Origin of the sequence: Streptomyces sp. NPDC051364 (assembly GCF_040682115.1) — a bacterium.
Classification (GTDB): Bacteria; Actinomycetota; Actinomycetes; order Streptomycetales; family Streptomycetaceae; genus Streptomyces.
The window spans coordinates 56321-113485 of the sequence record NZ_JBFBAH010000012.1; the positions used below are offsets into that span (position 1 = coordinate 56321).

Sequence of the window (57165 nt, forward strand, 5' to 3'; positions counted from 1 at the left end):
CAAGGAGCTCGTCGGCGCCAACCCCGCGCTGCGCGTCCTGGTCCTGTCCGCCAGCGGTGAGCACGCCGACGTCCTGGAGGCAGTGAAGTCCGGCGCGACCGGCTACCTGCTCAAGTCCGCGGGCGCCCAGGAGCTGATCGACGCGGTCCGCCGCACCGCGGCCGGCGACCCGGTGTTCACCCCGGGCCTGGCCGGTCTGGTGCTCGGCGAGTACCGGCGCCTGGCCACCGACCCGGCGCCCGCCGCCCCCGACGAGCCGAAGGCCCCGCAACTGACCGACCGGGAGACCGAGGTGCTGCGGCTGGTGGCCAAGGGGCTCTCGTACAAGCAGATCGCGGAGCGCCTCGTCATCTCCCACCGCACGGTGCAGAACCATGTGCAGAACACCCTGGGCAAGCTCCAGCTGCACAACCGGGTGGAGCTCGTCCGGTACGCGATAGAGCGCGGCCTCGACGACGCGTAACGGGGGCGCGCGGTGTCGTACGTCGTGCTTACGTCCTCGTACGAGTGAAAAAGGGTACACAACGCCCCTTGATTTCACTGGAATTGACCCTCCCTAACGCCTTGTTGTGACCTGCGTCACCGCTAGCGTGGACGACGTGGCGAAGGGAGATTCCTTGACCTCATCCCCTACCCGAAGGACAGGGGATTCCTGCCCTTGCAGGTGGGGTTTCCTGCTTCGCCGCGGATCGCCCCGGTCGAGAGGAGGACTCCCGATGAGGTCTTGCCCCCGCTCCACAGGCAGCAACCGCCAGCCCGGCGGCCAGAAGATTCACAGCTGCGTTGCCGTCCCGGTCGTGGGTCGTCCCGCAGTTCTCACACGTCCACTCGCGGACGTTCAGGGGCATTTTGTCGGCGATGGCCCCGCAGGCCGAGCACAGGAGGGTGCTGGGGAACCATCGGTCGACGGCGATCAGCTCGCGCCCGTACGCGCGCTGGGCGCGCACAAGCCGTGCCCGGTCCTCGCGTTCATGATGTGGGTTGGTGATCTTCTCGCCAGTGGAGAGGGTGGCCAGGGCCGTCAGTCCGACGTCAATGCCGACCGCCGCCGCAGTGGAGGGCATCGGATCGGGCGCGTCCTCGCACAGCAGGGACACGGACCAGCGCCCTGCGCTGTCACGGGAGACGGTGACCGTGGACGGCTCCACGCCGGCGGGCAAGGGGCGGGACCACACGACATCCAATGGCTCCGCCATCTTGGCCAGCGTCAGCTGGCCGTCGGCGTAGCGGAAGGCGCTGCGTGTGTACTCGGCGCTCGCCCGGGACTTCCGTTTCGACTTGAAGCGAGGGTACTTCGTTCGCTTCCCCCAGAACCCCGCGAACGCTGTCTGCAGGTGCCTGAGCGCCTGCTGGAGCGGAACGGAAGACACCTCGGCCAGGTAGGCCAACTCCTCGGTCTTCTTCCAGCCGCTGAGCAGAGTCGATGTCTCGGCGTACCCCACCCGCTCACGGCTCTCCGTCCACGCGTCAGTGCGGACGGAGAGGGCCAGGTTGTAGACCTTCCGCACGCACCCGAACGTTCGCGACAGCTCAACCGCCTGCGCGTCCGTTGGATAGAAGCGGTACTTGAACGCCCGCTTCACAGAAGTAGAAGCACCCACGCCCCGGACGCTAGGGGTGGCCACGTTCCGAACACAAGCGCAGGTCACAGCATCACGTAGCGGCACTCCGCCGCTGCGCGGCTCCGAGCCGAGGATGCGGTTTCTCCGCCGGCTGAAGCCGGGGGCTTCCGAACAAGGAGATTGGCATGAAGGTCGGAGTGCTGACGGGCGGCGGCGACTGCCCGGGGCTCAACGCGGTCATCCGGGCCGTCGTCCGCAAGGGCGTCCAGGAGTACGCGTGCGAGTTCGTCGGGTTCAAGGACGGCTGGCGCGGCGCGGTCGAGGGCGACACCGTCCCGCTCGGCATCCCCGCCGTCCGCGGCATCCTGCCGCGCGGCGGCACCATCCTCGGCTCCTCGCGGACCAACCCGTTCAAGCAGGAGAACGGGGTCCGGCAGATCAAGGAGAACCTCGCGAAGTACGAGATCGAGGCCCTCGTCGCGATCGGCGGCGAGGACACCCTGGGCGTGGCCGCGAAGCTGTACGGGGAATACGGCATCCCGTGCGTCGGCGTCCCGAAGACCATCGACAACGACCTGTCGGCCACGGACTACACCTTCGGCTTCGACACGGCGGTGGGCATCGCCACGGAGGCCATCGACCGGCTGCACACCACGGCCGAGTCGCACATGCGGGTGCTCGTCGTCGAGGTGATGGGCCGGCACGCCGGCTGGATCGCCCTGCACTCGGGGCTGGCGGGCGGCGCCAACGTCATCCTCATCCCGGAGCAGCGTTTCGACGTGGACCAGGTGTGCGCGTGGGTGACCTCCCGGTTCAAGGCGAGCTACGCGCCGATCGTGGTGGTCGCGGAGGGGGCCATGCCCCAGGACGGGGAGATGGTGCTGAAGGACGCCACCACCGACTCATTCGGGCACGTCCGGCTGTCGGGCGTGGGGGAGTGGCTGGCCAAGGAGATCGAGGCGCGGACGGGCAAGGAGGCCCGGACCACGGTGCTCGGCCACATCCAGCGCGGGGGCACGCCGAGCGCGTTCGACCGGTGGCTGGCGACGCGGTTCGGGCTGCACGCGATCGACGCCGTGCACGACGGTGACTTCGGGAAGATGGTCGCGCTGAAGGGGACGGACATCGTGCGGGTGCCGATCGCGGACGCGACGGCGAAGCTGAAGACCGTGGACCCGGCGCTGTACAAGGAAGTCGGGGTGTTCTTCGGCTGAGCCGGAGCGGGCGGGCGGGCTGTGGGTCGTAACGGCCGTAAGGTGACGAAACGACCCATGGTCCGGCTCTTCCGGTCCGACCCATCGCGCAGCACGGGAGCGAACGTGGAAATCCTGGCATTCGGGGTGCAGGGGGACGAGCAGCCGCTGATCGAGAAGGCGTTCGCGGCCGCGGGGCACCACGAGGTGCGCTGCCTGAACGTGTTCCTCACCGAGGACACCGCCCCGATCGCTGCCGGGTACGAGATCGTCTCGTCGAGCGTGAACGCGGATCTGAACGGGCGCGTGCTGCGGACCCTGGCCGGGGGCGGGACGAAGATGATCGCCCAGCGGTCCACCGGCTTCAACAACATCGACCTGGACGTGGCCCGGCAGCTCGGCATGACCGTGAGCCGGGTCTCGTACTACTCCCCCTACTCCGTCGCCGAGTTCGCCTGGACCCTGGCGATGGCCGTGAACCGGCGGATCGTCCGGGCGTCGAACCGGACACGGGACTTCGACTTCCGGCTGAACGGGCTGATGGGCCGCGACATGCGGGGCCGCACCGTGGGCGTGCTCGGCACCGGCAAGATCGGCGAGGCGTTCACCCGGATCGCGCACGGTTTCGGCATGAACCTGCTGGGCTGGGACGTCGTGCAGAACCCGGCGTGCGTGGAGCTGGGCATGAAGTACGTGGACAAGGAGGAACTGCTCACGTCCGCGGACCTGGTCAGCCTGCACGTGCCGCTGCTGGAGGCGACGCACCACATCATCGACGCGGCCGCGCTGCGGATGATGAAGGACGACGCGATCCTGGTGAACTCCGGCCGCGGCGGGCTGATCGACTCGGAGGCGCTGGTGTCGGAGCTGCGGTCCGGGCGCTTCGAGGGGGTCGGGCTGGACGTGTACGAGGCGGAGGCCGGGCTGTTCTTCCTGGACAAGTCCCTGGAGGCCGTCGAGGACGACACCCTGGCGCGCCTGATCACGTTCCCGAACGTGGTGGTCACCTCGCACCAGGCGTACTACACGCACGACGCGGTGGGCCAGATCATCGAGACGACGGTCCGGAACGTGGCGGACTACCTGGCGGGGCGGAGGTCGGAGAACACGCTGTCCCCCATGTGACGCGAGTTCGTCCGGAGTTCAGGCCGGGGCCATGTGTGCGGCGCGGGTGCATGGCCTAGATTCGGCCGCGTGGACATACCTTCCTGGGGCCGCTGGATGTTTGTGGCCTTTGCCGCGGTACAGCTCGTGTACGCCCTGCGGGCCCTGCGGCCCGCGCTTCGCTCCCGGCCCGGGCAGAGGGTGGACGCGTGGCTGGCGTTCGCGGATCCGGCGGTGGGCGCGCCGGTGTCGCTGGCGCTGGCTTTCTGGAACCTCACGGCGCTCCTGGCCGGCATGGCGGTGCTGGGCCCGATCCTGACCTGGCAGCTGGTGCGGACGATCCTGTCCCGCCGCACGAAGCCGGTCCCAGCCTGACGCCTCCCGCTGCGCGGGGCCCCTGCCCCTTCCCCCGTTCCCCGGGGCTCCGCCCCGGACCCCGTTGTGGGGGCGCCGCCCCCACACCCCTGCGCCTCAAACGCCGGCGGGGCTGATTTCTCCAGCCCCGCCGGCGTTTGAGGCGCAGGTCCGGGCAGAGCCCGGTTTCGGGGAGGGGCGGGGTGGGGGAGAAGCACCGCGCAGCGGTCCCCCGGCCGGTCGGGCCGCTGCGGGCGCTAGACCGTGGCCGTCGTCACCGTGACCAGGAGCTCGCGGAGCAGGTCGGCGCCTCGGAGGGTGAGGATCGATTCCGGGTGGAACTGGACCCCCGCGAAGGCGGAGGCGCGGAGGGCGTGGACCTCGGCCGTCCGCGGGTCGCGGGACAGCGCCACGCCCGACGCGGCCAAGCGGCCGGCCAGCTCGTCGGAACAGTGCGCCGTGTACGTGTTGTAGAAGCCCACCACCTCCTCCCTCCCGAAGAAGTCGATCCGCGTCTGCGCCCCCTGCGCCGGCTCCGCCTTGCGGATCAGCGGCAGGCCCAGTTCCGCCGCCAGGAGCTCGTGGCCCAGGCAGACGCCCAGCAGCCCGTGCCGGTGTCCCGCCAGCAGTTCGCCGGCCAGCCCGCGCAGCATCCGCATCTTCGGGTCGGCCGCGTCCGCCGGGTTCCCCGGCCCCGGGCCCAGGACGATCGGGCCGGTCCAGGTCAGGGCCGCCTCCCGCAGCCCGGGTTCGTCGTAGCGGCGTACCGTCACCTCCAGCCCCGTCACCCGCAGCACATGGGCCAGCATCGCCGTGAAGGTGTCCTCCCCGTCCACCACCAGCGCGTGGCCGACCCGGGCCGGGGGCTGGTCCTGCATCCGGAGCCAGAACGGCGCCAGGTCCTGGCGGCGCGCCGCGAGGGCCGCCTGGACCCGGGGGTCGGCCGCGAGGCCGGTCGCCCCGAACGCCGGCCGCGGGGCCGCCGGGCGGACCCCGAGCGCCGTCAGCACCCCGGCCGCCTTCGCGTGCGTCTCCGCCACCTCGCCCGCCGGGTCCGAGTGCCGGACCAGCGTGGCGCCCACCGGCACCCGCAGCGTGCCGTCCGCCGCGATGTCCGCGGTCCGGATCAGGATCGGGGAGTCCAGCGTCTGGGACCCCGAGGCGTCCACGCCCAGCAGGGCCAGCGCCCCCGCGTAGTAGCCGCGCCCGCCGGCCTCGTACCGCTCGATCACCCGGCAGGCGTTCTGCACCGGCGACCCGGTCACCGTCGCCGCGAACATCGTCTCGCGCAGCACCTCCCGTACGTCCAGCGAGGACCGGCCGCGCAGCTCGTACTCGGTGTGCGCGAGGTGCGCCATCTCCTTCAGCCGCGGCCCGACGACGACCCCGCCCCGGTCGCCGACCGTGCACATCATCTTCAGCTCCTCGTCCACGACCATGGAGAGCTCCTCGGTCTCCTTGCGGTCGCCGAGGAAGGCGAGGAGGGACTCGGCCGTCGGGCCCCCGGCCGGATAGCGGTAGGTGCCGCTGATCGGATTCATCACGACCGTGCCGCCGGACATCCGCACGTGCACCTCGGGGCTGGCCCCGACCAGCGTCCGGTCCCCGGTGTGCACGACGTACGTCCAGTACGCACCCCGCTCGCCCAGCAGCAGCCGCCGGAACAGCGCGAGCGCGTCGGCCCGCCCGAAGCCGTCGATCCGGCCCTCGTACGTGCGCCGGATGACGAAGTTCGCGCCCTCGCCGCGGCCGATCTCGTCCCGGATCACCCGCTCGACGGTCGCCGCGTACTCCTCGTCGGGGACGTCGAAGCCGCCGCCCTCGACCCGCACCGGGTGGTCCGGCAGCGCGGCCAGCGCCTCCGCGAGGGGGACCTCGTACGCCTCCTCGGCGGCCAGCACGCTCAGCGGCGTGCCGTCGTCGCGTACGTCGAACCCGCGCTCGCGGATCTGCCGGAACGGGACGAGGGCGAGGGTGGGCAGCTTTCGTACGGGCAGCTCGGCGAGGCGCCCGGCCTCGTGGACCGGGCCGATCAGCACCTCGACGATGTCGTGGTCGCGGCCGGGGGTCCGGCGGCGCAGCAGGGCGAAGGGCGGGCAGGAGTCGTCGAGCAGGCCGAGCAGGCGGCTGGGTTCCAGGCGGCTGGTATCCATGGGGCGGGCGTCCTTCTCCATCGGCGGGGTGAAGAGGAGCGGCCGGGCCCGGAAAGCACCGAAGGCCGCCCCTCGGGCGGCCTTCGCGTCGTGCGTGTCAGTGGGTACGCGCGAGAAGTGGGCCGCCGGGAGCGGGCCACCACCAGTTCTGGTTCGAGAGCGCGTACATGCCGCCGACGATAGCCCACCCGCACCCGCAGAGACACCCGTCTCACGGAGTGGGCGCCGGGCTGGACGTGACGCAAGACGCCGTAATGTGTACGAGGTGACCGTGAACGCTGAAACCCAAGCCCCCGCCGCCAAGGCGACCTGGCGAGACCTTCCCGCGGCGCAGCAGCCTTCGTACCCCGATGCCGAGGCACTGCGCGCTGTCGTCGCGGACCTCGAGTCGTATCCTCCGCTCGTTTTCGCGGGCGAGTGCGACCAGCTGCGCGCCCGTCTGGGAGCCGTCGCCAAGGGCGAGGCGTTCCTGCTGCAGGGCGGCGACTGTGCCGAGGCCTTCGACGCCGTGTCCGCCGAGCACATCCGAGCCAAGCTGAAGACGCTGCTCCAGATGAGCGCCGTCCTGACGTACGCGGCCTCCGTGCCCGTCGTCAAGGTCGGCCGCATCGCGGGCCAGTACTCCAAGCCGCGCTCCAAGGACACCGAGACCCGCGACGGCGTCACCCTGCCGACCTACCGCGGCGACTCCGTCAACGGCTTCGCCTTCACCGAAGAGGACCGGATCCCGGACCCCGAGCGGCTGAAGCGCATGTACCACGCGTCCGCGTCGACGCTGAACCTGGTGCGCGCCTTCACCACCGGTGGCTACGCCGACCTGCGCCAGGTGCACGCCTGGAACCAGGACTTCGTGAAGTCCTCCCCGTCCGGGCAGCGCTACGAGCAGCTCGCGCGGGAGATCGACAACGCGCTGAACTTCATGAAGGCGTGCGGCACCGACCCGGCCGAGTTCAAGGCCGTCGAGTTCTACGCCTCCCACGAGGCGCTGCTGCTCGACTACGAGGGCGCGCTGACCCGTACGGACTCCCGTACCGGGAAGCTGTACGACACCTCGGGCCACATGGTCTGGGTCGGTGAGCGCACCCGCCAGCTGGACCACGCGCACATCGAGTTCTGCTCGCAGATCGCCAACCCGCTCGGCATCAAGCTCGGCCCGACCACCACCGTGGACGAGGCGCTGACGTACATCGACCGCCTGGACCCCGAGCGCGAGCCGGGCCGGCTGACCTTCGTCGTCCGCATGGGCGCCGACAAGGTCCGCGACAAGCTCCCCGAGCTGGTCGAGAAGGTCACGGCCTCGGGCGCGACCGTCGCCTGGGTCACCGACCCGATGCACGGCAACACCTTCGAGGCGGCCTCCGGCCACAAGACGCGCCGATTCGACGACGTGCTCGACGAGGTCAAGGGCTTCTTCGAGGTCCACAAGGGCCTCGGCACGCACCCGGGCGGCATCCACGTCGAGCTCACCGGTGACGACGTCACCGAGTGCGTGGGCGGCGGCGACGAGATCTTCGTCGACGACCTGCACCAGCGCTACGAGACGGCCTGCGACCCGCGGCTCAACCGCAGCCAGTCCCTGGACCTGGCCTTCCTGGTCGCCGAGATGTACCGCGATCAGTAAGCACTGTCTGAATACGTAGAAACGCACAACTGTGGGGCACGGATCGATGTGATCCGTGCCCCACAGTCGTTGCCAGGGCTTTTAGGTAAGCCTCACTTTGGGTACGGTTAGGTAAGCCTCACCGAATAGGGGATGGCTGCAAAACCATTCCTGCCAGGGAGGTGAACCGCGTGTACGTCTGCTCTTGCTTCGGGATCACCGACAAGCAGGTCAAGGATCACGCGGCCGCCGGGGCCTGCACCCCCCGCCAGATCGCCTCGGTCACCAAGGCCGGCACCGACTGCGGATCCTGCGTACGCACCATCCAGGGCATCCTGGGCCGCGGGGCCTGCCCGCGCCGGGAGCTGCTGGAGAAGGGCAATGCGGCAGCCGTGCTCGCCGCCGACCCGGAGCTCGCGGAAGCCGCGTAAGGCGTGAGCCGCCAGGGTCTCGCTGTGGCTCAGCTCTCCGGCTGCTCGATCAGCTGCGCGATGTAGAGCGGCTCCCCGATGCTCTCGATGAGCTCCAGCTGGGTGTCGAGGTAGTCGATGTGGTGTTCCTCGTCCCCCAGGATCTCCTCGAAGAGGCGCGCCGAGGTCACGTCGCCCTTGCCGCGCATCACCTCGATCCCGCGCTTGAGGCGGTCGATGGCCTCGACCTCGACCTGCCGGTCCGCCTGGAACATCTCCGTCAGTGTCTGGCCGACCCGTACGTGGAAGAGCCGCTGGTAGTTCGGCAGCCCGTCCAGCATGAGGATGCGCTCGGTGATCTTGTCCGCGTGCTTCATCTCGTCGATGGACTCGGCACGGGTGTAGTTCGCGAGCTTGGTCCAACCCTTGTTGTCCTGGATCCGGTAGTGGAGCCAGTACTGGTTGATCGCCGTGAGCTCGCCGGTCAACTGCTCGTTCAGAAACTCGAGGACCTCGGGGTCGCCCTGCATCGCAGAGGCTCCTTCCAGGCAATGTCAGCTGTGTGACGGGTCTGGGGGTACCTCCCAGCCGTGGCTGGGGGAGTGCGCGCATCCTTGCACCGCCGCAGGGGGCCGTCCAGTAAGTGCCTCCTTAGTGTGAGTTGCCATGACTTGCCCGTATAGGGGCATACCTGGTCGTGACCACCCCGCCACGTCTGTCACCATGGAGGCATGGGTCAGCCGGAAAGCCGGGAATCTCCGGGAGCAGAGCAGCTGGAGCTTCCCCCGGGGCAGCGGTTGCAGCGCGGCTGGCCGGTCACCCATTACGGCCCGGTCCCCAAGTTCAAGCCGGACCGCTGGGAGTTCCGCGTCTTCGGAGCCACCGCCGACGGTGACAAGCACTGCTGGAACCACGAGGAATTCACGGCCCTGCCGTTCGAGTCGGTCGTGGCGGACCTGCACTGCGTGACGAAGTTCAGCATGCAGGGCGCCGAATGGGGCGGGGTCCTTGCCCGCGACATCCTTGCCCTGGCGCCGCCGTCGCCGCAGGTCACGCATGTCATGGTGTGGGCCGAGTACGGCTTCAGCTCCAATCTGCGGCTGGCCGACTTCGCCTCCGACCGCACCGTCTTCGCCACCCACGAGGGCGGTGAACTGCTCACCGCCGAGCACGGTTTCCCGGTGCGGCTCGTGGTCCCGCACCTGTACGCCTGGAAGGGCCCGAAGTGGGTCCGCGGCGTCGAGTACATGACCGCCGACCGCCGTGGCTTCTGGGAAGAGCGCGGCTACCACAACATCGGCGACGCCTGGCGCGAGCAGCGCTACTCGTACCAGGAGGAGCCGGGGGACGGCCCCGAGCTGTAGGGGGGTGTCCGCCCTCAGCGGTGGTACTGGTGCACGCCCGCGTGGCCCTTGCCGCGGCCGATCAGCCACTTGTCGACCGGGGTCGTGACGACGACGGCGAGCCCGAGCGAGATCGCCCGTACGATCCAGAACAGCGCGTCCGCGAGGTGCGCGTCCATCGCTCCCGGCCACAGCGCGATCACGCCGTTGTCGATCAGTTCCATGACGGTGATCGAAAGAGTGTCCGCAGCCAACGCCACCCGGATGGCCGTACGCAGGTCCACGCCGGCGGCGTGGCCGTTGCCGTGGTCGCTGTCGTGGTGTCAACGGATCGGTGGATCAGTGGAGCTCGCGCAGCTCCTTCAGCAGTGCCACGTCCGTCGCGTGCCCTTCCTTGCCGCCCGGCGTCTCGATGATCAGCGGGACGCCCTCCGTCGCGGGGTGCGTGAACAGCTCGGCGAAGGCGTCCCGGCCGATGTGGCCCTGCCCGATGTTGGCGTGGCGGTCCTTGTGGGCGCCCACGCCCTCCTTCGAGTCGTTCGCGTGGATCAGCTTCAGCCGTCCCTCGCCCACCGTGTCCACCAGCAGGTCCAGCGTCTGCTTGGCACCGCCCGGCTCCGCCAGATCGTGCCCCGCGGCGAAGATGTGGCAGGTGTCCAGGCAGATCCCGAGCTTCGGATGGTGCTCCAGCGCCTCGAAGTACGGACCGAAGTCCCAGGTCCGCGAGCACAGCGAGGAACCCTGCCCGGCCGTGGACTCCAGCAGCAGGAACGGGTCGTCGTCGTGCACCAGCTCGTCCAGCAGCGGCAGCATGTACTCCCTGACCTGCTCGTACGCCGCCTCGCGCGGGCGCCCTCCGGTCGCCGAGCCGGTGTGGACGACCACCCCGAGCGCACCGATCTCCCGGCCGCGGCGCAGCGAGTGCCGCAGCGACTCCACCGACTTCTCCACGGTCGCCTCGGTGTGCGAGCCGAAGTTGATCAGGTACGGCGCGTGCACGTACGCCGGGATCGACCCGGCCGCGCACCCGGCCCGGAACAGCTCGTCCTGCGCCGGGTTCCCGACCGGGGTGGCCCAGCCGCGGGGATTGGCCACGAAGACCTGGACGGCCTCCGCACCCATCTCCCGCGCGTACGTCAGCCCCACCGAGGCGAGCCCGCCGGCGACGGGGACGTGCCCGCCCACGGGGTTGCGCACGGCCCCGTCCATGACCCTCCGGTCCACTACTGCTACAGCCCCTTGGTCCGCAGGACGATGATGCTGCCCTCGGGGGCGTTCTGGCCGCCCGGCACCGACTGGGCGTCCACCGTGTTGCTGAAGGACAGGAACGGCCGCTCCACCTTCACCTTGAAACCGGCAGCCTCCAGCGTCCTGCGGGCCACGTCCGCCTCCTGGCCGGTCACGTTCGGCACCGGGATCTGCCGGGGGCCCTTGGACACGGTGAGCGTGACCGTGTCACCCGTCGCGGCCTGCGCTCCGGCGCCGATCGACTGGTTGGCGACCGTACCGGCCGGGAACGGCGAGTTGACCTGGTCGGCGGCCGTCTCGACCTTGAGTCCGGCGTCCTGGAGGGCGGCCCGCGCCTGGTCGAGGGGCCGTCCGGCCACGTTCGGCACCTGGACCGGCCGGCCCTTGCTGACCACGATCGCGACCGCCGTGTCGGGCGACCGCTTCTGCCCGCCTGTCGGATCGGTGGAGATCACCGAGCCCTGGGCGACGTCCTGGCTGAACGCCTGCGTGACCAGGCCGGGAGCCAGACCGCTCTTGGTCAGCTCGGCCTTCGCATCGTCCAGCGGCCTGCCCTTCAGATCGGGTACGACGACGATCTCCGGGCCGCGCGAGACCGTGAGCACCACCGCGCCGTTGCCGCGGATGCGCTTGCCGCTCGCGGGGTCGGAGTTCATCACCGTCCCGCGGTCGAAGGCGTCGCTGAACTTCCGGTCGATCCGCTTCACGCCGAGGCCGGCCGCGGACAGCTCGGACTTGGCCTGCGCCTCGGTCTTCCCGAGCAGGTTGGGGACCTTCGTGAACTGGCCGGCGTTGATGTACCAGACCCCGGTGCCCAGACCGAGCGCGAGCAGCACCCCGGCGATCACGAGCAGCGTGCCGCGCCGCGGCCTGCGCGGGGCCGGCGGCGCCGACTGGGCCGGCGTGGGCTCCGGGCGGTCCGGGAGCTCCAGCCGGGAGGTGAGGTTCACGGGCGGCTGCGCCGCGACGGGCCGCGGGATCACGCCGGTGCGGTCCTCGGTGGCGCTCCGCGTCTCGGCACGCGCCTGCGGCGGCACGGCGTCCAGCTCTCCGTCACCGAGCAGCGCGCGGGCGTCGAGGGCCAGGCCGAGCAGGGCGGCAGCGTCGGAGGGGCGCAGCTCCGGATCGCGGGCGGTGGCGTACGCGACGAGCTGGTCCAGGACGCCCGGCAGCCCCGGGACGGCGGCCGACGGCGGCGGCATGTCCTCGTGGAGGTGCTGGTAGAGCACCTGGGCGGGGGTGCCGCCGGAGTGCGGCTTGGAGCCGGTGAGCATCTCGTACAGGACGACACCGCAGGCGTAGACGTCCACGCGGGTGTCGCCGCTGCCGGTCTCGATCTGCTCGGGGGCGAGGTAGGAGACGGTGCCGAGGACGGAGCCTGTGGTGCTGGTCACCGAGTCGACGGACCGGACCAGCCCGAAGTCCGCCACCTTGACCCGGCCGTCGTCGCCGATCAGGACGTTCTCGGGCTTCATGTCACGGTGCACGAACCCGGCCCGGTGGGCGGCGCCGAGCGCGGCCAGGACGGGCTCGAGGATGTCGAGGGCAGCGCGGGGCTGGAGCGCGCCGCGCTCGCGGAGCACGTCGCGCAGGGTGCAGCCGGAGACGTACTCCATGGCGAGGTACGTGTACGGCCCGTCGGTGCCCTGGTCGAAAACGGCGACGACGTTGGGGTGCGCGAGGCGGGCCACGGACTTGGCCTCGCGGATGAACCGGTCGACGAAGCCGCCGTCGGCGGCGAGCGCCGGGTGCATCACCTTCAGTGCGAGCACACGGTCGAGGCGGGTGTCGACGGCCCGGTAGACCGTTGCCATGCCGCCGGCCGCGATGCGGGCGTCGACGCGGTAGCGGCCGTCGAGTGTCTGCCCGACGAGGGGGTCATCCAGGGTCGTATCCACCCGGCGATTCTACGAGCGTGGGTCGGAGTCCTGTCCCGGGTGGTGGTCTGTTGCAGCGCAGCTGTGACGTGTGGGCCCGGCTTCGCTGGTCAGGCGGGGTGCGGTGTCCCGCTGTGTGGGGCTTTTCTCCCCGCCCCGCCCTTCTCCCGTTCACCGGGGCAGAGCCCCGGACCCCCGCGCAGGTGCGGCGCCTCCCCCGGACTCCGTCCGGAGGGACCCCCAGGGGGCCGGCCCCCGCACCCCCGCGCCTCGAACGCCGGCGGGGCCGGAGTTTCCCCGGTCGGGGCGGGGAGAAGGCCCCGCGCAGCGGCGGAGCCTCAGAACGCCGGGCGTTCCGGGTCCAAGGTGGCGCGGCCCTCGGCCGGGGACGAGGCTTCTGCGAAGCGGCGCTGCGGGATGCGGCCCGCGCGATACGCCAGCCGCCCCGCCGATACGGCATCGCGCATGGCCGCCGCCATCAGCACAGGTGCCTGCGCCCGGGTCACCGCCGAGGCCAGCATCACCGCCGAGCAGCCCAGCTCCATCGCCAGCGCCACGTCCGACGCCGTGCCGGCTCCGGCGTCCAGGATCACCGGAACCCCCGCCCGCTCCGCGATCAGCTCGAAGTTGTGCGGGTTCCGGATGCCCATCCCCGAGCCGATCGGAGACCCCAGCGGCATGATCGCCGCACAGCCCACGTCCTCCAGCTTCCGCGCGAGCACCGGGTCGTCGTTCGTATACGGGAGCACCGTGAAGCCCTCGTCCACCAGGGTCTCCGCCGCATCCAGCAGCTCCACCCCGTCCGGCAGCAGGGTCCGCTCGTCGGCCACGACCTCGAGTTTGATCCAGTCCGTGCCCAGCGCCTCCCGCGCGAGGCGCGCCGTCAGCACCGCCTCGCCCGCCGTGAAGCACCCCGCGGTGTTGGGGAGTACGGAGATGCCCAGCCGGGTCAGCACCGACAGGACGGAACCCTGGACCGTCGGGTCCAGTCGGCGCATCGCCACCGTCGTGAGCTCCGTACCGGACGCGATCAGCGCCCGTTCCAGGATGTCCAGGCTCGGCGCCCCGCCCGTCCCCATGATCAGGCGGGACGAGAAGGTCCGGCCGCCCAGCAGGAAAGCGTCGTCTGCCATCGCGCTCAGCCTCCCTGCACGGCGGTGAGGATCTCGACCCGGTCGCCCTCGCCCACCGGCGTGAGCGGCCACTGCCCGCGCGGGACCACAGTCTCGTTGAGTGCGGCCGCGACGCCGGACGGGGCCGCGGTCAGGATGGCGACCACCGCGTCGAGGGTGGTGCCGGCCGCGACCTCGCGCGGCTCGCCGTTGACGGAGATGGTCATGCGTACGACTCCTGACGTGCAGCGCTGAAGCGGCGCGGGGTGAACGGGCGGGCGATCTCCGGGAGCGCACCGGTGGTCAGCAGCTCCGCCATCACGTCGCCGGTGAGCGGGGTCAGCAGCACCCCGTTGCGGTAGTGCCCGGTGGCCAGGTGCAGACCGGGCAGTTCGGTCGGGCCGAGCAGCGGGGCGTTGTCCGGAGAGCCGGGCCGCAGCCCCGCGCAGGTCTCGGTCAGCGGCAGTTCGGTGATGCCGGGCACCAACTCATGGGCGTCGCGCAGGAGTTCGTACACGCCGCCCGCGGTGACCGTGGTGTCCCAGCCGAGTTCCTCGCTGGTGGCGCCGATGACGAGCTCGCCGTTCTCGCGCGGCACCAGGTACACGTGGCTGCCGCGGACCACCGCCCGTACCGTCCGCGACAGGAACGGCGCGTACGCCGCAGGCACCGCGAGCCGCAGCACCTGGCCCTTGACCGGCCGTACGGGAGGCAGCACGTCCGCCGGTACGCCGGCCAGCCGGCCGCTGAGCGAGCCCGCGGCCAGCACCACCTGGTCGGCGCGCAGCTCCGTACCGTCGTCCAGCAGTGCGCCGGTGGCCCGGTCGGCGGTGGTGAGCAGCCGCTCCGCGTTCGCCCGGCGGATCTCCACGCCGGCGCCCTCGCAGGCTGCCAGCAGTGCGGCCGCCAGCCGGCGCGGGTCGACCTGGTGGTCGCCGTCCACGCGCAGGCCGCCGCGTACGCCCGGGGCCAGCATCGGCTCCAGGCGGCGGCACTCGCGGCCGGTGAGCCACTCGGACTCCAGGCCGCAGCGCCGCTGCAGGGCGTGCAGCTCGCGCAGGTGGAGCCGGTCGTCGGCGTCGAGGGCCACGGCGAGCGTGCCGCAGGCGCGGTAGCCGATGTCCGTCCCGCCGCTGGCGTCGGCCAGCTCGGCGGCGAACTCCGGGTAGCGGGCGGCGGAGGCGAGATTGAGGCCCAGCAGGGTCTCCTCGCCGTAGTGCAGCTCGGTGACGGCGGCGAGCATGCCGGCCGCGACCTGTGCGGCGCCGCCGCCGGGTGCCGGATCGGCGAGCACGGTCCGCAACCCGCGCCGGGCCGCCCGCCAGGCGGTGACGAGGCCGATGATTCCGCCCCCGATGACGAGGACGTCGGATCCCCTGGCGGATCCCTTCCGAGATGAGTGCATGGGCGTCCAGCCCCTCCCTTCGCCGGCATGACCCGGATCAGGTTCGTACGGTCGGAGGCCGTCCAGCCTCCCTCTCAGCCCGGTACGCCCGGACTCCCGCGATAGGTACGACGGCCAGACTAACCGTTCCTATTCGGCGAGCGGGAGCGAGTCGTAGACCTGCTCCCGCTCGCTGCGCTCGTCCCGGACGGTGTCGGATGGGCTGGGTTGCCGTGTTCGCGTCCCCGTCGGGTTCACCGTTCCGGGCGGTGGTCCGGTGCGGGCGGACGGCTCCCGTCCGGGGTTGCGGGGCGCGGCCTGGGCGGTCCGATGCCCCACGCGATCACTCCGGTCGCGTGGGGGCGGCGCCTCCGTCGCCTTGCCCTGTGGACAATGCCGCCGAACCCACAACACCCACCCCTGTCCGGTCGGCGCCATCGGTCAGATCGACGAACCAACCGACAACAGGTCACCCGGACGGCCCAGGAGCGCCCGTTCCGCGGTTCTGGCGGAGTGCCGTTACTGACGGAGTGTCAGATCGCTAGGCTGGGCGGTGTGAGCGAGCAGACGGAACAGACACAGAGCGGCGGCGTCGTCATCGTCGGCGCCGGAATGGCCGGGGTGCAGACCGCGGTCGCGCTGCGGGAGCAGGGCTGGAGCGGCCCCGTGACCCTGCTGGGCGCCGAGCCCCACCAGCCGTACGACCGGCCCCCACTGTCCAAGGCGGTGCTGCTCGGCAAGGCCGAGGACTCCGCCTTCGACGTGGACTTCGAGGGGCTGGGCATCGAGCTCCGGCTCGGGGTGGAGGTCACGGGGCTGCGGGCCGCCGAGCGCGAGCTGGACACCGAGGCGGGACCGGTCCCGTACGAGGTGCTCGTCCTGGCGACCGGCGCCGAACCGCTGACCCTGCCCGGGTCCGAGGGCGTCCAGGGCGTGCACCTGCTGCGCACCCTGGACGACGCGGCCCGGCTGCGCCCGGTGCTGGCCCAGGCGCCGGCGACCGTGGTCGTCGGGGCGGGCTGGATCGGCGCCGAGTTCGCCACCGCGGCGCGCGAGGCGGGCTGCGCGGTGACCGTGGTCGAGGCGGCGGACCGGGTGCTGGCCGGGGCGCTGCCGGCGGAGGTCGCGGCCCCGATGGCCCGCTGGTACGAGGAGGCCGGGGCCGCCCTGCTGACCGGCGCCAAGGTGGCCTCGGTGGAGTCCGGGCGGGTGCTGCTCGCGGACGGCCGGGAGCTGCCGGCCGGCGCGGTGGTCGTGGGCATCGGGGCCCGGCCCGCCACCCGGTGGCTGGCGGACTCGGGGGTCGGGCTCGGGCCGGACGGCTCGGTCACGGCGGACGCGTACCTGCGGACCTCCCTGCCCGGGGTGTACGCGGTCGGCGACTGCGCGTCGTTCCCGTCGGGGCGCTACGGGGCGCGGCTGCTGGTGCACCACTGGGACAACGCCCTGCAGGGGCCGCGCGTGGTCGCGGCGAACATCGTGGCGGGGGCTGCGGTGCAGGTCTACGACCCGGTGCCGTACTTCTGGTCGGAGCAGTTCGGGCGCTTCGTGCAGTACGCGGGACACCACGCGGGGGCGGACGAGCTGATGTGGCGCGGGGACCCCGCCGAGGCGGCGTGGTCGGTGTGCTGGCTCCGGGCCGGGGCGTTGGTCGCGGTCCTGGCGGTGGGCCGGCCGCGGGATCTGGCGCAGGGGCGGAAGCTGATCGAGACGGGGGCCCCGGTGGATCCGGCCAAGGTCGCCGATCCCGCGGTCCCGCTGAAATCGGCGCTGGTCTAGCACGGTACGAGCCGGGTGCGGAGGGGGTCCGGGGACCCGGACGGGTCGGCTCGGGTACCGGGTGTCGGTCCGAGGTGGCAGGCTTGTGCCCGTGACCGAGATTGACGCAAAGATCGATGCCCTTGTCCCCGCCTGGCTGTACGTCCCCGACATCGCCGAGATGCTCGACATCGAAGTGACCCGGGTCCGCCAGCTGGTCAAGGAAGGTCAGCTGATCGCCGTACGCCGGGGCGAGAACCGTTCGCTCCAGGTGCCCGCCCCCTTCATCGACGGCGACAAGATCGTCAAGGGCCTGGTCGGCCTGCTGACCGTGCTCCGCGACGACGGCTTCTCCGACGAGGAGATCCTGGAGTGGCTGTTCACCCCGGACCCGACCCTGCCCGGCACCCCCGTCCAGGCGCTGAGCGAGAATCGCGGCACGGAGGTGAAGCGCCGCGCTCAGGCGCTCGCCCTCTGACCCGAGCGACCCGAGCCCCGGGCCGCCGGAGCGCCGGAGCACCCCGGCGGCCCGGGTGATCCGAGCCGCCTGATCCATCCGCGGTGCACGGGCCCTGGACGGCCCGTGCACCGCTTCCACCCCGGGGGTACCCATGTCCGCGAACGCCCAGCTGTCCGATGCCCGGCTCTACCTGTGCACGGACGCCCGCAAGCGGCAGGGGGACCTCCCCGAGTTCCTCGACGCGGTCCTGGCCGGGGGCGTGGACATCGTCCAGCTCCGGGACAAGGGCATGGAGGCGGGCGAGGAGCTCGAACACCTCCAGGTGTTCGCCGACGCCGCCCGCCGGCACGGCAGGCTCCTCGCGGTGAACGACCGCGCCGACGTCGCCCACGCCATCGGCTCCGACGTCCTGCACCTGGGTCAGGGCGACATCCCCGTGCCCGCCGCCCGCGCGATCCTCGGCGACGGGGTGCTCTTCGGCCGGTCCTGCCACGCCGAGTCCGAGGTCGACGTCGCCGTCGCCGAGCCGGGCGTGGACTACTTCTGCACCGGCCCCTGCTGGCCCACCCCCACCAAGCCCGGCCGGTACGCCCCCGGCCTCGGGCTGGTCCGGTACGCGGCCTCGTTGGCGCAGGCCCGCCCCTGGTTCGCCATCGGCGGCATCGAGGCAGGCAACCTCGACGAGGTCCTCGACGCCGGAGCCACCCGCATCGTGGTCGTCCGCGCCCTCACCGAGGCCTCCGACCCGGGTGCGGCCGCCGCCGATCTGGCCAAGCGGGTCCGGGAGCGCGTCTGCGCGTAGCCGTCCGCGCGTAGGCGGAAGCCATACGTGTCGACATGCGCGTCCGTAGAGGTGTCCAAAAACGTGTCCAAAAGGCGGACACGGCTTCGGTGACCGCGAAGGCGCGTCTAACCTGCCCGTATGGCTCTTGGTACCGCTTCCACCCGTACGGACCGTGCACGCACGGTCCGTGACCTGCTGGCGTCCGGGAGCCCGTCGTACTCCTTCGAGTTCTGGGCCCCCAAGACGGAGAAGGGCGAGCGCAACCTCTGGAACGCGCTGCGCCGGATCGAGGCGGTGGGCCCGAGCTTCGTCTCCGTGACCTACGGGGCCGGCGGCTCCACCCGCGGCGGTACCGTCAAGGCCACCCAGCAGATCGCCGCCGACACCACCCTGACCCCCGTCGCGCACCTCACCGCGGTCGACCACTCCATCGCCGAGCTGCGCAATGTGATCGGTCAGTTCGCCGACGCCGGCATCCGCAACATGCTCGCCGTGCGCGGCGACCCGCCGGGCGACCCCATGGGCCCGTGGGTGGCGCACCCCGAGGGCGTGCACTACGCCGCCGACCTGGTCCGGCTGCTCAAGGAGTCAGGCGACTTCTGCGTGGGCGTCGCGGCCTTCCCCGAGATGCACCCGCGCTCGGCGGACTGGGACACGGACATCCATCACTTCGTGGACAAGTGTCGCGCCGGCGCCGACTATGCGATCACCCAGATGTTCTTCGATCCGGAGAATTATCAGCGGCTGCGCGACAGCGCCGAGAAGGCGGGCTGCGAGACCCCGATCATCCCCGAGGTCATGCCTGTTGTGGGCATCAAGCAGCTCGACCGGTTGCCACAACTCAGTAACGCAGTCTTCCCCGCAGCCGTGAAAGAGCGCATGCTCGCCGTCAAGGACGATCCGGCCGCTGTACGCTCCATTGGGATTGAGTTCGCCACGGAGTTCTGCGCGCGGCTGCTGTCCGAGGGTGTACCGGGGCTGCACTTCATCACGCTGAACAATTCCACGGCGACTCTCGAGATCTACGAGAACCTGGGCCTGCACCAGCGGGCCTGATCGGCCGGCTCCCGTTTTCCTGGGCGGGGCGGCCGTACCGAGAGGTGCCACGCATGGGAATGACGGTCCTCTACATCGCGTTCGGTTTCGTCGCGCTGTGGCTGCTTGCCGAGGTCCTGATGCAGTACAAGGCCCGGCTGCGCTGGCGCCTGCTCGCGTTCGCCGGGTTCCTCGGGGTGGTTGCCGGAGTCGTGCTGCCGTCGGTGCTCGTCATCGGCGTCGGCGCGGCCGCGTTCGCCCTGGGCCAGACCCTGGTGACGCTCTCCTTCCGCAAGGGCTTCGAGGCCGGCTGGGCGCTGCGCCGGGGCGGCGAGCCCGTACGGCAGAACCGGCGCCGCCGGGCGGGCAGTCCGCGCCCCGAGCCCGCGCTGCAGGTGACCGGGCTGGAGTACGGGTCCGACGGGACGGCCGTGGACGCCGACACGCCCGACGCGTCCGGCAAGGAGCAGCCGGAGCCGCAGTTCCATGCCGCGACCGAGGAGTTCTACAGCCCGGAGCCGCTGCCCGAGGACACCGGGTCGTACGGGATACAGAGCTTCGCGCCCACCGCCGACGCGGGGCAGACGGCGGCGTTCGCCTCGCCGTACTCCACGGCCGAGCAGGACGCCCACCAGTACGCGGCGTACTACGACGGGCAGGCCTACGAGCCGCAGACCCAGGGCGGCTACGACTACTCCGCGGGCTACCCGACCGGCGGCGAACAGCAGGTCTACGCCGCCTACTCCGACCCGTACATCGGCACCGGCGGGGCCGTCATCCCGCAACAGCCGTACGACTACACCCCGTACGCCGGCTACTCCGCCGACCCGTACGCGAGCGCGGGCGGGCAGCAGCAGTACTCCATGGACACCCCGCCGGGCGGGGTGTGGGTGCCGCAGCAGCGGTCCACCGACGGGGCCGCCCATCCCTACCCGGGGGACGAGCAGCAGCCGTACCCGCAGCAACAGCCGCAGGAGTACCCGTACCAGGGCTCCGGCGAGTACGAGCAGTACCGCTACTGAGGCCGTGAGGCCGAAGAGGCCGCGCAGGCCGTGAAGCAGGGCGAGCGCCCCCGGGGTCCCTTCCCCGGGGGCGTCCGTGTCACTGGGATCCGCGGAACTCCGCGCCCTCCACGATGAGTCCGGCCACCAGGGCCCCGGTCATCCCGGCGTGCGCCAGCCCGCCGCCGGGGTGCGCCCAGCCACCCGCGAGGAACAGCCCCGGCAGGGCAGTGGTGTTGGCGGGGTAGAGCATCCGGCCGCCGGCTCCGGCGAGGGCGGGCGGCGGCACCGCTCCGCCCTGCGCGCCGGTGGCCGCCTCGACGTCCGCGGGCGTACGCGTCTGCGTCCACAGCAGCCGCTCGCGCAGCCCGGGCACGGCCCGGGCGGCCAGGTCCAGCAGCTCCTCCACGCGCGGCGCAGAGGCACCCTCAGGGCCGCAGACGGCGCTCACGGTGACCGCCTCGTGGTCCGCGTCGGGCCGGACGGCCGGGTCGTCGGGGCGCAGCACCGTCAGCTGGGCGGCGGGGGAGTGGACCAGAGTGCGGTGGACGGTGTCCGCGGGGCGGGCGCCGCGCAGCGCGAGCAGCACGGTCAGCCGGCCGGCCACCCCCGGTCCGCGGGCCGGGGCGCCGCCGGCCGGCAGCGGGGTCCCCAGCTGTCGCGGGTCGACCCCGCAGACCACGAGGTCGGCGGCGGCCTCGGAGCCGTCGGCCAGCAGCAGCCCGGCCGCCCGGCCGTCCCGCTCCAGGACCTCCCGGACCGGCGCATCGAAGACGAAGGCGACCTTCCGCTCGCGGCAGCGCTCGTACAGGGCGGTGGCCAGCTCCCGCATCCCGCCGCGCACGTACCAGCTGCCGAAGGTCTGCTCCATGTACGGGAGCACGGCCGCCGCGGCGGGCGCGGTGGCGGGGTCGATCCCGTACGCACGCACCCGGGCGGCCAGCAGCTCGCCGAGCTCCCCGCCCAGCTCGCGCCCGGCCACCTCGGCGAGGGTCGGCGGGCGGCGGCGCAGCAGGCCGCTCTTGCGGAGCGCGGGGTACGGATCGCCGCCCAGCACCTGCCAGTCGGGGCGCAGCGGCTCCTCCAGCAGGGGGCGGCGGGTCGCATTCCAGGCGTCCCGGGCGCGGCCCAGGACCCCGTTCCAGCGGTCCCCGGCGCCCGCGCCGAAGGCCTGGTCGAGGACGGCGGCGGCGCCGCCGCGCGAGCCGCCCGGGAGGGTGACCGCTGTCCCGTCGGCCAGGACGTGCCGGACGGCCGGGTCGACCTGGACGAGCTCGACGCAGTCCTCCAGGGGCCGCTTGCCGGTCTTGACGAACAGGTCGCGGTAGACGGCGGGCAGGTGCAGCAGCCCGGGCCCGGTGTCGAAGACGAAACCGTCGCGCTCGTACCGGCCGACGGAGCCGCCGTACGCGGACCCGCGCTCGTACACCGTCACCTGGTGCCCTGCCACGGCCAGCCGGGCCGCCGTAGCCATCGCGCCCATGCCGGCGCCGATCACCGCAATTCGTGCCATGCGGATGACCCTACCGAGCGGGATCGCGGGAGGTCAGCGGGGTGGCACCGCGGCCCGCGGGGCCGCCTCGCGCTCCTCGGCGGCGAGCCTTTTCTCCTCGCGGCGCTGGGCCCGGCGGCGCAGGAAGCGGCGGATCCGGCTCCACAGGAACACGAGTATGGCCAGACCTGCGGCCAGCAGGACGGCCGCGATGATCGCGGCGGCCTGGGGATTGAACATGGCGAAGGTGACGATGCCGGCCACGCCCAGGTCCTCGGCGGTGCTCAGCGCGATGTTGCTGAACGGCTCCGGCGAGGTGTTGACGGCCATGCGGGTGCCGGCCTTGACGAAATGGCTGGCCAGCGCGGTGGAACCGCCGATCGCGCCGGCGGTGATGTCGGAGAGCGAGCCGCTCTGGCCGGCCAGCAGGGCGCCGACCACGGCACCGGCCACCGGGCGGATCACGGTGTGCACCGTGTCCCAGAGCGAGTCCACGTACGGGATCTTGTCGGCGCCGGCCTCGCAGAGGAACAGCACACCGGCGACGATGAGCACGTCGGTGCGCTGGAGGGACGCGGGGACCTCGTCGGTCAGTCCGGTCGCGCCGAAGATGCCGAGCAGGAGGACCACGGCGTAGGCGTTGATCCCACTGGCCCAGCCGCTGGTGAAGACCAGGGGGAGCACACTCACCGGGTCATCATGCCGCAGGATCGCGCCGCGGGAGGGGCGATCCGGGAGTCAGGCCGACGGGGCGGACCGGCGGGGCAGAGCGGTGAGGGGACGGTCGCCGTGCGGCGGCCGTCCCCTCACCCGTGTCTGCGGGGGGCCTACTGCCCCTGCTCGTCGCGGCGGCGCTGCCACCGCTCCTCGATGCGGGTCATCATCGACCGACGCTGTCGGTTGCGGCCGTGGGCCGAACCGTCTGCACTGCCGGAGACGGGCTGCTCGCCAGGCTTGGGTGCCTTGCGCCAACCGGTGACCACGAGGACCGTACAGCCGAGCATGACGAGGAATCCCACCACGCTGACCCAGAGTACGTTCGGAATGATCACACCGGTCATGAGGAGCGCGATACCCACCACAATGCCTGCGACTGCCTGGTAGACCCGTCGCCGGGTGTACGTACGCAGTCCGCTTCCCTCAAGCGCTGTCGCGAACTTGGGATCTTCGGCGTACAGCGCTCGCTCCATCTGCTCGAGCATTCGCTGCTCGTGCTCCGAGAGCGGCACGGGAGTCCTCCTCATCCGTCGGTCGCGGGGGGTAGCGACCAGGGGTCCCCTTCAGGATAGGCGGGGAATCGCCCCCGTGATACCCGCCCTCTACGCGAGGTTCCAAAACGCTGCCCGGAGAAGGCACCGCCCGAAAAGGCGCTGCCTGAGCGAAACCCTGCGCGAAACCGTACCGCCGGGTGGACGGTCATTGAGGCGCTTATTCCCCAACGGCCGGTCCACCATGCCGGTCACTGTGCACGATCATACGGGGCCGATCGCCGGATCGGAGGGTGTCCGGCGTACTCCGTGAGCGGAAGCTCCGCAGATCAGGCGCGCTTCTCGCCCAGAACGTGCAGTTGGGTCGCGACCGCGTGGAAGGCCGGCAGCTCGGCGGCCGCCTCCTCCAGGCGCAGCAGTGCCTCGACCGCGCCCGGCTCGGTGTCCACCAGGACGCCGGGGACGAGGTCGGCGAAGACGCGGACTCCGTGGACCGAGCCGACCTCCAGGCCGGCCCCGCCGACCAGCTCGGTGAGCTGCTCGGCGGTGAAGCGGCGCGGTACCGGGTCGCCCGCGCCCCAGCGGCCGGCCGGGTCGGTGAGCGCCGTACGGGCCTCGGTGAAGTGGCCGGCGAGGGCACGGGCCAGCACGGCCCCGCCGAGGCCGGCGCCCAGCAGGCTGAGCGTGCCGCCGGGGCGCAGGGCGGCGACCGCGTTGGCCACGCCCTCGGCCGGGTCGTCCACGTACTCGAGCACGCCGTGGCAGAGCACCACGTCGTACGCGTCGCGCTCGACGACGTCCAGCAGGCCCTGGGCATCGCCCTGCACCCCGCGCACCAGGTCGGCGACACCGGCCTCGGCGACGCGGCGCTCCAGCCCGAACAGCGCGTTCGGGCTGGGGTCCACCACGGTCACCCGGTGGCCCAGCCGGGCCACCGGCACGGCGAACTTGCCGGTGCCGCCGCCGGTGTCCAGCACGTCCAGCACGTCCCGCCCGGTCGCCTTCACCCGGCGGTCGAGCGCCTCCTTGAGGACCTCCCACACCACGGCGGTGCGGAGGGAGGCACGGGGGCGGGAAGTGTCCGACACGGCTGATGGCTCCTCGGCGCGACAGGGGTGGAGAGATGCGAACCCCACCCTATTGCCTGGCGCATGTCCCGCAGGTCACCCCGGGCGGCTCAGCCCGCGTCCGGAGGCTCCGGAGGCTCGGGACGGGGCTGCGGCAGCGTCGGGGCCGCCGGCTGGAGGGCGAGCATCCGCTCCACCAGCCGCAGGAACATCGCCACGGCACGCACCAGATCGTCCGCGTCCCGGACCGACGCCGCATCCCGTATCCCCGCCTCGGCCCGCGCCCGGCGGTCGGCACCGGAGGCGAACAGTGCGCTCCACTCCGTCAGCTCCGGTGCTATCTCCGGCAGTACCTCCCACGCGCTGCGGATCCGGGGCCGGCGCCGCGCGCCGACCGGCTCCGGCCGCCCGCGCGCGGCGAGCACGGCCGCGGCGGTGCGCAGCGCGGCGAGGTGGGCGGTGGCGTACCGCTCGTTGGGCCGGGTCAGCCGGGCGGCCTCGGCCAGGCCGGTGCGGGCCTTGGCGAGCAGATCGAGCGCGGCCCTGGGACATCCCCACGGCGGAGCCGGAGGGGAGGGAGCTGCCGACCTGCGCGGGACGGGGTGGACAGGGGACGGGGACGGTGTGGCCATGACGAACCTCCTGTCGTTGCGTACTGCTGTGTCTGTGTTTGTGCGTGCATCCATCGTGACGGCCACCACTGACAATCGCCCTGACCTGCTGTTTTGCCCGGTCTGTCCGGTCAACTGCCCCCCTGTGCCCATGTGGTGCACGTAAAGGTGCTAGTTTTTGAACTGACCGGTCAGTTCAAAAGAAGGGGGACGGCGTGGACAGCCCGCACGGTGCGGCCGTCAAAGCCGAGAACTTCGGACTCAAGGGCCCGCGCGGCTGGGTGTTCCGGGGGGTGGCCCTCGACGCGGAGCCCGGCTCGCTCATCGCGGTCGAAGGTCCCTCCGGCAGCGGGCGGACCTGCCTGCTCCTCGCCCTCACCGGACGCATGAAGGCCACCGAGGGCCACGCCGGGATCGCCGGCCACCGACTGCCGAAGCACATGACCGCGGTCCGCCGGATCGCCGCCCTCGGCCCGGTCACCGGGGTCAACGAGCTCGACCAGTCCCTCACCGTCGCCGAGCAGTTGCGCGAGGGCGCACTGCTCCAGCGCCGCTACGAGGGCCCCGTGCGCGCCCTGCTCCGCCCGCGCGGCGAGCGCCGCGCCGGCGCACAGGCCCGGATCGACGCCGCCCTGGCCGCCGCCGGGCTGGACCTCGCCATGCTGCCCAAGGGCCCGCGCACCTCCATACGGGACCTGGAGCGCCTGGAGGCGGTCCGGCTGTCCGTGGCCATCGCCCTGCTGGGCTCGCCGCGGCTGCTGGCCCTCGACGACCTGGACCTCAAGCTCTCGGACGCCGAACGCGCCGAGGCCTGGACCCTGCTCCGCTCGATCGCCGCCCGCGGGACCACCGTCCTCGCGGTGTGCAGCGACGCACCGGACGACGTGACGGTCCTGCGCACGGGAGCCGTGGAGGCCGAGGCAGAGGACAAGGCCGAGGACAAGGCCGATACCGACGCCGCAGCGTCCGGCACCGACGAGAACTCCGCAGACACCGGCAAGACCGACGACACCGACGACATCGACGACGACACGAAGGGAACGGACGATGCGCTCGCCGAAGCTCGCCGCGCTTGAGCTGAAGCGGTTCGGGCGGGGGAAGCTGCCCGTGGCCGCTCTCGTCGCGCTGCTCCTGCTGCCGCTGCTGTACGGCGCGCTGTACCTGTGCTCCTTCTGGGACCCGTACAAGAACCTGAACAAGGTGCCCGTCGCTCTCGTCAACTCCGACAAGGGCGCCACCGTCGACGGCAAACACGTCGACGCCGGCGGCGAGATCGCCAGGAAGCTCCACGACAGCAAGACCTTCGACTGGCGCGAGGTCAGCGCCGAAGAGGCGGCCGAGGGAGTGGAGAAGGGGACGTACTACCTCTCCCTCACCATGCCCGCCGACTTCAGCACGAAGATCGCCTCCAGTGCGGGTGAAGACCCCACCGCCGGCGCCCTGCAGGTCCGTACGAACGACGCGAACAACTACATCGTCGGGTCGATCTCGCGCACCGTCTTCTCCGAGGTCCGCTCCGCGGCGTCCACCAACGCCTCCCGCGGCTTCCTCGACAAGATCTTCGTCTCCTTCTCCGACCTCCACGACAAGACCGCCGAGGCCGCCGACGGAGCCGACCAGCTCAAGGACGGAGCCGGCAAGGCCCAGCAGGGGGCCAAGGACCTCGCCGACGGGCTGGACACGGCGAAGGAGAAGAACGGCGAGCTGACCGGCGGGCTGACGAAGCTCAACACGGCCGCGGGCAAGCTGGAGACCGGTACGAAGGACCTCGCCGCCGGCACCCAGCAGGTCGCGGACAAGATCAACGGCACCGCCTCCCAGGTCCGCCCCTACCTGGACAACCCCAAGCAGCTCGCCGACACCGCGCTGCTCGTCGCGGACACCGCCCGGGTCGTCAACAACCACCTCGAAACCTTCAGCAAGAAGGCCCCCGCCGCAGCCAAGGTCAGCAAGCAGGCCGCCGCCCTGGCCGCCGACACGTACACCCGCACCTGCACGGGCGCTGCCGCCAAGCCCCTGCCGGCCACCTGCGCCGACATGAAGAAGCTGAAGGACGCCACCGCCGAGGCCGCCCAGCTCACCGGCGACGTCGACACCCTGGTCAAGGACTCGGGCGGCGATCTGGCCGACCTGCGCAAGCAGCTCACCGACCTGGAGAAGCAGGCCCGCAAGCTCGCCGAGGGTGCGCCCTCCCTCTCCGGCAAGCTCGACCAGGCCGTCGCCGACGCCAACGCCCTCAACACCGGCGCCCACAAGGTCGCCACCGGCATGGCCCAGCTGCACACCGGCCTGGGCAAGGCCGCCGACGGCTCCGAAGCCCTCGGCGACGGCGTCGGCAAGCTCGGCGACGGAGCCCACCGCCTCGACGGCGGCATGTACAAGCTCGTCGACGGCACCGGCGAACTCGCCGGCGGCCTGCACGACGGAGTCGGCAAGATCCCGGACTACGACCAGCAGCAGCGCGACGCCCGCACCCAGGTCATGGCCGACCCGGTGAAGCTCGCCAACCAGTCCCTGCACAAGGCGCCCAACTACGGCACCGGCTTCGCTCCGTACTTCATCCCGCTCTCCCTCTGGGTCGGCGCGATGGTCGCCTACATGCTCATCGCACCGCTGAACCGGCGCGCCCTGGCCGCCGGCGCCTCGCCCTGGCGGATCGCGTTCGCCGGCTGGCTGCCCGTGGTGGGCATCGGCGTTCTGCAGGTGCTCGCACTGATGTCCGTACTCCACTGGGCCCTCGGCCTGGAAATGGCACACCCCGCGTTGGCCATCGGCTTCCTCGCGCTGGCCACCGGCTGCTTCGCGGCGATGGTCCAGTGGCTCAACGCGAAGTTCGGGGCGGCCGGGCGGATCCTGGTCCTCGTCGTGCTGATGCTGCAGCTGACCTCGGCGGGCGGTACGTACCCCGTTGAGACCAGTCCCGCCTTCTTCAACTGGATCCACCCGTACCTGCCGATGACGTACATCGTCGAGGGGCTGCGCCGCCTCATCTCCGGCGGCGACCTCACCCGGGTCTGGGTGGGCTGCGCGGTCCTGGTTGCCTTCACGGCGGGCTCCCTGCTCCTCACCTCGCTCGCCGCCCGCGGCAAGCAGGTGTGGACGATGGACCGCCTGCACCCGGAACTGAGCCTGTAGAGATCGGTTGACCTGTGAGAATCAGCGCCATGGACACCAGCAGCACCGGTACCGGCGGCGGCGGCCGCCGGCAGGCGACGCGCCAGAAGCTCTACGAGGCGGCCGTCACGCTCATCGCCGAACAGGGATTCTCCGCGACCACGGTCGACGAGATCGCCGAGCGGGCGGGGGTCGCGAAGGGCACCGTCTACTACAACTTCGCGAGCAAGAACGAACTCTTCGAGGAGCTGCTGCGCCACGGCGTCGGCCTGCTGACGGCCTCACTGCGCACCGCGGCCGAGGAGACGGAGCAGCGGGGCGGCAGCCGGGTCGAGGCACTCGACGCGATGATCCGGGCCGGCCTCGTCTTCATCGACCGGTACCCGGCCTTCACCCAGCTGTACGTCGCCGAACTGTGGCGGACGAACCGGGCGTGGCAGTCCACGCTGATGGTGGTCCGGCAGGAGGCGGTGGCCGTCGTGGAGACGGTGCTGCGGGAGGGTGTGGAGCGGGGGGAGCTCAGCGCGGAGATCGACGTGCCGCTGACGGCTGCCGCGATGGTGGGCATGGTGCTGGTGGCTGCGCTGGACTGGCAGTCGTTCCAGAGCGAGCGGTCGCTGGACGACGTGCACTCGGCGCTGTCGCTGCTGCTGCGGGGCCGGGTCAGCGGGAACCGCTGAGAGGCTGCGTCATGACCCCCGATCGGCGGTGCCGTGGTGGGGCGGGACGGCGTAGAACTGGTGGCGCCACCGCCGCCTGAGTACGTGTACCTAGGTGCGGAAATGAGTACGCGGGCGGATGGGCCCCCACCTGCGCGGACGCCAGACTGGGGACAACGGACAGGGACCCGGTCCGGACCGCCGACACGGGGCGGCCGGTGCGGGCCGGGTACCTTCGCCGTGAGCGGGGGCGTAACGCAGCGCGGCGGGGCTCGGGGGGATCGAGCCTCGCCGCGCTGTCGCCGTTGCGGGGAGAAGCCGCCCGCAGGGCCTCCCCCTCCGCCTCAGCTCCGGCCGCGGAGGGGCAGGCGGGAGAGGAGGGCCGAGGCCCGGGTCAGTCCGGGTGTGGCGCGGGCCTTCAACGACGACCAGTGGGCCGATGCCGCCCAGCGGAGGCGGACCGCCGAGCGGGGGAGCAGCAGCGCGCGCAGGCGCGACCCGCGGCTCACCGAGCCGAGGAGGGCCGCCCGGGCCAGCAGGACGTCCGCCGTCAGGGTCTCGTACGAGACCTCCGCGCCGGGCGGGGCGTACAGCGCCTGCTCCACCGCCCCCGCAACCCGGTGCACCGCATCCGCCGCGTCCTGCTCCAGCCGGCCCAGTACCACCACACGGCCCGCGGCCCGGCGCGGCGACAGGGCCTCGTCGGGCGCGATGCCCACGTCCCACGCCGCGTCGCCCAGCTCCTCCCAGGCCGCCAGAACAGCCCCGCCCGACAGGCGGCGTGCGCGGACCCGCCTGCGCCACAGCAGGGGGAGCAGGGGGAGGGCCAGCACGACCAGCAGGGACAGGGTCCACGTCAGGACCGTGGTCAGCGACGGGCCGCTGCCGTCCGGACCCGCGTTCTGCTGCGCCGCCGCAGCCCCGCACTCGCCCAGCTTCTTCAGCTCCGGCGGGCAGTCCTCGGCCTTGGACGGCGCCGCCGACGGCTGCGTCGGGCCCTGCGAGGGCAGCGCCGTCGGCGCGGACGGCTGGGCCGCCGGGGTGTCGGCCCGGGAGTAGTCCGGGATCGTGATGCCCTGCCGCGGCGTCGGCTCGAACCGGGTCCAGCCCACGCCCTCGAAGTACAGCTCGGGCCACGCGTGCGCGTCCCGCATCGACACGTTCACGCTGCCGTCCGACTGCTTCTCGCCGGGCGTGAACCCCACGGCGACCCGCGCCGGGATACCGAGCGAGCGCGACATCGCCGCCATCGAGAACGCGAAGTGGATGCAGAACCCCTCCTTGTCCGCGAGGAACCGGGCGATGGCCTGCGGCCCCGTACCCGAGGCCACCTTCGTGTCGTAGCGGAATCCACCGTTCACGGCGAAGTAGTCCTGCAGCTTCACCGCCCGCGTGTAGTCGTCCTTCGAACCCTTCGTGACCTGGCGGGCCGTATCGGCGACCACGGCAGGCAGATTGTCCGGAAGCTTCGTGTACTCGGCCTTGATCGCCGGATTCGCCTCCGGCGCCGCCTGCAGCTCCACCGCCGTCGGCCGCAGCAGCAGGCTGCGCACCGTGTACATGGCGCCCTGCACGTTCTGGAACTTGTCCTTGCCCAGCTGGTCCCCGACCAGGGTCCGGCCGGCCGGCTCGAACCGCCACTTGCCGGGGATGTCCACGCCCGTCGCCGGGTACGGCATCGGCAGGTAGCGCTGCGCGTACGTGTCCGCCGCCGAGATGCTCGTCCGTACCTCGGTCCCGGTCGCCCGGACCTGCTCGCTCAGCCCCGGCGGGGCCGGCAGCCGCTCCGGTACGTCGGTCAGGGCGCGCCCGGAGGCCTCCCACTTGACGCCGTTGAACTCGTCCAGCGCCAGGATCCGCAGGTACTGCTCGCCGAGCTGCGGGCTGTCCGTGCGGTACTTCAGCACGACCCGGTTGTCCTGCGCGTTCAGGCTGCCCTGCAGGGAGACCAGCGGGTTGACCGCCGAGATCGTCCCGCCGACGCCCGTGCCGCCGCCCTCGGCCTCGCCCTGGGCGCCCAGCAGTCCGCCGCCGAGCGCCGGCAGCGCCGCCGGCACCGCCAGCGCGATCCCCAGCGCCACCGCGCCTATCCGCCGGCCCGTGCGTACGGGGGCCAGCGCCTGGCCCGTGCCCGCGCCGCCGCCCCCGTACCCCGAGGCCGCCGACACCCGCCCGCTCGGGGCCGCGCCGAAGACCCGGCCCCACTGGGCGAGCCGGTCGCGGCCCTCGGCCAGAAGCAGCAACAGGTAGCCGCAGCCGGCCAGCAGGAAGGAGACCGCGGAGGCCCCGGCGCCGCCGGAGAGACCCGCGGCGACCGAGTACAGCGCGAGCAGCGGCAGCCCGGCCGCGGCAGCGGTCCGCAAGGTGACCGCCAGCAGGTCCACCAGCAGCCCGATCAGCAGCACCCCGGCCAGCAGGAGCAGCCGGATGCCGTCCGTCAGCGGCGCCGGGATCGCGAACTCGCCGACGTCCTGCACGCCCCGCCGGAACAGGGCGCCGAAGTCCGTCACCAGGTAGGCCATCGGCCCGGTCCCGGTGGATTCGCCCTTGCCCGCGAACAGGAACATGAGCACCAGCAGCGACACCAGGACCTGCGAGGCCACGGTCAGCGTGCGCCCCAGCGGTACCCGCCGGGCCCCGGCCCCCACCCCGCTCTGCACGGCCAGCAGCAGCGCAGCCTGCAGCAGCCAGCCCGCCGAGTCCACCAGCGAGCCCAGCGACCACGAGGTGAGCAGGGTCGCCAGCATCGCGAAGAGCGTCACGCGCGCTCGCCCGCTCATCCCCAACCTCCGGAAGTACCCGTGCCGAGCGGAGCGTTCCCGGCCTGCCGCCACAGCTCCCCGAACGCCACCCCGGGCGGTGCGGCCAGCGCCGTCCAGCCCGCGTCGCGCAGCCTGCGCACCCGCGCCTCCACGCGCGACGGCCGCCCGGACCAGAGCGCGGAGTCCAGTACGAAGGCCACCGCGCCGCCGCAGCGCACGCGCATCCTGGCCGCCAGTTCCGCCTGTACGTCGTCCAGGTCCCCGAAGAAGGCGATGAGGAGCCCGTCACCGCCGGCTCCGCCGAAGCCACCGCCACCACCGCCGCTGCGCACCGCGTCGTACGCGCGCGAGAGGCCGGCGCCGTCGGAGTGCCCGACGACCGCGAGGGTGTCCATCATCAGCCCGACGGACTCCGCCGACTCCTGCCCGCCGGAGGACGCCCCGTATTTTTCAAAGCTGCCGCCGTCGCCGGGCACCGAGGTCCCGGTGTCCGTCAGCAGCCGTACCGAGAACCCCTGCTCGAGCAGGTGCACCAGGGACGAGGCCGCCCCGGACACCGCCCACTCGAACGCGGAGTCCGGTCCCGCGCCCTCGAAGGCGACGCCGCGGGTGTCCAGCAGGACCGTGGCCCTGCTGCGCTGCGGCTGCTCCTCGCGGCGCACCATCAGCTCGCCGTAGCGGGCGGTGGAGCGCCAGTGCACCCGGCGCAGGTCGTCGCCGCGCCGGTAGCTGCGCGGGATCACGTCGTCGTCGCCGGCCAGGGCCAGGGAGCGGCGGCTGCCGTCGCCGTAGCCGGAGGTCTCGCCGGTCAGCCGGACCGGGGGCAGCACCTCGGTGCGGGGGATGACGGTGAGCGTGTCGTACGTGCTGAACGAGCGGGTCAGCTCGACCAGCCCGAAGGGGTCGGTCAGCCGCAGCTGGAGCGGGCCCAGCGGATAGCGGCCGCGCAGGTCGGAGCGGACCCGGTAGGACACCTCGCGGCGCCCGCCGGGCTCGACCCGGTCCAGGACGAAGCGGGGCCGGGGTCCGAGGACGTACGGCACCCGGTCCTGCAGCATGAGCAGTCCGGTGGGCAGCCGGGAGACGTTCTCCATGCGCAGCTGGACCCGGGCCTCGGAACCCGCGGGCACCCGCATCGGGGTCAGCCGGCGGCTGCCGGAGACCCGGTGGCGGGTGCGGTGCAGGGCGAGGACGCAGACCAGCGGCAGCACGGCGAGCAGCAGCCCGACCCGGAGGAGTTCGCCCTGGCCGAGTACGTAGGCGCACAGGGCGGCGGCGACACCGGCGGCCAGGAAGGACCGGCCGCGGGTGGTCAGCCCCGCCAGCGAGGCGCGCAGCCCGCCGGCGCCCCGGCCCTCGCCGCCGGCGCCGCGCGGGGCACCGGCGCTCATCAGAAGCTCCGGATGCCCGCGCCGGGCGGCATCTCGCCGCGGACGTGGGCGGCGGGGACGGGGGTGCGCTGGAGGATGTCGTGGACGACCTGCTCGGCGGTGCGCCGGTTGAGCTGGGCCTGCGCGGTGGGCAGCAGCCGGTGCGCGAGGACGGGGGCGGCCAGCGACTGCACGTCGTCGGGCAGCACGTACTCCCGGCCGGACAGGGCGGCCGAGGCCTTCACGGCGCGCAGCAGGTGGAGCGTGGCACGGGGCGAGGCGCCCAGGCGCAGGTCCGGGTGGCTGCGCGTGGCGGAGACCAGGTCGACGACGTAGCGCCGGACGGGCTCGGCGACGTACACCTCGCGCACGGCCTCTATCAGCTTGACGATGTCGTGGGCGTGCGCGACGGACTGGAGGTCGTCGAGCGGGGAGACCCCGCCGTGCACGTCGAGCATCTGGAGCTCGGCCTCGGCGCTCGGGTAGCCGACGGAGACGCGGGCCATGAAGCGGTCGCGCTGGGCCTCGGGGAGGGGGTAGGTGCCCTCCATCTCCACCGGGTTCTGGGTGGCGACCACCATGAACGGGCTCGGCAGCGTGTACGTCGTGCCGTCGATGGTGACCTGGCGCTCCTCCATCGACTCCAGCAGCGCGGACTGAGTCTTCGGCGAGGCGCGGTTGATCTCGTCGCCGATGACGATCTGCGCGAAGATCGCGCCCGGCTTGAACTCGAACTCGCGGCGCTGCTGGTCGTAGATGCTCACACCGGTGATGTCGGAGGGCAGCAGGTCCGGCGTGAACTGGATGCGCTGCACCGAGCAGTCGATGGACTTCGCGAGCGTCTTGGCGAGCATGGTCTTGCCCACGCCCGGGACGTCCTCGATCAGCAGGTGCCCCTCGGCGAGCAGCACGGTCAGCGCGATGCGTACGACCTCGGGCTTGCCCTCGATCACGCTCTCGACCGAGCGGCGCACCCGCTCCGCGGTGCTCGTCAGATCCGCGAGGCTCGCTCGGTCGTCATACGTCGTCACCTGGTTCTCCTCGGCCCTTTCTGCAGGGCCGACGCTTTCGGCGCACTCCGGCCCACCCCTACACGGACGCCGGCCCGGACGGTTTTCCGGGTGGCGTCTTCCCGCATTCTTGACGGCGCTGTGGCCTTGTGTCACTCACGAGGCGGGATCGATCTCCCTCAGGAGTCCGGTGTGCACGTCGAAGACGAAGCCTCGCACATCGTCGCGGTGCGGCAGGAAGGGGTTCGTCCGGACCCGCTGCATGGACTGGCGGACGTCCTGGTCCACGTCCCGGAAGGCCTCGACGGCCCAGGCGGGGCGCTGGCCGACCTCGTCCTCGAGTTCGTGCCGGAAGTCCTCGGTCAGGCTTTCGAGACCGCAGCCGGTGTGGTGGATGAGTATGACCGTGCGGGTGCCGAGGGCGCGCTGGCTGATGGTGAGCGAGCGGATGGTGTCGTCGGTGACCACGCCGCCCGCGTTGCGGATCGTGTGGCAGTCGCCGAGCTCGAGGCCGAGGGCGGCGTGCAGGTCGAGGCGGGCGTCCATACAGGCCACGACGGCCACCTGCAGGACGGGGCGGGCGTCCATGCCGGGGTCCGCGAATTCCGCGGCGTACTGCCGGTTCGCCGCCACCAGCCGGTCCGTGACCGAGCCGCCGCTGGATGCCTGGGGGGTGGACTCTGCGGGCAGGGATGCGGAAGTCGTCATGCATACGACGGTAGTGGTCACCGCGGGTAAAGGCATGGAGTGAGGGTGGACAAAGAAGGTCAACCGGTCTTGTTGTGAGCTAACCCACAGGAGTGAGGCGAGGGCGGCCATTCAGGTGATTCGCGGCTTTTGCGGGTTCCGTGGGAGAGGGGCGCACGGCGCGCGGGGCGGTTCGTTGACCGCGGCGACCGTTGCACTAAAGTGACGCGAACCGGCCGGAGCCCGGCCCTGACCGGCCGCCCGGCCCTTACGACCTGGAGAGCAATAGCGCCCGGACGCCGGGCGCTATTGCTCTCCAGGTCGTTAGTAACACTCCGCGTGCGCGGCGCGGCGTATGCCTGCCGCGCCGTTATCTGAGAGGGCGCTTTGACTAGCGAGTCCCGACATGTCCCGGTGATGCTCCAGCGGTGCCTGGACCTGTTGGCCCCGGCGCTGGAGAGGCCCGGGGCCGTCGTCGTCGACTGCACCCTCGGCCTCGGCGGCCACAGCGAGGCCCTGCTGACCCGGTTCCCCGAGGCGCACCTGATCGGCCTCGACCGCGACAGGGAGGCCCTGCGGCTCTCCGGCGAGCGGCTCGCCCCCTTCGGCGACCGGGCCACCCTCGTCCACGCGATCTACGCCGACCTCGCGGAGGTGCTCGACGGCCTGGGCATCCCGGCCGTCCAGGGCATCCTCTTCGACCTGGGCGTCTCCTCCATGCAGCTGGACGAGGCCGACCGCGGGTTCGCCTACGCGCAGGACGCGCCGCTGGACATGCGGATGGACCAGACGACCGGCATCAGCGCGGCGGAGGTCCTCAACACGTACGCGCCCGGCGAGCTGGTGCGGATCCTGCGCCAGTACGGAGAGGAGAAGCAGGCCAAGCGGATCGTGTCGGCGATCGTGCGCGAGCGCGAGAAGGAGCCCTTCAGCAACAGCGCGCGGCTGGTCGAGCTGATCCGGGACGCGCTGCCGCAGGCGGTGAAGCGGACGGGCGGCAACCCGGCCAAGCGGACCTTCCAGGCGCTGCGGATCGAGGTCAACGGCGAGCTGTCGGGTCTGGAGCGGGCGATCCCGGCTGCGGTGGACCGGATCGCGGTGGGCGGCCGGATCGCGGTGCTGTCGTACCACTCGCTGGAGGACCGGCTCGTCAAGCAGGTCTTCGCGGCGGGCGCGACCTCGACGGCCCCGCCCGGGCTGCCGGTGGTTCCGGAGAAGTACCAGCCCAAGCTGAAGCTGCTCACCCGTGGCGCGGAGCTGCCCACGGAGGAGGAGATCGCCGAGAACCGGCGGGCCGCTCCGGCCCGCTTCCGCGGAGTCGAGCGCATCCGGGAGGCGCGGCTGTGAGCAAAGCCGGGGGACTGGGGCGGCTGCGCGGAGGCCCTCCGGGGCAGGCGGCGCGGACGCCGTTCGTCCTGCTGGTGGTGGCGCTGCTCGCGGGCGGGCTGATCAGCCTGCTGCTCTTGAACTCGGCGCTCAACCAGGGCTCCTTCCAGCTGAGCAAGCTGAAAAAGGAGACGACCGCGCTCACCGACGAGGAACAGGCGCTGCAGCGGGACGTGGACGGGTACTCGGCGCCCGACGCGTTGCAGCGGCGGGCGCATGAGCTGGGCCTGGTCCCGGGGGGCAGCCCGGTCTTCATCGGCCCGGACGGCAGGGTCACGGGGACGGCGGCAGTGGCGGAGACCCCGACCCCGACCCAGTCCGCCGCCCCGGGTTCCGCCCCCGGCTCGTCCCAGCCGGGCGCCCCGGGCTCTGCCCCGGGTGGTGCCCCCGGCTCGGCTCCGGGCGGTGCCCCAGCCGGCGCCCCGCCCGGCGCCGCAGGCTCTGCCCAGGCCGGCACCCAGGGTTCTGCCTCAGGCGGCGCCCAGGGCTCCGCCCAGACGGGCGGCCCGGCAGGCGCCCCGGCCGGCACCCCGGGCTCCGGCCCGGCCGGCGGCCCGGCGGGTGCGCCGCAGACCGGCCAGTCCGGGCCGGGCGGAGCCCCTCAGTCCAACCCGACCCCCGGAAGGTGACGTCGTGACGCGGACCCTCCCCCAGCTCCCGCCGGGGGTACCTCCGGCGGGACCTTCCCCCTGCACCGGATTGCCGGCCCCCGCCAGGCCCGGCGGGCTGCCGCTGCGCGGGGCCTTCCCGTACCCACCCTTCTCCCTCCCCCAGACTCCGTCCGGGAGGGACCCCCACCCGGGCTCCGCCCGGACCCCGCACGGGTGCGGCGCCGCGGGCGGCGGCCGGCCCCCGGCAGCGGCGCCGCACACGGACGCCGTCCCGTCGGTGAATCCAGCCCCGCGGGCGATTGAGGCGCGGGGTCTGGGGCGGAGCCCCAGGGCCGGCCGGCCCCCGCGGGGCCGTTCGGGCCCGGCGGCGGTACTGCCCCTCGGGGTGGTGGCGTGAGGGGGCAGGAGGGGCGGCGGCGGGTGCCTGGGCCCGGGCGGGCGCGGCCCGGGGGCGGCGAGCGGGCGCGGGCCAATTCGCGACCCGCGACCCGGCGGCCCGCCCCCACGAGGCAACAGCACACCATCCGCCTCGGCAGCCCCAAGCCCCGCCTGCGCCTCGTCAGCGTCGGGCTGACCCTCGTCATGCTCGCCTTCGTCGTGCGGCTGCTCCAGGTGCAGGCCGTCGATGCCTCCGCGTACTCCGCCAAGGCCTCCGAGAACCGCTTCGCGAGCTACACCCTGGCCGCCGAGCGCGGCGAGATCACCGACCGCAAGGGCGTCGCGCTCGCGACCAGCGTCGACGCGTACGACATCACCGCCGACCCGAAGATGTTCACCCCGCAGGACAGCAAGGCCCCGGACGCCCCCGAGCAGGCCGCCGCCCTCCTCGCGCCGATCCTCGGCAAGGACGCCAAGGAGCTCGCCGCCCGGCTGAAGACCAAGAACACCCGCTACGTCGTCCTCGCCCGCCGCCAGACCCCCCAGGTCTGGAACCAGATCAAGGACCTCAAGCGGGTCTTCGCCGACAAGGCCGCCGCCGACAAGAAGAGCAACGGCCCCGGCGCGAACGTCCTCGCCGGCGTGTTCAACGAGGACAGCAGCAAGCGCGTGTACCCCAACGGGGACCTGGCCGCCGGGATACTGGGCTACGTCAACGCCGAGGGCAAGGGCGCCGGCGGCCTCGAGTCCTCCCTCGACAAGAAGCTGTCCGGCAAGGACGGCGCCATCACGTACGCCCAGTCCGGCGGCCGGCGCGTGCCCACGGCCGGGTCCAGCGAGAAGCCCGCCGTGCCCGGCGAGGACATCGAGCTGACCATCGACCGCGACATCCAGTGGGCGGCGCAGAGCGCCATCACCGAGCAGGTCGCCAAGTCCGAGGCCGATCGCGGCTACGTCATCGTCCAGGACACCCGCACCGGAGAGGTGCTGGCCATGGCCAACGCCCCCGGCTTCGACCCCAACGACCTGTCGAAGGCCAGCTCCGCCGCCATGGGCAACGCGGCCCTCCAGGACGTGTACGAGCCCGGCTCCACCGCCAAGGTGATGTCGATGGCCGCCGTGCTGGAGGAGAAGAAGGCCACCCCCGAGACTCACGTCGAGGTGCCCAACCGGCTGCACCGCGGCGACCGGCTGTTCAAGGACGACATCGACCACCCGACCTGGTACCTGACCCTCAACGGGGTCCTCGCCAAGTCCTCCAACATCGGCACCATCCTGGCCACCGGCCAGCTCGGCGCCACCCAGCCCGAGTCCAACCGGGTCCTCCACTCCTACCTGAACAGGTTCGGCATCGGGCAGCCCACCGGCCTGAACTACCCGGGCGAGTCCCGCGGCATCCTCGCCCGGCCCGAGGCCTGGTCCACCTCCCAGCAGTACACGATCCCGTTCGGCCAGGGCCTCTCCCTCAACGCCATGCAGGCGGCCTCCGTGTACTCGACGATCGCCAACGGCGGAGTCCGGATCGCGCCCACCCTGGTCCGCGGCACCAAGGGCCCCGACGGCCGCTTCACGCCGGCCCCGGCCCCCGGGCAGACCCGCGTGATCAGCCCGGAGACCGCCAAGGCGCTGTCCGCGATGCTGGAGTCGGTCGTCGACGACCAGGAGGGAACCGGCACCAAGGCCCGCATCCCCGGCTACCGGGTCGGCGGCAAGACCGGCACCTCCAACCGGGTGGATCCGGCCACCGGCCGCTACAAGGGCTACACCGCCTCCTTCGCCGGCTTCGCGCCGGCCGACAGCCCGCGGATCACCGTCTACTGCGCCATCCAGAACCCCACCAAGGGCAGCTACTTCGGAGGTCAGATCTGCGGCCCGATCTACAAGAAGGTCATGGAGTTCGCCCTCAAGACCCTCCAGGTCGCCCCGACCGGAGGCGCCCCCGCCGGGCTCCCGGTGACTTTCGAAGCCGGCCCCCAGCCCGCCGCACAGCCCGCCCCCCAGCCCGCCCCGCAGCCCGGCCAGTGACCCGGGCCGCCCCGCCGGCCCGCCAGAAATCCGTGAGGCACCATCAGTGACAACGATCACCCCGAACCCCGGGAACCCGACGGCCGCCGGTGGCACGGGCGGGCCCTCACTTCGCGAGCGGCCCGCCGAGCCCGGTACGCTCACCGCCGTGCCCCACGCTGATCAGCCCAGAACCACCCAGAAAGACGCCCCGGCAACGCCGCCGGGAGCGCCCCGGCCCCAGGCCGCCCGCCCGACACCCCTGGGCGAGCTGGCCACCCTGCTGGGCATCGAAGCCCCCGGCGCAGCCGCCGCGCAGCCGCCGCAGCAGCAGCCGCAGATCACCGGGATCACGCACGACTCCCGTGCCGTGCGCCCCGGCGACCTGTACGCGGCCCTGCCCGGCGCGAAGCTGCACGGCGCCGACTTCGCGGCCCAGGCGGCCGCACTCGGCGCCGCGGCCGTGCTGACCGACCCGGCGGGCGCCGGGCGCGCGGCCGCGACCGGCCTGCCGGTCCTGGCCGTCGACGGCCCGCGCGGCCGGATGGGCGAGCTCGCCGCCGCGATCTACGGCCGTCCAGGCGAGGGCCTGCTCCAGATCGGCATCACCGGCACCTCCGGCAAGACCACCACGGCGTACCTCGTCGAGGGCGGTCTGCGCGGGGCCGGACGCAGCACCGGGCTGGTCGGCACCGTCGAGATGCGCATCGGCGACGAGCGCATCAAGTCGGAGCGCACCACCCCCGAGGCGACCGACCTCCAGGCCCTGTTCGCGGTCATGCGCGAACGCGGGGTCGAGGCCGTCGCCATGGAGGTCTCCAGCCACGCCCTGGTGCTCGGCCGGGTGGACGGATGCGTCTTCGACGTCGCCGTCTTCAACAACCTGAGCCCGGAGCACATGGAGTTCCACTCCGACATGGAGGACTACTTCCAGGCCAAGGCGCAGCTCTTCACCGAGCGCCGCGCCCGCCTCGGGGTGGTCAACGTCGACGACGAGTACGGCCGCCGCCTCGCCAAGGAGGCCGCGATCCCGGTGGTCACGTTCTCCGCCGCGGGCGATGCGGCCGCCGACTGGCGCGCCGAGGACGTGGTGTTCGGGCACATGGACTCCACGCTGACCCTGGTCGGCCCGGAGGGGCAGCGCGTACGGGCCACGGCCCCGCTGCCCGGCCCGTTCAACGTCGCCAACACCGTCGCCGCGATCGTCACGCTCGCCGCCGCCGGCCTCGACCCGCAGACCGCCGCCGACGGCGTCGCCGCGGTCCCCGGGGTCCCCGGCCGGCTGGAGCGGGTGGACGCGGGCCAGCCGTACCTCGCCGTCGTCGACTACGCGCACAAGACGGACGCCGTCGAATCGGTGCTGCGTGCACTGCGCGAGGTCACCACCGGCAAGCTGCACATCGTGCTCGGCTGCGGCGGCGACCGCGACACCACCAAGCGCGCCCCGATGGGCGCCGCGGCCGCCCGGTTCGCCGACACCGCCGTGCTGACCTCCGACAACCCGCGGTCCGAGGACCCCCTCGCGATCCTCGCCGCGATGTTCGAGGGCGCCGTCTCCGTACCCGCCGAAGAGCGCGGCACGGTCCTCGTCGACGCCGACCGGGCCGCGGCCGTCGCAGCCGCGGTCGCCCGCGCCGAGCCCGGCGACACGGTGCTGGTGGCCGGCAAGGGCCACGAGCAGGGCCAGGAAACCGCGGGCGTCGTACGGCCCTTCGACGACCGCGCGGTGCTCCGCGCCGCGATCGAACGCCAGCAAGGCAGCAACGTCCGACAGGCCGAGGTGAACCAGTGATCGCCCTTTCCCTCGCCGAGATCGCCGACATCACCGGCGGGCGGCCCCACGACATACCGGATCCGTCCGTGCGGATCACCGGGCCCGTCGTCATCGACTCCCGCCAGGTGGAGGCCGGCAGCCTGTTCGCCGCGTTCGCCGGCGAGCACGTCGACGGCCACGACTACGCCGAGCGCGCGGTCGCCTCCGGAGCCGCGGCCGTCCTCGCCGCCCGGCCCGTCGGCGTCCCCGCGATCGTCGTCGCCGATGTCGAGAAGGCCCTCGGAGCCCTCGCCCGAGCGGTCGTCGAGCGGCTCGGCACCGACGTGGTGGCTCTGACCGGCTCCGCCGGCAAGACCTCCACCAAGGACCTCATCGCCCAGGTGCTCCAGGCCCACGCGCCCACCGTGTGGACCCCGGGCTCCCTCAACAACGAGATCGGCCTGCCGCTCACCGCGCTGCGCGCCACGGAGGAAACCCGGCACCTGGTGCTGGAGATGGGCGCCCGCGGCATCGGGCACATCGACTACCTCACCGGCCTGACCCCGCCGCGCATCGGACTCGTCCTCAACGTCGGGACCGCCCACATCGGCGAGTTCGGCGGCCGTGAGCAGATCGCCCAGGCCAAGGGCGAGCTGGTCGAGGCCCTGCCGTCCGAAGCCGAGGGCGGAGTCGCCGTCCTCAACGCCGACGACCCGCTGGTGCGCGCGATGTCCACCCGGACGAAGGCCCGTACGGTGCTCTTCGGCGAGGCCGGCGACGCCGAGGTACGGGCCACCGAAGTCCGTATGACACCGGCAGGACAACCCTCCTTCACACTCCACACACCCACCGGGTGCGGCGAAGTGACCTTGCGCCTGTACGGTGAGCACCACGTGTCGAACGCGCTCGCCGCGGCCGCCGTCGCCCATGTACTGGGCATGTCCGTGGAGGAGATCGCCACCGCGCTCTCCGAGGCGGGCACCTTGTCCCGGTGGCGGATGGAGGTCACCGAGCGGGCGGACGGCGTGACGATCGTCAACGACGCCTACAACGCGAATCCCGAGTCCATGCGGGCCGCTCTGCGCGCGCTTGCCGCGATGGGCGGCGCCGCCAGGGCCGACGGGGGACGTACGTGGGCGGTGCTCGGTCCCATGGCCGAGCTCGGGGACGCATCGCTGGCCGAGCACGATGCGGTGGGACGGCTTGCCGTCCGGCTCAACGTGAGCAAGCTCGTCGCAGTCGGGGGCAGGGAAGCGTCCTGGCTGCAATTGGGCGCATATAACGAGGGTTCGTGGGGTGAGGAGTCGGTGGTCGTGTCCGACGCGCAGGCGGCGATCGACCTGTTGCGCAGTGAACTGCGCCCGGGTGACGTCGTGCTGGTGAAGGCTTCCAGGTCGGTCGGCCTGGAGCGGGTCGCTCTGGCGCTGCTGGCCGGCGGGGGCGAGGTCGCCGACCGATGAGGCAGATCCTGTTCGCCGGTGTCATCGGCATGTTCCTGACCGTGGTCGGCACGCCGCTGCTGATCAAGCTGCTGGCCCGGAAGGGCTACGGCCAGTTCATCCGCGACGACGGCCCGCGCGGCCACGCCGGGAAGAAGGGCACGCCCACCATGGGCGGTATCTCCTTCATCCTGGCGACGATCATCGCGTACGCCCTGACGAAGGTGATCACGGGCAGCCCGGCCACGTTCTCCGGCGTGCTGGTGCTCTTCCTGATGTCCGGCATGGGCCTCGTCGGCTACCTCGACGACTACATCAAGATCGTCAAGCGTCGCTCGCTCGGTCTGCGGGCCAAGGCCAAGATGGCCGGCCAGCTGATCGTCGGCATCGCCTTCGCGGTGCTCGCGCTGCAGTTCAAGGACGCCCGCGGCAATGCACCGGCCTCCACCAAGCTGTCGTTCGTCACGGACTTCGGCTGGTCGATCGGCCCGGTGCTGTTCGTGGTCTGGGCGCTGTTCATGATCCTGGCCATGTCCAACGGCGTGAACCTGACGGACGGTCTGGACGGCCTGGCCACCGGCGCCGCGGTGATGGTCTTCGGCGCCTACACCTTCATCGGCGTCTGGCAGTTCCAGGAGTCGTGCGCCAACGCGCAGACCCTGACGAACCCCAACGCGTGCTTCGAGGTACGAGATCCGCTGGACCTCGCGATCGTCGCCTCCGCGCTGATGGGCGCCTGCTTCGGCTTCCTGTGGTGGAACACCTCGCCCGCCAAGATCTTCATGGGTGACACCGGTTCGCTGGCCCTCGGCGGCGCCCTCGCCGGTCTCGCGATCTGCTCCCGCACGGAGTTCCTGATCGCCCTCCTCGGCGGCCTCTTCGTCCTCATCACCATGTCGGTCGTCATCCAGGTCGGCTCCTTCAAGCTCACCGGGAAGCGCGTCTTCCGGATGGCCCCGCTGCAGCACCACTTCGAACTGAAGGGGTGGTCCGAGGTCCTGGTGGTGGTCCGGTTCTGGATCATCCAGGGCATGTGCGTGATCGTGGGTCTCGGACTCTTCTACGCGGGATGGGCAGCGGACAAGTGACCTCCTGGCAGGGCAAGAACATCACCGTCGCCGGTCTCGGCGTGAGCGGCATCAGTGCCGCCCGCGCCCTGGCCGGCCTCGGCGCATCGGTGACCGTGGTGGACGGCGGCGACAGCGAGGGCCACCGCGCCCGGGCCGCCGAACTCGGCGAGCTGGGCATCTCCGTACGGCTCGCGGATGCCGAGACGCTGCCCCAGGGCACCGATCTGGTCGTCACCTCGCCCGGCTGGAAGCCCGACAGCCCGCTGTTCGCCGCGGCCGCCGAGGCCGGCGTCGAGGTCGTCGGGGACGTCGAGATCGCCTGGCAGCTGCGCGGGCCGGACTCCGCCCCGTGGCTGGCTATCACCGGCACCAACGGCAAGACCACCACCACCCAGATGCTCGCGTCGATCCTGAAGGCCGCGGGCCTGAAGACCGCGGCCGTCGGCAACATCGGCACCCCGATCATCGACGTGGTGCTCGGCGAGGAGAAGTACGACGTACTCGCCGTCGAACTCTCCAGCTACCAGCTGCACTGGGCGCCCTCGCTGCGCGCCCACTCGGCGGCCGTGCTCAACCTGGCACCCGACCACCTCGACTGGCACGGCTCGATGGAGGCGTACGCCGCCGACAAGGGCCGCATCTACGAGGGCAACACGGTGGCCTGCGTCTACAACGTCGCCGACCCGGCGACCGAGGCCCTGGTCGTCGAGGCGGACGTCGAGGAGGGCTGCCGGGCGATCGGCTTCACCCTCGGCGCCCCCGGCCCCTCCATGCTCGGCGTCGTCGACGGCATCCTCGTCGACCGCGCCTTCGTCGAGAACCGGCAGAAGAACGCCCAGGAGCTCGCCGAGGTCAAGGACGTCAACCCGCCGGCCCCGCACAACATCGCCAACGCGCTCGCCGCGGCGGCCCTGGCCCGCGCCTTCGGCGTCGCGCCGCGCGCGGTCCGCGACGGGCTGCGCAACTTCCGCCCCGACGCGCACCGCGTCGCGTACGTGGACGAGGTCGCGGGGGTCACGTACATCGACGACTCCAAGGCCACCAACACGCACGCCGCCGAGGCCTCCCTGGCCGCCTTCGAGCCCGTCGTGTGGATCGCCGGCGGCCTCGCCAAGGGCGCGACCTTCGACGAGCTCGTCCAGAAGTCGGCGAAGCGGCTGCGCGGCGTGGTGCTGATCGGCGCCGACCGGGCGCTGATCGCCGAGGCGCTGGCGCGACACGCCCCCGAGGTCCCGGTCGTCGACCTCGAGCGGACCGACACTGGGGCGATGCTCGCAGCGGTCCGGGAAGCGGCCCGGCTCGCAGAGCCCGGCGACACGGTTCTGCTGGCCCCGGCCTGTGCCTCGATGGACATGTTCGCGAACTACAACAAGCGCGGGGACGCATTCGCGGACGCGGTGCGCGAACTGGCCGCCGGGAGCGCGTAGGTCCGGCCGGTCCGTTCTCAGGTCGGCGAGTCCTCCCCGACCGGCTGCTCGCCTCGTACGAGTGGAGGGGAAGGTCACACATGCCGGCCAAGCAAGTGCTGCCCGGGCGGCGGCCGTCCGCCGTCAAGTCCGTCAAGTCCGTCAAGAACGCGAAGCCCGCCAAGTCCGCCAGGACGGTCAAGGCGCAGGGCCGCAGGCGTCCGGCGGTGGGTGTGCGGCGGCCCGCCGGGCGCGGGCCGCTGGAGCGCATCCGGCGTACGCAGCGGCAGTTGCGCAAGGCCTGGGACCGGCCCCTCACCGCGTATTACCTGATTTTCGGCAGCTCGCTGCTCATCACCGTGCTCGGCCTGGTGATGGTCTACTCGGCCTCGATGATCAAAGCGCTCCAGCTGGGCCTGGGAGATGCCTACTTCTTCAAGAAGCAGTTCCTGGCCGCCCTGATCGGCACCGGGCTGCTGCTGGTCGCCTCCCGGATGCCCGTCAAACTGCACCGGGCGCTGTCCTATCCCGTGCTCGCAGGAACCTTGTTCCTGATGGTCCTGGTCCAGGTCCCCGGGATAGGGGTGGCGATCAACGGCAACCAGAATTGGATCTCCCTTGGTGGTCCGTTCATGCTCCAGCCCAGTGAGTTCGGCAAGCTGGCACTGATCCTCTGGGGCGCCGACCTGCTGGCCCGCAAGGGCGACAAGGAGCTGCTGAGCCAGTGGAAGCACCTGCTGGTGCCGCTGGTCCCGGTGGCCTTCCTGCTGCTCGGGCTGATCATGCTGGGCGGGGACATGGGCACCGCGATGATCCTCGGAGCCATCCTGTTCGGCCTGCTGTGGCTGGCGGGAGCCCCGACGCGGATGTTCGTCACGGTACTGGCGTTCGCGGGTGTGATCGTCGCACTGCTCATCAGGACCAGCCCGCACCGGATGGACCGGCTCGCCTGCATCGGCGCGACGGATCCCGGCCGGAACGACCTGTGCTGGCAGGCCGTGCACGGGATCTACGCCCTCGCATCCGGCGGATGGTTCGGTTCCGGTTTGGGTGCCAGTGTGGAAAAATGGGGGCAACTGCCCGAAGCTCATACCGACTTCATCTTCGCCATCACCGGCGAGGAACTGGGTCTGGCAGGGACGCTGTCGGTACTCGCCCTGTTCGCGGCTCTAGGCTATGCGGGTATCCGCGTGGCCGGACGCACGGAGGACTCCTTCGTACGGTATGCCGCGGGAGGCGTGACCACCTGGATCACGGCCCAGGCCGTGATCAACATCGGTGCGGTGCTCGGTCTGCTGCCGATCGCCGGAGTCCCGCTCCCGCTGTTCTCGTACGGAGGGTCCGCGCTGCTGCCGACGATGTTCGCGGTCGGACTGCTCATCGCCTTCGCGCGGGAGGAGCCGGCGGCGCGCGCGGCGCTCGCGATGCGCCAGCCGAAGACCGGCTGGAAGCGGACCGGGCAGAGATGGAAGTCGATGAGACGGAGCGTCAAGAGGCGTCCGTCCGGAGAGCGGTGAATTTCGGTGCATGTCGTACTCGCCGGTGGGGGGACCGCCGGCCACATCGAGCCGGCGCTCGCCCTCGCGGACGCCCTGCGCAGGCAGGACCCTTCCGTGGGCATCACCGCCCTCGGCACGGAGCGCGGGCTCGAAACCCGCCTCGTGCCCGAGCGCGGTTATGAGCTGGGGCTGATCCCCGCCGTCCCGCTGCCCCGCAAGCCCACCCCCGAGCTGATCACCGTCCCCGGACGGCTGCGCGGCACGATCAAGGCCGCAGAGGAGATCCTGGAGCGCACCAAGGCCGACTGCGTCGTCGGCTTCGGCGGTTACGTGGCCCTGCCCGGCTACCTCGCCGCCAAGCGGCTCGGGGTGCCGATCATCGTCCACGAGGCCAACGCCCGGCCGGGACTGGCCAACAAGATCGGCTCCCGCTACGCGCACGCCGTCGCGGTCTCCACCCCCGACAGCAAGCTGCGCGGCGCCCGCTACGTGGGCATCCCGCTGCGCCGCAGCATCTCGACCCTGGACCGGGCCGCGGTCCGCCCGGAGGCGCGCGCCGCCTTCGGCCTGGACCCCAATCTGCCGACCCTGCTGGTCTCCGGCGGCTCGCAGGGCGCCCGCCGCCTCAACGAGGTGATCCAGCAGGTCGCTCCGACCCTCCAGCGCTCCGGGATCCAGATCCTGCACGCGGTCGGCCCGAAGAACGAACTGCCGCGTGTCGACAACATGCCCGGGATGCCGCCGTATGTGCCGGTACCGTACGTGGACCGGATGGATCTCGCGTACGCCGCCGCCGACATGATGCTGTGCCGCGCGGGCGCGATGACCGTCGCCGAACTCTCCGCCGTCGGGCTGCCCGCCGCGTACGTCCCGCTGCCGATCGGCAACGGCGAACAGCGGCTCAACGCCCAGCCGGTGGTCAAGGCCGGCGGCGGCCTGCTCGTCGACGACGCGGAGCTGACGCCCGAGTGGGTGCTCAGCCAGGTCCTCCCGGTGCTCGCCGACCCGCACCGCCTGTACGAGATGTCCCGCGCCGCCGCCGAGTTCGGCCGCCGGGACGCCGACGAGCTGCTGGTCGCGATGGTGTACGAGGCGATCGCCGCCCACAGGAACCGCTAGCGCAGGAGGCACAGGAGTGGCCGGAGCGACCACCGCACAGCGCGGCAATCCCGGGTCCGCCCGGAAGGGCAAGGGCTCCGGCTCTCCCAAACCGCCCAAGCCGCCCAGGTCGTCGAAAGGTTCCGGCCCGCGAGGCCCCGGTCTGCAGCGCCTTGTCCGGCGCATGCGGCACCGGGGCCCCGTGCTGCTCTGCCTTCTCGCCGCAGTGTTCCTCGTCGGGGGCGGCAGCTGGGTGCTCTACGGCTCCTCCTGGCTCCGGGTCGAGAAGGTGACCGCAAGCGGAACCCGGGTGCTGACCCCCGAGCAGGTGCTGGCCGCCGCGGCCGTACCGGTTGGGGCGCCGCTGGTGACCGTGGACACCGACGAGATCGCGGGGCGGGTCCGCAGCCGGCTGCCCCGCGTGGATTCGGTCGACGTGGTGCGCGCCTGGCCGCACGGAATCGGGCTGAAAGTGACGGAGCGCAAACCGGTCCTGCTCATCAAAAAGGACGCCAAGTTCGTGGAAGTGGACGCTTCGGGTGTGCGATTCGACACGGTTCCGAAAGCACCCGCGGGCGTTCCGGTCCTCGAATTGTCCGCGGCACAGTCGCCGAGCGGCCGACGCTTCGACGAGGAGCGGCTGCTGCGCGAGGCCGTGGGCGTCGCCGGAGACCTCCCCGAGGCGGTCGCCAAGGAGACCGTGCAGGTCAAGGTGGGGTCGTACGACTCGGTCGTACTGGAGTTGAGCCGGGGGCGGACCGTGGTGTGGGGGAGCGGCGAACAGGGCGAGGCGAAGGGCCGTGCGCTGACCGCCCTGCTGAAAGCGGCGCCCAAGGCTGACCGCTTTGACGTGAGCGTCCCCACCGCCCCTGCCGTGTCCGGGAGTTGACGCCGGGTCGAACAGCGACGCACCCTGGTTGGCCACCGATACGGGTGATCACATAGGGTGAAAAGAAAAACGGGAGGTTCGGCGTGTTCGTTGAACACGCGCTACTTGTCGACTTAGTGTCCTGTTCGGAAGAGTCCAGGGAACAGACACTCTCCTAACCCTAAACTTCAGGGTTAGGGTTCGGGTCGGCGCGTTCGGACCGTCCCACATTTCGGCATCAGTCGTCGCAACGCAGGCCCGCGAGGCGGCGACACGTAACTCGAGGCGAGAGGCCTTCGACGTGGCAGCACCGCAGAACTACCTCGCAGTCATCAAGGTCATCGGTGTCGGCGGCGGTGGTGTCAATGCCATCAACCGAATGATCGAGGTCGGTCTCAAGGGCGTCGAGTTCATCGCCATCAACACGGACGCCCAGGCGCTGTTGATGAGCGACGCCGACGTCAAGCTCGACGTCGGCCGTGAACTCACCCGGGGCCTCGGCGCCGGCGCCAACCCGGCAGTCGGTCGCAAGGCGGCAGAGGACCACCGCGAGGAGATCGAGGAGGTCCTCAAGGGGGCCGACATGGTCTTCGTCACCGCCGGCGAGGGCGGCGGCACCGGCACCGGCGGCGCACCCGTCGTCGCCAACATCGCGCGCTCGCTCGGCGCCCTGACGATCGGTGTGGTCACCCGGCCGTTCACCTTCGAGGGCCGGCGCCGTGCGAACCAGGCGGAGGACGGCATCGCCGAGCTCCGCGAAGAGGTCGACACCCTCATCGTCATCCCCAACGACCGGCTGCTGTCCATCTCGGACCGCCAGGTCTCGGTCCTGGACGCCTTCAAGTCGGCCGACCAGGTCCTGCTCTCGGGTGTCCAGGGCATCACCGACCTCATCACGACCCCGGGTCTGATCAACCTCGACTTCGCCGACGTGAAGTCCGTGATGTCCGAGGCCGGCTCGGCCCTGATGGGCATCGGCTCCGCCCGCGGCGACGACCGCGCCGTGGCCGCCGCCGAGATGGCCATCTCCTCGCCGCTGCTGGAGGCGTCCATCGATGGCGCCCGCGGCGTGCTGCTCTCCATCTCCGGTGGCTCGGACCTCGGCCTCTTCGAGATCAACGAGGCCGCGCAGCTGGTCAGCGAGGCCGCCCACCCCGAGGCGAACATCATCTTCGGCGCCGTCATCGACGACGCGCTCGGCGACGAGGTACGGGTCACCGTCATCGCCGCCGGCTTCGACGGCGGCCAGCCCCCGGCCCGCCGGGACAACGTCATCGGCGCCGCGTCCACCAAGCGCGAGGAGCCGGCCCCGGCGCCGGTCCGCGCTGCCGAGCCGGTGCGCCCGGCCTTCGGCGGACTGGGCACGGTCACCCCGCGCGAAGAGCCGCCGGCCCCGGTCGAGGCGGTTCCGGCCGAGGCCGCGGCCCCGTCGCCGCAGGTCCCGACGGCCCGGCCGTACCAGGACAGCCCGGCCGAGGAACTGGACGTTCCGGACTTCTTGAAGTGACGCTGGACCAGCACATCGAGAACGGCGCCCGCTTCGCCTTCACCGACCGGTGGGGCGGGGTGAGCGCCGTTCCGTACGAGGAGCTCAATCTCGGCGGCGCGGTCGGAGACGACCCGGCCGCCGTTCTCGCGAACCGGGCGGTGGCGGCCGGGGCCCTGGGCATCGGGCCGGACCACGTGGTCTGGATGAACCAGGTGCACGGCAAGGACGTGGCGGTGGTCCCCGGACCCTGGGGCCCCGCCGCCGACGTGCCGGCGGTGGACGCGGTGGTGACCGCCCGTCGGGGGCTCGCCCTCGCGGTGCTCACCGCGGACTGCACCCCGGTCCTGCTGGCCGACCCCGTCGCCGGGGTCGCGGGAGCGGCCCACGCGGGCCGGCCCGGACTGGTCGCCGGGGTCGTACCCGCCGCGGTGGAGGCGATGGTCTCCCTCGGGGCCGAGCCGGGGCGGATCATCGCCCGGACCGGCCCCGCGATCTGCGGCCGCTGCTACGAGGTGCCGGCCGAGATGCGGGACGCGGTCGCCGAGGCGGTACCGGCCGCCTACGGCGAGACGAGCTGGGGGACGCCGTCCGTCGATGTGGTCGCCGGGGTGCACGCCCAGCTCGCGGAGGCGGGGGTGGTGAACCTGCACCGTTCGCCGGTCTGCACACTGGAGTCGCGGGACCACTTCTCGTACCGCCGCGACCGGGTGACCGGGCGGCTTGCCGGATATGTCTGGTTGACAGAGCTTTCCCGGGGGGAGACCCCCGGACCCCCGGGGGAAAAGAAGAATGACGGATCGTAAGTCGGAGCTCGCGGAGAACCTCGCGCGGGTGGAGGAACGTATCTCGTCCGCCTGCGCGGCCGCGGGGCGCGGACGGGACGAGGTGACACTTATCGTCGTCACCAAGACCTACCCCGCGAGCGACGTACGACTGCTGGCGGACCTGGGAGTCCGTCATGTGGCGGAGAATCGCGACCAGGATGCCGCCCCCAAGGCTGCGGCCTGCGCGGATCTGCCGCTCAGCTGGCATTTCGTGGGCCAGTTGCAGACGAACAAAGTCCGTTCCGTGGCGGGATACGCGCATGTGGTGCAGTCGGTCGACCGGCCGAAGCTCGTCACGGCGCTCTCGGCGGCCGCGGAGGCGGCCGGGCGCGAACTCGGCTGCCTCGTACAGATCGCCCTCGACGCCGAGTCGGGGGAGCGCGGCATCCGTGGCGGAGCCGCTCCGGAGCAGCTCGCCGAACTCGCGGACCTCGTGGCCGGGGCGCCCGGACTGCGGATCGACGGTCTGATGACCGTGGCTCCGCTGGCCGGGTCCTACGCGGGACGCGAACAGGCCGCTTTCGAGCGGCTGGTGGAATTGTCATCCCGCCTGCGCGCGGACCATCCGACTGCCACGATGGTGTCGGCCGGGATGAGTGCAGACCTGGAACAGGCCGTTGTGGCCGGTGCGACACATGTACGCGTCGGCACTGCGGTACTCGGCGCGAGACCCCGGCTCGGGTAACGTCGCGAAGAAAGTCGGACCACAGCAGAAAATATGGTCATTACCGCTGATGGGCGGACGGACCACGTGGATCGCGGGCAGTTGGTGACTTTGGTGACACAGCGACACACCTGCGACAGGGCGATCCACCACAGAGCGGAGGACTCAGAGAATGGCCGGCGCGATGCGCAAGATGGCGGTCTACCTCGGCCTCGTGGAGGACGACCGGTACGACAACCCGGGGTACGACCCCGACGACGAGTTCGAGCCCGAGCCGGAACCGGAGCGGGATCGCCGGCGCCAGCAGCCCGTGCACCAACCGCCCGTAACGGACGAACCGGTACGAATTGCCCAGCCTCCGGCGCAACGGGAACCCATCCCATTGCCGCTGGAAAACGGACGTCCTGCGCGAATTGCCCCCGTGGCATCCATCACACCTGAACGCTCGAACCTGGAGAAGAACGCCCCCGTGATCATGCCCAAGGTCGTCTCCGAGCGGGAGCCGTACCGCATCACGACGCTGCACCCCCGGACCTACAACGAGGCCCGTACCATCGGGGAACACTTCCGTGAGGGCACTCCGGTGATCATGAACCTCACGGAGATGGACGACACGGACGCGAAGCGACTTGTCGACTTCGCCGCCGGCCTCGTCTTCGGTCTGCACGGCAGCATTGAACGCGTGACACAGAAGGTGTTCCTGCTGTCGCCTGCTAACGTCGATGTCACGGCGGAGGACAAGGCCCGCATCGCGGAGGGCGGGTTCTTCAACCAAAGCTAGACCGATCCGTCAGACACGGGGCCGGGGACAGAGCGAGAGCAGGGGAGAGGGAAGCGCGGGATGGGCGTCGCACTGCAGGTGGTCTACATCGTGCTGATGTGCTTCCTTATCGTGCTGATCTTCCGACTGGTGATGGACTACGTCTTCCAGTTCGCACGTTCATGGACACCCGGCAAGGCGATGGTGGTCGTCCTTGAGGCCACCTACACTGTCACCGATCCACCGCTCAAGCTTCTCCGGCGATTCATTCCGCCGTTGCGTCTCGGGGGCGTGGCACTCGACCTGTCCTTCTTCGTTCTGATGATCATCGTTTACATCCTCATCAGTTTCGTGAGCACCGCTGCGAGAAGCGTGTGAACGATGAGCTTCCCCGCAGGCGCGGGGACAGTCCCGATACGGTCCTGCCGACTGCCGACGACTACGTAGAGGTGAAGAAGACATGCCGCTGACTCCCGAGGACGTGCGGAACAAGCAGTTCACGACCGTCCGCCTCCGAGAAGGCTATGACGAGGACGAGGTCGATGCCTTCCTCGACGAGGTCGAGTCCGAACTGACGCGCCTGCTGCGCGAGAACGAGGACCTGCGCGCCAAGCTGGCTGCCGCCACGCGTGCCGCCGCGCAGAACCAGCAGCAGCAGGGGATGCGCAAGCCGGAACCCCAGGACCAGCGAGGCCCCGGCGGCCCCGGTGCCCCTGTGCCCGCGGCCATATCCGGCCCGCCGGCGCAGCAGGGCCCGCCGCAGATGGGCCCGCCGCAGCTTCCGGGCGGCCCGCCGCAGCTTCCGGCCGGCCCCGGCGGACACGGACCGCAGGGTCCGGGCGGTCCGGGCCCGATGGGCGGCCCCATGCACACCATGGGCGGCCAGCAGCAGATGGGCCAGCAGGGCATGGGCCAGCAGGGCATGGGCCAGCAGGGCATGGGTCAGCAGGGCATGGGTCAGCAGTCCATGGGCGGCCAGAACCCGCTCGGCCAGCAGATGCAGCCCATGGGCCAGCAGATGCAGCCGATGGGCCAGCAGATGCAGCCCATGGGTCAGCAGATGCAGCAGCCGCAGCTCCCGCAGCAGGGTCCCGGTGGCGACAGCGCCGCCCGCGTCCTGTCGCTGGCGCAGCAGACCGCCGACCAGGCGATCGCGGAGGCCCGATCCGAGGCCAACAAGATCGTCGGCGAGGCTCGCAGCCGTGCCGAAGGCCTGGAGCGGGACGCCCGCGCCAAGGCCGACGCGCTGGAGCGGGACGCGCAGGAGAAGCACCGCGTCGCGATGGGCTCCCTGGAGTCCGCCCGCGCCACGCTGGAGCGCAAGGTCGAGGACCTGCGGGGCTTCGAGCGTGAGTACCGTACGCGTCTGAAGTCCTACCTGGAGTCGCAGCTGCGCCAGCTCGAGACCCAGGCGGACGACTCCCTGGCCCCGCCGCGCAACCCGGCCGGTCCGGCGCTGCCGCCGTCGCCGACGCCGTCGATGGCTCCGGCCGGAGCGATGGGCCACTCGATGGGCAACCCGTCGATGGGCGCTCCGTCGACCATGGGCGGTCCCTCGCCGATGGGTGGCCCGTCCCCGATGGGCGGCCCCTCGTACGGTGGTCAGCAGCAGATGTCTCCCGCGATGACGCAGCCGATGGCTCCGGTGCGGCCGGCCGGTCCGCAGCCGATGCAGCAGGCGCCGTCGCCGATGCGGGGCTTCCTGATCGACGAGGACGACAACTAGGCGCCGCTCGCCAGTCGGCGGCAGTCGCTTCACGGGCCGGGCCCGGTTCCCCCACGGGGGCACCGGGCCCGGCCCGTTTCGCGTCCCGCCACCGTTGCGGGGCGCGGGCCGTACCTGTACCGGTACCGGTACGCGGAGCGGTGGCGAGGTCCCGCTGCGCGGAGCCTTCTCCCCGCCCCGCCCTTTAGCCGTTCCCTGGGGCTCCACACCGGACCCCGCGCCTCAAACTCCGGCGGGGCCGGATGTGCCGGGCGGGGAGAAATGGCTGTGGCCCGACCCCCTGGCGGGGATCGGGCCACAGAGCGGCCGCAGGGGCCGCCGGCGCTTACGCCTTGCGGAGGCGGAACGTCAGTGCGAGGGACTCGTCCGTGAACGGCTCGCCGTACGCGGCGTCCGCGTCGCCGGACGCGAAGTCCGTTGACAGGACCTCGTCCGCGATCAGGGTCGCGTGGTCCGTCAGGGCCGTGACGACCTCCGGGTCCGACGAGGACCACCGCAGGGCGATCCGGTCCGCGACGTCCAGGCCGGAGTTCTTGCGGGCCTCCTGGATCAGGCGGATCGCGTCACGGGCCAGGCCCGCCAGCCGCAGCTCCGGGGTGATCTCCAGATCCAGGGCCACCGTCGCGCCGGAGTCGGAGGCCACCGACCAGCCCTCGCGGGGGGTCTCGGTGATGATGACCTCCTCCGGGGAGAGGGAGATCTCCTCGCCGTTCAGCGAGATGACCGCCGAGCCGGACCGCAGGGCCAGGGACAGCGCCGCGGCGTCGGCCGCGGCCACCGCCTTCGCCACGTCCTGGACACCCTTGCCGAAGCGCTTGCCCAGCGCCCGGAAGTTCGCCTTGGCGGTCGTGTCCACCAGCGAGCCGCCGACCTCGGAGAGCGAGGCCAGGGAGGAGACGTTCAGCTCCTCCGTGATCTGCGACCGCAGCTCCGGCGACAGGCCGTCGAAGCCCACCGCGCCCACCAGAGCCCGCGACAGCGGCTGGCGCGTCTTGACGCCCGACTCGGCGCGCGTGGCGCGGCCCAGCTCCACCAGGCGCCGTACGAGCTGCATGTGCTGGGACAGGGTCGGGTCGATCGCCGTGGTGTCCGCGACCGGCCAGGTGGAGAGGTGCACCGACTCCGGGGCGTCGGGGGTGACCGGGACGATCATGTCCTGCCAGACCCGCTCCGCGATGAAGGGGGTCAGGGGGGCCATCAGGCGGGTGACCGTCTCCACGACCTCGTGGAGGGTGCGCAGCGCGGCCTTGTCGCCCTGCCAGAAGCGGCGGCGGGAGCGGCGCACGTACCAGTTCGAGAGGTCGTCCACGAAGGCGGACAGCAGCTTGCCGGCGCGCTGGGTGTCGTAGGACTCCATCGCCTCGGTGACCTCGGCCACCAGGGTGTTCAGCTCGGAGATCAGCCAGCGGTCCAGGACCGTGCGCTGCGCCGGGGCCGGGTCGGCCGCCGAGGGGGCCCAGCCGGAGGTGCGGGCGTACAGGGCCTGGAAGGCGACGGTGTTCCAGTACGTGAGGAGCGTCTTGCGGACGACCTCCTGGATCGTGCCGTGGCCGACCCGGCGGGCTGCCCACGGGGAGCCGCCGGCCGCCATGAACCAGCGCACCGCGTCCGCGCCGTGCTGGTCCATGAGCGGGATCGGCTGGAGGATGTTGCCCAGGTGCTTGGACATCTTGCGGCCGTCCTCGGCGAGGATGTGGCCCAGGCAGACCACGTTCTCGTACGAGGACTTGTCGAAGACGAGGGTGCCGACCGCCATCAGCGTGTAGAACCAGCCGCGCGTCTGGTCGATGGCCTCCGAGATGAACTGCGCCGGGTAGCGCTTCTCGAAGATCTCCTTGTTCTTGTACGGGTAGCCCCACTGCGCGAACGGCATCGAGCCCGAGTCGTACCAGGCGTCGATGACCTCCGGGACGCGGACGGCTTCGAGGGAGCAGCCCTCGGCCGTACAGGTGAAGGTGACGTCGTCGATGTACGGGCGGTGCGGGTCCAGCGCGCTGTGGTCCTGGCCGGACAGCTCGCTCAGCTCGGCGCGGGAGCCGATGCAGGTGAGGTGGTTCTCCTCGCAGCGCCAGATCGGCAGCGGGGTGCCCCAGTACCGGTTGCGCGACAGCGCCCAGTCGATGTTGTTGTTCAGCCAGTCGCCGAAGCGGCCCTGCTTGACCGAGTCCGGGAACCAGTTCGTCTTCTCGTTCTCCCGCAGCATCGCGTCCTTGACGGCGGTGGTGCGGATGTACCAGGACGGCTGCGCGTAGTACAGCAGCGCGGTGTGGCAGCGCCAGCAGTGCGGGTAGCTGTGCTCGTAGGCGATGTGCTTGAAGAGCAGGCCGCGCGCGTCGAGGTCGGCGGTCAGCTTCTCGTCGGCCTTCTTGAAGAAGACGCCGCCGACCAGCGGGACCTCCTCCTCGAAGGTGCCGTCGGGGCGGACCGGGTTCACGACCGGCAGGCCGTACGCGCGGCAGACCGCGAGGTCGTCGGCGCCGAAGGCGGGGGACTGGTGGACCAGACCGGTGCCGTCCTCGGTCGTGACGTACTCGGCGTTCACGACGTAGTGGGCCGGAGCAGGGAACTCGACGAGGTCGAAGGGGCGCTGGTACGTCCAGCGCTCCATCTCCTTGCCCGTGAAGGTCTGGCCGGTGGCCTCCCAGCCCTCGCCCAGGGACTTCTCCAGCAGCGGCTGGGCGACGACGAGCTTCTCTGAGTCCTCGACGCCGGTACGGCGGACGACCACGTACGTGACGTCGGGGTGGGCGGCCACGGCGGTGTTGGAGACCAGGGTCCAGGGGGTCGTGGTCCAGACCAGCAGCGCCGCCTCGCCGGCCAGCGGGCCGGAGGTCAGCGGGAAGCGGACGTAGACGGACGGGTCGACGACCGTCTCGTAGCCCTGCGCCAGCTCGTGGTCCGAGAGGCCGGTGCCACAGCGGGGGCACCAGGGGGCGACGCGGTGGTCCTGGGTGAGCAGGCCCTTGTTGAAGATCTCCTTCAGCGACCACCACACGGACTCGACGTACTCGGGGTCCATGGTCCGGTAGGCGTCGTCCAGGTCGACCCAGTAGCCCATCCGGGTCGTGAGCTCGGTGAACGCGTCGGTGTGGCGGGTCACGGACTCGCGGCACTTGGCGTTGAACTCGGCGATGCCGTACGCCTCGATGTCCTGCTTGCCGTTGAAGCCCAGCTCCTTCTCGACGGCGAGCTCGACGGGCAGGCCGTGGCAGTCCCAGCCGGCCTTGCGGGCCACGTGATAGCCGCGCATGGTGCGGAACCGGGGGAAGACGTCCTTGAAGACGCGGGCCTCGATGTGGTGCGCGCCGGGCATGCCGTTCGCGGTGGGCGGGCCCTCGTAGAAGACCCACTCGGGGCGTCCCTCGGACTGCTCCAGGGTCTTGGCGAAGGTCTTGCTCTCGCGCCAGAAGTCGAGAACGGCGTGCTCGAGGGCGGGCAGGTCGACCTGGGCGGGTACCGGGCGGTACTGCGGCGGTGTGGTCATGAGGCTGAACTCTTCCTCCGGCGGGATGTCACTTCCGTCCGGAGGGACGAGAGCCGACTGCTGCTCCCGCGGTACCACCCTCCTTGGCCGCCGGACGGATCCGGTGGCCCCCTCATTGGGGTGCGAAGCCGGTTCTACTGGCCCCACGGGAATCCGTGCGGGCTTTCTTCCGGCGGCTCAGGGGTGATCCTTCGCATCGCGCTCGCCCCCGGGCTCTCACCGTCCCCGGGTCGCTCATGGCTGCGTGTGACGCTACTCGTCCCCGTCCATGCCTCTCGCTGGGCCCAGTGTACGGGGCGGGGGCGCGCTCGGCAGACCGGTTTACGGGGGGTCGGGGCGGGGGTTCCG

Annotated in this window: 49 protein-coding genes, 1 pseudogene and 1 riboswitch (1 of these 51 running past the window's edge); of the genes and pseudogenes, 31 read left to right on the forward strand and 19 right to left on the reverse strand. The window is 71.8% G+C overall.

Annotation, left to right across the window (positions count from 1 at the left end; genetic code table 11):
* On the forward strand, positions 1-463 hold the 3' portion of the coding sequence (locus AB0M76_RS24540) for a response regulator transcription factor (protein ID WP_048480546.1). The gene continues 182 nt to the left of window position 1, outside the view; the window shows 463 of its 645 coding nt (coding positions 183-645); its start codon lies beyond the left edge, outside the window; the stop codon is at positions 461-463.
* A 160-nt stretch (positions 464-623) separates the two neighbouring features.
* On the opposite strand, the gene AB0M76_RS24545 is transcribed toward AB0M76_RS24540, so the two are convergent.
* Positions 624-1583, reverse strand: a complete 960-nt coding sequence (locus tag AB0M76_RS24545; RefSeq protein WP_365954897.1) for an RNA-guided endonuclease TnpB family protein — start codon at positions 1581-1583, stop codon at positions 624-626.
* 164 nt (positions 1584-1747) lie between these two features.
* On the opposite strand from AB0M76_RS24545, the gene AB0M76_RS24550 reads away from it, so the two are divergent.
* From AB0M76_RS24550 to AB0M76_RS24560, 3 genes are all read left to right on the forward strand, one after another.
* Positions 1748-2776, forward strand: coding sequence for a 6-phosphofructokinase (locus AB0M76_RS24550; RefSeq protein WP_365954898.1), 1029 nt, complete (start codon positions 1748-1750; stop codon positions 2774-2776).
* 105 nt (positions 2777-2881) lie between these two features.
* The gene (locus AB0M76_RS24555; protein ID WP_365954899.1) at positions 2882-3880 is read left to right on the forward strand and encodes a 2-hydroxyacid dehydrogenase; all 999 of its coding nucleotides are present in this window, start codon (positions 2882-2884) and stop codon (positions 3878-3880) included.
* A gap of 69 nt (positions 3881-3949) precedes the next feature.
* The gene (locus AB0M76_RS24560) at positions 3950-4234 is read left to right on the forward strand and encodes a hypothetical protein (RefSeq protein WP_365954900.1); all 285 of its coding nucleotides are present in this window, start codon (positions 3950-3952) and stop codon (positions 4232-4234) included.
* A 236-nt stretch (positions 4235-4470) separates the two neighbouring features.
* Here AB0M76_RS24560 and AB0M76_RS24565 read toward each other — a convergent pair whose 3' ends face one another.
* The gene (locus AB0M76_RS24565; protein ID WP_365954901.1) at positions 4471-6366 is read right to left on the reverse strand and encodes an anthranilate synthase family protein; all 1896 of its coding nucleotides are present in this window, start codon (positions 6364-6366) and stop codon (positions 4471-4473) included.
* A gap of 265 nt (positions 6367-6631) precedes the next feature.
* Here AB0M76_RS24565 and AB0M76_RS24570 point away from each other — a divergent pair, with 265 nt between their 5' ends.
* Positions 6632-7987, forward strand: coding sequence for a class II 3-deoxy-7-phosphoheptulonate synthase (locus AB0M76_RS24570; RefSeq protein ID WP_365954902.1), 1356 nt, complete (start codon positions 6632-6634; stop codon positions 7985-7987).
* 170 nt (positions 7988-8157) lie between these two features.
* Positions 8158-8397, forward strand: a complete 240-nt coding sequence (locus tag AB0M76_RS24575) for a (2Fe-2S)-binding protein (protein ID WP_030863597.1) — start codon at positions 8158-8160, stop codon at positions 8395-8397.
* Between the two features lie 29 nt (positions 8398-8426).
* Here AB0M76_RS24575 and bfr read toward each other — a convergent pair whose 3' ends face one another.
* Positions 8427-8906: a bacterioferritin gene (gene bfr, locus AB0M76_RS24580; protein WP_030291847.1), complete on the reverse strand. Its 480-nt coding sequence runs from the start codon at positions 8904-8906 to the stop codon at positions 8427-8429.
* Positions 8907-9107: 201 nt separating this feature from the next.
* On the opposite strand from bfr, the gene AB0M76_RS24585 reads away from it, so the two are divergent.
* Complete coding sequence (locus AB0M76_RS24585) at positions 9108-9740, forward strand: sulfite oxidase-like oxidoreductase (RefSeq protein ID WP_266994016.1); 633 nt, start codon at positions 9108-9110, stop codon at positions 9738-9740.
* 14 nt (positions 9741-9754) lie between these two features.
* On the opposite strand, the pseudogene AB0M76_RS24590 reads toward AB0M76_RS24585, so the two are convergent.
* From AB0M76_RS24590 to thiO, 6 genes and pseudogenes are all read right to left on the reverse strand, one after another.
* Positions 9755-10009 (reverse strand): annotated as a pseudogene (locus tag AB0M76_RS24590) (DUF4396 domain-containing protein); the annotation flags it as partial.
* Positions 10010-10058: 49 nt separating this feature from the next.
* Positions 10059-10928 (reverse strand): deoxyribonuclease IV, encoded by an 870-nt coding sequence (locus AB0M76_RS24595; protein ID WP_365954903.1) that lies wholly within the window; start codon positions 10926-10928, stop codon positions 10059-10061.
* Positions 10929-10948: 20 nt separating this feature from the next.
* Positions 10949-12865, reverse strand: coding sequence for a Stk1 family PASTA domain-containing Ser/Thr kinase (gene pknB, locus AB0M76_RS24600; protein ID WP_365954904.1), 1917 nt, complete (start codon positions 12863-12865; stop codon positions 10949-10951).
* A 317-nt stretch (positions 12866-13182) separates the two neighbouring features.
* On the reverse strand, positions 13183-13977 hold the full coding sequence (locus AB0M76_RS24605) for a thiazole synthase (protein WP_365954905.1): 795 nt from the start codon (positions 13975-13977) through the stop codon (positions 13183-13185).
* Between the two features lie 5 nt (positions 13978-13982).
* Entirely contained in the window at positions 13983-14183 is a 201-nt protein-coding gene (thiS, locus tag AB0M76_RS24610; RefSeq protein WP_053785183.1) for a sulfur carrier protein ThiS, read from the reverse strand.
* Positions 14180-15361, reverse strand: a complete 1182-nt coding sequence (gene thiO / locus AB0M76_RS24615; protein ID WP_365954907.1) for a glycine oxidase ThiO — start codon at positions 15359-15361, stop codon at positions 14180-14182. The genes thiS and thiO overlap by 4 nt, the downstream gene beginning before the upstream one ends.
* Positions 15359-15471: riboswitch (TPP riboswitch) on the reverse strand. Its footprint overlaps the gene before it by 3 nt.
* Before the next feature lie 424 nt (positions 15472-15895).
* Here thiO and AB0M76_RS24620 point away from each other — a divergent pair.
* The 5 genes from AB0M76_RS24620 (at position 15896) to AB0M76_RS24640 (ending at position 20399) form a co-directional block, all read left to right on the forward strand.
* A complete protein-coding gene (locus AB0M76_RS24620; protein WP_365954908.1) occupies positions 15896-17119 on the forward strand; it encodes an FAD-dependent oxidoreductase in 1224 nt (407 codons plus the stop codon).
* A gap of 91 nt (positions 17120-17210) precedes the next feature.
* Positions 17211-17576 (forward strand): Rv2175c family DNA-binding protein, encoded by a 366-nt coding sequence (locus tag AB0M76_RS24625; protein ID WP_030156038.1) that lies wholly within the window; start codon positions 17211-17213, stop codon positions 17574-17576.
* A gap of 133 nt (positions 17577-17709) precedes the next feature.
* On the forward strand, positions 17710-18360 hold the full coding sequence (thiE, locus tag AB0M76_RS24630) for a thiamine phosphate synthase (RefSeq protein ID WP_365954909.1): 651 nt from the start codon (positions 17710-17712) through the stop codon (positions 18358-18360).
* A gap of 120 nt (positions 18361-18480) precedes the next feature.
* Positions 18481-19398, forward strand: a complete 918-nt coding sequence (metF, locus tag AB0M76_RS24635; protein WP_365954910.1) for a methylenetetrahydrofolate reductase [NAD(P)H] — start codon at positions 18481-18483, stop codon at positions 19396-19398.
* 53 nt (positions 19399-19451) lie between these two features.
* Complete coding sequence (locus tag AB0M76_RS24640; RefSeq protein ID WP_365954911.1) at positions 19452-20399, forward strand: hypothetical protein; 948 nt, start codon at positions 19452-19454, stop codon at positions 20397-20399.
* A gap of 79 nt (positions 20400-20478) precedes the next feature.
* Here AB0M76_RS24640 and AB0M76_RS24645 read toward each other — a convergent pair whose 3' ends face one another.
* The 5 genes from AB0M76_RS24645 to AB0M76_RS24665 all read right to left on the reverse strand — a co-directional run bounded on the left by AB0M76_RS24645 (position 20479) and on the right by AB0M76_RS24665 (position 24777).
* Entirely contained in the window at positions 20479-21891 is a 1413-nt protein-coding gene (locus tag AB0M76_RS24645) for an NAD(P)/FAD-dependent oxidoreductase (RefSeq protein ID WP_365954912.1), read from the reverse strand.
* A 33-nt stretch (positions 21892-21924) separates the two neighbouring features.
* Positions 21925-22560 (reverse strand): DUF4126 domain-containing protein, encoded by a 636-nt coding sequence (locus tag AB0M76_RS24650; protein ID WP_365954913.1) that lies wholly within the window; start codon positions 22558-22560, stop codon positions 21925-21927.
* Positions 22561-22697: 137 nt separating this feature from the next.
* The gene (locus AB0M76_RS24655) at positions 22698-23099 is read right to left on the reverse strand and encodes a DUF3040 domain-containing protein (protein WP_266667835.1); all 402 of its coding nucleotides are present in this window, start codon (positions 23097-23099) and stop codon (positions 22698-22700) included.
* Between the two features lie 308 nt (positions 23100-23407).
* Positions 23408-24166, reverse strand: coding sequence for a methyltransferase (locus tag AB0M76_RS24660; protein WP_365954914.1), 759 nt, complete (start codon positions 24164-24166; stop codon positions 23408-23410).
* A gap of 89 nt (positions 24167-24255) precedes the next feature.
* On the reverse strand, positions 24256-24777 hold the full coding sequence (locus tag AB0M76_RS24665; RefSeq protein ID WP_365954915.1) for an SAV_6107 family HEPN domain-containing protein: 522 nt from the start codon (positions 24775-24777) through the stop codon (positions 24256-24258).
* A 194-nt stretch (positions 24778-24971) separates the two neighbouring features.
* Between AB0M76_RS24665 and AB0M76_RS24670 the strand changes: the two genes are divergently transcribed.
* Genes AB0M76_RS24670 through AB0M76_RS24680 form a run of 3 tightly spaced genes read left to right on the forward strand, consistent with a single transcriptional unit; the run spans position 24972 to position 28550 of the window.
* Positions 24972-25832, forward strand: coding sequence for an ATP-binding cassette domain-containing protein (locus tag AB0M76_RS24670; protein WP_365954916.1), 861 nt, complete (start codon positions 24972-24974; stop codon positions 25830-25832).
* On the forward strand, positions 25804-27891 hold the full coding sequence (locus tag AB0M76_RS24675; protein WP_365954917.1) for a YhgE/Pip domain-containing protein: 2088 nt from the start codon (positions 25804-25806) through the stop codon (positions 27889-27891). The genes AB0M76_RS24670 and AB0M76_RS24675 overlap by 29 nt, the downstream gene beginning before the upstream one ends.
* A 29-nt stretch (positions 27892-27920) precedes the next feature.
* Positions 27921-28550, forward strand: coding sequence for a TetR/AcrR family transcriptional regulator (locus tag AB0M76_RS24680; RefSeq protein WP_053785194.1), 630 nt, complete (start codon positions 27921-27923; stop codon positions 28548-28550).
* A gap of 323 nt (positions 28551-28873) precedes the next feature.
* On the opposite strand, the gene AB0M76_RS24685 is transcribed toward AB0M76_RS24680, so the two are convergent.
* The 4 genes from AB0M76_RS24685 to AB0M76_RS24700 form a co-directional block, all read right to left on the reverse strand.
* Positions 28874-31309: a transglutaminaseTgpA domain-containing protein gene (locus AB0M76_RS24685; RefSeq protein ID WP_365954918.1), complete on the reverse strand. Its 2436-nt coding sequence runs from the start codon at positions 31307-31309 to the stop codon at positions 28874-28876.
* The gene (locus AB0M76_RS24690) at positions 31306-32682 is read right to left on the reverse strand and encodes a DUF58 domain-containing protein (RefSeq protein WP_365954919.1); all 1377 of its coding nucleotides are present in this window, start codon (positions 32680-32682) and stop codon (positions 31306-31308) included. Before AB0M76_RS24690 ends, AB0M76_RS24685 begins: the two co-directional genes overlap by 4 nt.
* Positions 32682-33692 (reverse strand): MoxR family ATPase, encoded by a 1011-nt coding sequence (locus tag AB0M76_RS24695; protein WP_365954920.1) that lies wholly within the window; start codon positions 33690-33692, stop codon positions 32682-32684. Before AB0M76_RS24695 ends, AB0M76_RS24690 begins: the two co-directional genes overlap by 1 nt.
* 135 nt (positions 33693-33827) lie before the next feature.
* Positions 33828-34379, reverse strand: a complete 552-nt coding sequence (locus AB0M76_RS24700) for a carbonic anhydrase (RefSeq protein ID WP_266667851.1) — start codon at positions 34377-34379, stop codon at positions 33828-33830.
* 366 nt (positions 34380-34745) lie between these two features.
* Here AB0M76_RS24700 and rsmH point away from each other — a divergent pair, with 366 nt between their 5' ends.
* The 16 genes from rsmH to AB0M76_RS24780 all read left to right on the forward strand — a co-directional run bounded on the left by rsmH (position 34746) and on the right by AB0M76_RS24780 (position 53333).
* The gene (gene rsmH / locus AB0M76_RS24705; RefSeq protein ID WP_365954921.1) at positions 34746-35705 is read left to right on the forward strand and encodes a 16S rRNA (cytosine(1402)-N(4))-methyltransferase RsmH; all 960 of its coding nucleotides are present in this window, start codon (positions 34746-34748) and stop codon (positions 35703-35705) included.
* A complete protein-coding gene (locus AB0M76_RS24710; RefSeq protein ID WP_365954922.1) occupies positions 35702-36373 on the forward strand; it encodes a hypothetical protein in 672 nt (223 codons plus the stop codon). The genes rsmH and AB0M76_RS24710 overlap by 4 nt, the downstream gene beginning before the upstream one ends.
* Before the next feature lie 402 nt (positions 36374-36775).
* Entirely contained in the window at positions 36776-38758 is a 1983-nt protein-coding gene (locus tag AB0M76_RS24715; protein ID WP_365954923.1) for a penicillin-binding protein 2, read from the forward strand.
* 46 nt (positions 38759-38804) lie between these two features.
* Entirely contained in the window at positions 38805-40529 is a 1725-nt protein-coding gene (locus AB0M76_RS24720; RefSeq protein WP_365954924.1) for a UDP-N-acetylmuramoyl-L-alanyl-D-glutamate--2,6-diaminopimelate ligase, read from the forward strand.
* On the forward strand, positions 40526-41950 hold the full coding sequence (gene murF, locus AB0M76_RS24725; RefSeq protein WP_365954925.1) for a UDP-N-acetylmuramoyl-tripeptide--D-alanyl-D-alanine ligase: 1425 nt from the start codon (positions 40526-40528) through the stop codon (positions 41948-41950). Before AB0M76_RS24720 ends, murF begins: the two co-directional genes overlap by 4 nt.
* The gene (mraY, locus tag AB0M76_RS24730) at positions 41947-43017 is read left to right on the forward strand and encodes a phospho-N-acetylmuramoyl-pentapeptide-transferase (RefSeq protein ID WP_030156005.1); all 1071 of its coding nucleotides are present in this window, start codon (positions 41947-41949) and stop codon (positions 43015-43017) included. The genes murF and mraY overlap by 4 nt, the downstream gene beginning before the upstream one ends.
* Positions 42999-44426 (forward strand): UDP-N-acetylmuramoyl-L-alanine--D-glutamate ligase, encoded by a 1428-nt coding sequence (gene murD, locus AB0M76_RS24735; RefSeq protein WP_365954926.1) that lies wholly within the window; start codon positions 42999-43001, stop codon positions 44424-44426. Before mraY ends, murD begins: the two co-directional genes overlap by 19 nt.
* 80 nt (positions 44427-44506) lie before the next feature.
* On the forward strand, positions 44507-45922 hold the full coding sequence (ftsW, locus tag AB0M76_RS24740; protein ID WP_365954927.1) for a putative lipid II flippase FtsW: 1416 nt from the start codon (positions 44507-44509) through the stop codon (positions 45920-45922).
* A 6-nt stretch (positions 45923-45928) separates the two neighbouring features.
* Entirely contained in the window at positions 45929-47023 is a 1095-nt protein-coding gene (gene murG / locus AB0M76_RS24745) for an undecaprenyldiphospho-muramoylpentapeptide beta-N-acetylglucosaminyltransferase (RefSeq protein WP_266993987.1), read from the forward strand.
* A 163-nt stretch (positions 47024-47186) separates the two neighbouring features.
* On the forward strand, positions 47187-47891 hold the full coding sequence (locus tag AB0M76_RS24750) for an FtsQ-type POTRA domain-containing protein (RefSeq protein WP_365954928.1): 705 nt from the start codon (positions 47187-47189) through the stop codon (positions 47889-47891).
* A gap of 280 nt (positions 47892-48171) precedes the next feature.
* On the forward strand, positions 48172-49377 hold the full coding sequence (gene ftsZ / locus AB0M76_RS24755; protein ID WP_365954929.1) for a cell division protein FtsZ: 1206 nt from the start codon (positions 48172-48174) through the stop codon (positions 49375-49377).
* On the forward strand, positions 49374-50162 hold the full coding sequence (gene pgeF / locus AB0M76_RS24760; RefSeq protein WP_365954930.1) for a peptidoglycan editing factor PgeF: 789 nt from the start codon (positions 49374-49376) through the stop codon (positions 50160-50162). Before ftsZ ends, pgeF begins: the two co-directional genes overlap by 4 nt.
* Positions 50149-50868, forward strand: a complete 720-nt coding sequence (locus tag AB0M76_RS24765; RefSeq protein ID WP_365954931.1) for a YggS family pyridoxal phosphate-dependent enzyme — start codon at positions 50149-50151, stop codon at positions 50866-50868. The genes pgeF and AB0M76_RS24765 overlap by 14 nt, the downstream gene beginning before the upstream one ends.
* 151 nt (positions 50869-51019) lie before the next feature.
* On the forward strand, positions 51020-51628 hold the full coding sequence (gene sepF / locus AB0M76_RS24770; protein WP_030291906.1) for a cell division protein SepF: 609 nt from the start codon (positions 51020-51022) through the stop codon (positions 51626-51628).
* A 60-nt stretch (positions 51629-51688) separates the two neighbouring features.
* Positions 51689-51985 carry a YggT family protein gene (locus tag AB0M76_RS24775; protein ID WP_053689581.1) on the forward strand — a complete coding sequence of 99 codons (297 nt, stop codon included), beginning with the start codon at positions 51689-51691 and terminating at the stop codon, positions 51983-51985.
* A gap of 82 nt (positions 51986-52067) precedes the next feature.
* Entirely contained in the window at positions 52068-53333 is a 1266-nt protein-coding gene (locus AB0M76_RS24780) for a DivIVA domain-containing protein (RefSeq protein ID WP_365954932.1), read from the forward strand.
* Between the two features lie 325 nt (positions 53334-53658).
* Here the strand turns inward: AB0M76_RS24780 and ileS are convergent, their stop codons facing one another.
* Complete coding sequence (gene ileS, locus AB0M76_RS24785) at positions 53659-56817, reverse strand: isoleucine--tRNA ligase (protein ID WP_365954933.1); 3159 nt, start codon at positions 56815-56817, stop codon at positions 53659-53661.
* Between the last annotated feature and the right edge of the window lie 348 nt (positions 56818-57165).

What these genes read in the sequence shown, in the direction of transcription:
- AB0M76_RS24595 (WP_365954903.1), bottom strand. Translation starts at nt 10,928, where the DNA reads ATGGACGGGGCCGTGCGCAACCCCGTGGGCGGGCACGTCCCCGTCGCC.
- AB0M76_RS24750 (WP_365954928.1), top strand. Translation starts at nt 47,187, where the DNA reads ATGCGGCACCGGGGCCCCGTGCTGCTCTGCCTTCTCGCCGCAGTGTTC.
- AB0M76_RS24700 (WP_266667851.1), bottom strand. Translation starts at nt 34,379, where the DNA reads ATGACGACTTCCGCATCCCTGCCCGCAGAGTCCACCCCCCAGGCATCC.
- ileS (WP_365954933.1), bottom strand. Translation starts at nt 56,817, where the DNA reads ATGACCACACCGCCGCAGTACCGCCCGGTACCCGCCCAGGTCGACCTG.
- AB0M76_RS24665 (WP_365954915.1), bottom strand. Translation starts at nt 24,777, where the DNA reads ATGGCCACACCGTCCCCGTCCCCTGTCCACCCCGTCCCGCGCAGGTCG.
- bfr (WP_030291847.1), bottom strand. Translation starts at nt 8,906, where the DNA reads ATGCAGGGCGACCCCGAGGTCCTCGAGTTTCTGAACGAGCAGTTGACC.
- sepF (WP_030291906.1), top strand. Translation starts at nt 51,020, where the DNA reads ATGGCCGGCGCGATGCGCAAGATGGCGGTCTACCTCGGCCTCGTGGAG.
- AB0M76_RS24780 (WP_365954932.1), top strand. Translation starts at nt 52,068, where the DNA reads ATGCCGCTGACTCCCGAGGACGTGCGGAACAAGCAGTTCACGACCGTC.
- AB0M76_RS24690 (WP_365954919.1), bottom strand. Translation starts at nt 32,682, where the DNA reads ATGAGCGCCGGTGCCCCGCGCGGCGCCGGCGGCGAGGGCCGGGGCGCC.
- AB0M76_RS24775 (WP_053689581.1), top strand. Translation starts at nt 51,689, where the DNA reads ATGGGCGTCGCACTGCAGGTGGTCTACATCGTGCTGATGTGCTTCCTT.
- thiO (WP_365954907.1), bottom strand. Translation starts at nt 15,361, where the DNA reads ATGCACTCATCTCGGAAGGGATCCGCCAGGGGATCCGACGTCCTCGTC.
- AB0M76_RS24585 (WP_266994016.1), top strand. Translation starts at nt 9,108, where the DNA reads ATGGGTCAGCCGGAAAGCCGGGAATCTCCGGGAGCAGAGCAGCTGGAG.
- mraY (WP_030156005.1), top strand. Translation starts at nt 41,947, where the DNA reads ATGAGGCAGATCCTGTTCGCCGGTGTCATCGGCATGTTCCTGACCGTG.
- AB0M76_RS24640 (WP_365954911.1), top strand. Translation starts at nt 19,452, where the DNA reads ATGGGAATGACGGTCCTCTACATCGCGTTCGGTTTCGTCGCGCTGTGG.
- thiS (WP_053785183.1), bottom strand. Translation starts at nt 14,183, where the DNA reads ATGACCATCTCCGTCAACGGCGAGCCGCGCGAGGTCGCGGCCGGCACC.
- thiE (WP_365954909.1), top strand. Translation starts at nt 17,710, where the DNA reads ATGTCCGCGAACGCCCAGCTGTCCGATGCCCGGCTCTACCTGTGCACG.
- AB0M76_RS24675 (WP_365954917.1), top strand. Translation starts at nt 25,804, where the DNA reads ATGCGCTCGCCGAAGCTCGCCGCGCTTGAGCTGAAGCGGTTCGGGCGG.
- ftsW (WP_365954927.1), top strand. Translation starts at nt 44,507, where the DNA reads ATGCCGGCCAAGCAAGTGCTGCCCGGGCGGCGGCCGTCCGCCGTCAAG.
- AB0M76_RS24645 (WP_365954912.1), bottom strand. Translation starts at nt 21,891, where the DNA reads ATGGCACGAATTGCGGTGATCGGCGCCGGCATGGGCGCGATGGCTACG.
- AB0M76_RS24605 (WP_365954905.1), bottom strand. Translation starts at nt 13,977, where the DNA reads ATGGCAGACGACGCTTTCCTGCTGGGCGGCCGGACCTTCTCGTCCCGC.
- AB0M76_RS24765 (WP_365954931.1), top strand. Translation starts at nt 50,149, where the DNA reads ATGACGGATCGTAAGTCGGAGCTCGCGGAGAACCTCGCGCGGGTGGAG.
- murD (WP_365954926.1), top strand. Translation starts at nt 42,999, where the DNA reads ATGGGCAGCGGACAAGTGACCTCCTGGCAGGGCAAGAACATCACCGTC.
- AB0M76_RS24550 (WP_365954898.1), top strand. Translation starts at nt 1,748, where the DNA reads ATGAAGGTCGGAGTGCTGACGGGCGGCGGCGACTGCCCGGGGCTCAAC.
- AB0M76_RS24680 (WP_053785194.1), top strand. Translation starts at nt 27,921, where the DNA reads ATGGACACCAGCAGCACCGGTACCGGCGGCGGCGGCCGCCGGCAGGCG.
- metF (WP_365954910.1), top strand. Translation starts at nt 18,481, where the DNA reads ATGGCTCTTGGTACCGCTTCCACCCGTACGGACCGTGCACGCACGGTC.
- AB0M76_RS24565 (WP_365954901.1), bottom strand. Translation starts at nt 6,366, where the DNA reads ATGGATACCAGCCGCCTGGAACCCAGCCGCCTGCTCGGCCTGCTCGAC.
- AB0M76_RS24685 (WP_365954918.1), bottom strand. Translation starts at nt 31,309, where the DNA reads ATGAGCGGGCGAGCGCGCGTGACGCTCTTCGCGATGCTGGCGACCCTG.